Here is a 57,671-nt window from a genome sequence, read left to right on the forward strand (position 1 = left end):
CACTTTAAAGAGAGTTTTCCCAAACGATTTAAAAACTAACGGATGAACATTTTCTGAATCAACAAATTCTTTCCCATACCAATTAAATGTTTCCAAGGCACCATCCATAGTATGACCGGTATGAAAACCTGAACCATGCCAACGCCCCATCATTTCTTCTATACTAACGACTTCTAAAGCATCAAAGAGTGCGAATGAATCCTCTATAGAATTGTTCTTTTTAGCTCGCATTTCTTGGAATTTGGTTTCGAGAGATTTGTGATTCATGATTTCTTTCCTAATCCATCTTTTTCATCTGTTTCCTTTTTAGGAAATGTTTATCGAATCAAGGAAATAATTTTCGTAACTTTCCTCTGGAAGTGCATCGCCTAAAATTCAATCATTTTGATGGAATCTCTACTTTCTTCGAAAACAAGAACCAATCGGTCACACATTCAGCCAAAAATGAATCGTAATCAACACCATTCGTTGGGTTGAAAAAAATATTCCATATGTTATACTCTCTCTATGAATGTATCTGATTCTGAAATAAAATCCTTGTTACAATCTTACAAATCCATTACCGTCTATGGTTTGAGTCATGATCCAAGTAAACCGAGTCATTATGTACCAGTTTTCATTAGAGAAAAAGGATGGAATGTTTTGGGAACCTATCCTAAAGAGCATAATGTCGGATCCTTTCCCATCTTTAAAAATTTGAACGAGATTCCGAAAGAAGATCGAAAGTTCATCGATGTTTTTCGAAGTTCTGACAAAATTCCAGAAGTGGTAGACGAGATTATTGCGTTAGGTGGCACCGAGGTTTTATGGTTACAATTAGGTATTTCCCATCCTGAAGCTGAAAAAAAAGCGGAAGATGCTGGAATCAAAGTTGTTTCCAACCGTTGTCTCATCATCGAATACAATCGATTTTTTTAAGTCGCAATCAAATCGTAAATTCCCCATCCCCAGGATGGATTAAATTGTAACCTAACAAAATAAAACGAACTAAGATCGTTTCCTTTGGATGCAGAAAGTTTGATACGAAAAGGGGCATTCCCGACACGTTTCAGAACCTTCACTCAATGGAAAATCCACCTCATCTTCCAATAGAAACACTCTGGTAAGAACAGAATTCCACTCCCAGCGAGCGGACGTTCCCCTGATTTTGAGTCTTTATCTCATTTCTGATTGCCAAACCAACCCATCTACGGGAATATGGCCGTATGCATATCGATCTTGAGATTCATTCTCATATTTTTACACTGTGCAAACCTTTTTCTTGCCGAAACCGACGGAGGATCCATCCAAAGAAACGACCCTACCTTACGATCGTTTGCGTTTGTTTGGTTGTCTTTTTTCCCATTATCATCTGGGCACAAACAAATGACCCCAATCCTAAACAAAATGGAAACCCCGAATTCAAAACGGAAGCGGAGAATTTAAAAAAAGAAAATGGAATTCGTGTCACGGGAAAAAAGGACAAACGAGACCAGGAGATTTTACGAACCCCGAATAGCATCAGTCGGTTGAATGAACAAGAAATCCAAGATGCTGGTATCAATCGAACCAATGACATTGATAAACAAGTTCCTAATTTTTCCATCATTGATTCAGGCTCTCGAAACTTTACCTATTTTAATATTCGCGGAATGCGAAGCATTGCATTCAGTGAACCAGCCGTTGGTTTGATTTTAGATGGAATCCCTTTGAATGATAATGTGGCATTGAACACAGAGTTGTATGGGCTAGAAAATATTGAGGTTTATAGAGGAAGCCAAGCAACTTTATTTGGGAAAAATTTCCAAGGTGGAGTTGTAGAGATCAAAACTAAAAAACCTACAAATTTACCTGAAGGAAAGATCACATTAGATTTTGGAAATTATAAAAAGCAAGAAACTTCAGTATATTATAATGCTCCAATCATAAACGACAAATTATTTTTTGGAGTCGCCGGGAAAACAACGGAACGAGAAGGATATTTATCCAATGTAACTGGATTTTATTATCCTAACAATCGACCATACGAACTTCCTGTAGAAATTTATAAAACTCATCCCGATGGTAGAAAAGGAAGAGCTGGAAGGTTTCGATTGTATTTCACTCCAAATGAAATGTTTGAAGCTGATTTACAAGTGAGTGCGGAAAGTTTTGATGATGGATCACTCAATCTTGTCAATTATTTAGGAGCCAAATCAGAAAGAGAAAAAGCTCTTTTACAAGGCTGTGTTGCGGCCCCAACAAATTGTTCCAAACTCTATGGAACATATGTAAACCGAGTTAATGGAGATCGAAAGGTTTATTGGGACTATGAAGGAAAAAGTAATGTAACAGGGAATACTTACTCACTGGCAACAACGACTAAATTACCATTCACCAATTTAAAAACCGCTTCTGCGATTCGAAAGATGGACATTGATCCCATCACAGCCGATTCCGATTTTACGAAAATTGACCAAAATCGATCCATTTACGTTGAAAAATCGACTACATTTCTTAATGACATCTATTTTGAATCGAAGGACAAACATGATCCGCTTCAATTTAAAGTTGGTATTTATGCATCAAATAAAATCACAAACATAGACCAAGCGAGAGAACACCGTGTCCAATTATATGTCATAAACGATTTTCCTGGATTGAGTGCACCTACCCGAGAAAAAAATTTATCAAGACTACATGATCGAAATGTAAGTTTTTACACGCATAACAGCTACACATTTTTTGATAAATTTACAATTACATTAGGGGCAAGAATAGAAAGACAAGAGAGTAAGTTATCCCATACGGAACAAGCCGTTGGAGTATCACCATTCAATCCTATCGGTGAAACTCTGATTTTGTCTGATCCATATTCGATTAGCAATCGCTATAACTACAATGTATCCAGGATTATATTCGATTATAAACCAATCGAAAATTTAATGTTTTTTGTTGGTTTTAGTCGAGGTTATAAGAACGCAGGATATAGTACTGTTGTCAATCAACCTTCTAAAGCAAGTTTCAAACCTGAAATCAATGATACAATTGAAGCGGGTATAAAGTCAGAATTTTTTAAAGGTAAATTTGGTTTAAAATATACACAATTCTACACTGAAACACAAGACTTCCACGTAATCAGAGCAATCAATCTTTCACAATACGTAAACCTAAATGCTGAAATGGTTACGATACGAGGATATGAACTCGAATCTTTTGTAAAACCACAGAAAGACACAAAACTTGGGTTATCCGCCGGTTATACTGAAGGAATATTTAATAAATTTCAGGATACCGTTCTCAATCGAAATTTTAACGGCAAATGGGTTCATTTTATACCAAAATATGACATTGTCAGTTACCTTCAATATCGTAACGATTTAGGAATCTTCTTCCGAGGTGAATTCCAAGCAGTTGGGCAAATGTATTTTGCCGCTGATAACACTGTCTATAGCGACCCCTACTATGTTTTAAATGCAAGAATCGGATACGAAACTGATAAATTATCCGCATACTTATATATGAATAATATCAACGATCGATATTACTTCACTTCATATATCGATGGTACTTTTCAAGCGGTGCCCGGTGCACCAAAAACGTACGGCTTTATGTTAACTTATAAAATTTAATTTCTGGAGAACAATATGAAAACAAAAATCAAATCCCTACTTCCAATACTATTCATTGGTATGAGTGTATTCCAATGTGACCTTTTTGATCCAAAGTCAAAAATAACAAACAATGAGTTGGTCGAAATTGTAACATTGCAACAATTGAATGCAAATAGTATGAGTGAAGGTCAAAGATTAGGTCTCACAATTGCTTATAGCCATCGATTTAGTATTAAAAATGGGCCACATCTATTTTGCCGTGAATATTCAACAGCTTATCTAGAAAAACAAGCGGAATGGGAATTAAATATAGAACAAACTTATACAACGATTGGAAATGCAATTGGAATTGAAATTGTTGTGGAACGAATCAACGGACCATGTGCGATCAATAACAAAATCAGTGCATGTCATTATGACGGTGTGGATGGAATTAATGATTTAATTCCTTATGCTTATTCAACAGAAGGTGAACATGATTATTTACTCCCTGCTTATGTTTATTATGGAATTACCAATCTAAAAAATGCAAAAGAAGCATGCGAAGGATATAACGGAACATATGTATGTTATGATCCAAGCAAATGCTGGCAATAGTTAAAAAAACTCATCGCTGAACAAAAGAGCCCAATTCATTCGATTGGGTTCTTTGATTTAAATACCTTCTTTTGTTTTTCCTTTTTTGATAGAATACCATAATCCCGCTCACTGATAAAATTGCAGGTGTTAATCCAAATAATACCCATATGATTTTGCTGATATGATTTGCAAATGTACCGAAATGGAGAGGCCGGAAGGCATCCAAAATTTGATTGATCAATGCCTCTTTTGAAATATCAACAAAACGAATCATTTGATTTGAATCTGCATTAAATAATACATAAGATCCATAACGACTTTCCCATCCTTTCGAATCGTATGAATTCCCATAAAAACCAATAGGTTCCTCTTCTGAATGATGCGGAAAGGAAATATAACCTAAATGAAAATTTTCGATTTGATTTTCACAATTGATGATCAATTGATCAATGGACTTGGACTGCGACCAAAGACCATGTACAAGCTTTTCTTCTGGATATGTTCGAATGATTGTATCACGTATGCTCCACCAACCTCCGGTAATTCCTAAAATAAGGTGAAACCAAACTGCGTTAATACCAACAAACTTATGTAAATCGGAAAATAGAATTTGGGAACTCTCTTTCCATCGTAAACGAATCAAACTTTTCCAGAATCGTTTGTATAATTTGATCCCAGTGAAGACAAGCAACAAATACACAATGGCAAAACATCCTGTGATGAAATAACCAATCCCTCCCATAAATAAACTGTAATGTAACACCAACAAAAATCCGTAGAAACTATCACTTCTATCTTCTTTTAAAGAACCTATGATTTTCCCATGGTATGGATCTAATAAATAAACATTTTCCTTACTAGGAATATTTCTGTCGTGGAACCAAATTTGATCGGGTTGGTTTTTCAGATCCGAAACCAACCAACCTGCAATGCTACCCTGTGGCACCTGACGCTTAAACTCTCTGTAAAGTTCATCAAAACTAAGTCGGTGTGCGTTCGATGTTATTTCTATCGGAGATAAAATGGATTGGATTTCTTTTCCATAAACAAGCAAGGAACCTGTGATCCCGATTACCAATAAAAAACTAGATCCGAAGATTCCTAATATGAGGTGAAGCTGGTACCAACGTTTTGCTTTCAATTCGGCTTCCTAAAGATTGATTTTTCCATATTATTGAGATTAGGTCTCAATTTCAAGTATCAAATTTCGATGGAGCGGTCGCCCAAAACTTTTTTCCCTCTGGGCAAATTTACACTTCCAGCAAAGAGAAATGAAGGGCAATTTGCACTAGGCTATGTGGAAAAAATCGGAATTTGTTTTCAATCGGAACGAAATTGCAGGTGCCTTCGGTGATATCGGGACTGATTTTCCGATCCTTGTGGCGATGGTCCTCGCTTCTGGATTACACGCACCAAGTGTATTCATTGTCTTTGGTTTCATGCAAATACTAACAGGACTGATCTATCAAAGGCCAATGCCCGTGCAACCTCTGAAAGCCATGGCCACAATCGTGATCACACAAAAAATTGCCGGACCAATTGTACTAGGCGGAGGACTTGCCATTGGGGTCCTTATGTTATTCTTTTCAATGTCAGGAATTTTAGACCAGATCGCAAAATTAATACCAAAATCCGTGATCAGAGGATTACAACTTGGACTAGGGATTAGTTTGAGTTTCCTAGCCTTTAAAGAATACATCCCATCGGAACAAACCAATGGTTATGTTTTGTCCGCAATTTCATTTGTTCTCATCTTATTGTTAATTGATAATAAAAAAATTCCTGCATCTCTTGTTGTCATTATTCTTGGCTTAATTTATTCTTTTCTCTTTCATTTTGATACATTTTCATCAATTACGAAATTTGAAATTCATTATCCCAATCTGAATGTACCGAGTCTTGAATTAATCTTACAAGGATTCGTATTATTATCGCTTCCGCAAATACCATTATCAATTGGAAACTCGATTCTTGCCACAAAACAAATATCAGATGATTTATTCCCAAATAAAGAGCCAATTACAATTAAAAAAATTGGATTATCATATTCGGTTATGAATTTAATTTCACCGTTTTTTGGTGGGATTCCTTGTTGTCATGGTGCTGGTGGAATGGTAGGACATTATACATTTGGCGGGCGATCAGGTGTATCAGTATTATTATATGGAATCTTTTATCTTATCTCTGGTTTGTTTATGGGTGATGGTTTGGAATTTTTTATCAAAGCCTTTCCTTTGCCAATCCTAGGTACATTACTTATTTTTGAAGCGTTATCATTAATCCTTCTGATCAAAGATTCAATACAAAATCATATAGAGTTTATCATTGTTATTTTGACCGGACTTGTCGCATGTGGACTACCGTATGGCTATTTGATCGCCATGTTCATCGGGACAGGCATACACTATGCCTCAAAACGATTTCTTACTTTTTCAATGTTAGGTGATCGACAATTGGTCAAAAATCCAAACAAAACATCAAAATCCAAAGAAAACAAAACATAAAAAACTAGGACAAGTTCTTTAAAGTTAAAGCTTTTATGATCTGATTTACTTCTGGTCGACAACTCCCACAACCAGTACCAGCTCCTGTTTTTTCCATTACATCAGCTAAATTTTTGGCTCCACTCGCAACTATTTCTTCAATATTTCCTTTACCTACTCCATTACAAGAACAGACAAGAACACCTTTGGGAGGTTTGGCGGTAGATATACTTGATAACAGTTGGTTTCGTTTTTCACCCAACTCGATTCCAGATGCAATCAAATTTTTGTATTCGACAAATTCTGATTTATCGCCAACTAAAATAGCAGCGACAAGTTTATCACCTTTAACGATACATTTTTTATATTTTCGTCTTTTGCGATCGAGAAACACAATTTCTTCATATTCATCTGTTAAATTCTCAAATTGAATTCCCGGCAATCGTAGAGAAACAAGCTCTAATCCTGGAATTTTTAATAGATTGGAATGTAGTGATCCATTGTATGTTTGGAATCGATATCCAAAAATATGATTTGCTGCCACTTTTGCCTGTTCTTCAGCAGCAAGGACCGTTCCATAGACACCTGATGTATGTTCTGCGACTTCTCCGATCGCATACACATCAGGATCAGAAGTTTGCAAAAATTCATTTACAATGATCCCTTCCCCAATTTGAATCCCCATCCCTTTTGCTAATGATAAATTAGGACTGGTTCCCATGGCATAAACGATTCCATCTGGATAAAGTTTCCTTCCATCTTTCAATTCAACGAAACTGACACGATCATATCCATGAACCTTGCTGATTTCGGATCGGTAAATGACTTCAATCCCACGGTTATGAATCTCTTCACTTAAGATTTCACATGCGACAGCATCCAATTGTTTGGACATCAATCGATCGGTTCGTACGAGGACTGTCACATTCACACCGAGTGACTTGAGAGCCGATGCAAGCTCTAATCCGAGTAACCCACCTCCCACAATCAAAGCATGCGAATCAGGTACAAAAAAACCCTTAATTTTATCAGCATCTGTTTTGGCACGTAAACTAAATACACCTACCATCGTTTGTGAAATTGTCTTTGGGATTTGCGGGGAACTGCCGGTTGCGATGATGAGCTTATTGTATGAGAAAACATTTCCCAATGTATCTTTTACAATTTTTGCTTCCGGTAGAATTTCTGTCACTGACGTGGAAGTATGCAATTGGATTTCCCAAGAATTCACTTCTTCCACACTGGCACTTGCTAACTCTATAAATTCTTTTTCACCACTGATAAAATCAGGAAGTAAAATACGATTGTAGAGTGGATTCTCTTCCTTACATAAAACCGTAATCTCATCTTCTGGACAAAGTTCTTTGTAGTGTTTGATAAAAGCAGATGTACTATTCCCACCACCGATGATAAGGATTTTTTCTTTTTCTTTACTATATGGTCTGACTTGGACGGCAGATATTTTAAATCCAGGTTGTTTGGAGAACGGATCAAATTCTTTGTTCGTTAAATTATTGGCTCGGAACTCATCATTTTTGTTTTGTTTCCCCCAATGCATGGGTAAAAATACAGTACCTTGTTTTATTGTATCAGTGAGTTTCGCTTTGACACGAACTCTCCCTCTTTCATTCAATACTTCCACAAGACCACCATCGACGATCCCCACTTGGTCTGCATCCAGAGGATGGATTTCCAAATATGGTTCCCTTTTGTGCTCCATCAGTTTGCGAACCTTTCCCGTGCGAGTCATGGTATGCCACTGGTCACGGATTCGACCTGTAGTTAGGATAAAAGGAAAAGTTTCAGATGTTTTTTCAGAAGAGTCTTCTGGAGGGACATCAAAAACTTTCGCCTTTCCATTTGGACGATAAAACTTGTGATCTGTAAATAACCGTGGTGTTCCATTCACACTATTTTTGGGAAAAGGCCATTGAACGGATCGTTTGTTTAGTAATATTGTATAGTCTAATCCACTAATATCAATTTTTGTCCCTTCTGTTAAGGCACAATGTTCTAAAAATACATCTTCCTCTGATTGGTACGAAAAATGGGAACCATAACCCATCTTTGTTGCAAATTTTTGGATGATCCATGTATCAGCCATTGCTTCGCCTGGAGGTTCTAATATTTTTGAAAGGTATGTGACCCTGCGGTCTGAGTTGGTCATTGTACCTTGTTTTTCGGCCCAGCCGGCAGCAGGTAATACATAGTCCGCATAGGGAATGGCTGCAGAACTCATCGAGATATCTTGCACAATGACGAGCTCTGCTTCACGTAACCCTTGTTCCACCATTCGTGCATCTGGCAAACTTGTGGTTGGATTGGTACATATGATCCAAACTGCTTTCATTTTTCCAGATTTCAGATTTTCAAACATTTCTACTGCCGTATAACCAGGTTTCTCTTGGATGGTTCCTTCTTCGATTTTCCAAAAAGACTCCACTTCCTTTCTATGTGTTGGATTACTCAGATCACGATGCGCAGGGAGTAAATTACAAAGCCCTCCAACTTCCCTTCCTCCCATGGCGTTCGGTTGTCCCGTGAGAGAAAAAGGTCCAGATCCAGGTTTACCAATTTTTCCTGTGATGAGAGATAAATTGAGGAGAGCTAAATTTTTATTCACTCCGATCACACTTTGATTTAGACCCATTGCCCAAAGTGACAAAAATCCTTTTGCCTCATGAATGTACTTGGCCGCAAGCTCGATATCCTCTAAAGGAATTCCACAAGTCTTTGCTGCCTCTTCTAAATCAAATGTAGTAAGAAACGACTTTAATCCTTCAAATCCTTCCGTATGTGTTTCGATAAATTGGGAATCGATCCAATTGTTTTGGATGAGAATTTTTGCAATGGAATGAAATAGATAAATGTCAGTTCCAGGATGGATTTGTAAATGGAGATCTGCATCTTCACAAGTATCTGTTTTCCGAGGGTCCACTACGATGAGTTTCGTATTGGGAAAATTCTTTTTTTGGGCTTCTATCCGACGGAATAAAATAGGATGGCACCAGGCAGGGTTTGCACCAGCGATAAGAAAACAATCTGCAAGTTCAATGTCTTCATAAGATACAGGAACGCTATCTTCTCCTAAAGACATTTTGTATCCAACAACGGCAGAACTCATACAAAGTCTGGAGTTTGTATCAATATTGTTACTACCGATAAATCCTTTGATTAACTTATTGATAATATAATATTCTTCTGTTAAAAGCTGACCTGATACATAAAACCCAACTGAATCTGGACCATACGTTTTGATCAGTTGTTTGAATTTATCGCTGATGGAATCGAATGTTTCCTCCCATGTAACTCGTTTGAGTTCCGAATTTCTATTTGATCGTTTCATGGGATACAAAATCCGATCACTTCGATCCATCACTGTGTAATGTAAGTTTCTTCCTTTCGAACAAAGTAAACCCAGATTCGCTGGGTGGTCTTTGTCCCCTTCTACATGAATTTCATGATTTCCTAGTTTTTCGACGATGACTCCGCATCCAACGCCACAGTAGGAACAAGTAGAGGGGTATGTTTCTTTCGTTTGCACAAAGAAAATTCAGCAATAATTATGCCAAATGCTGAAATTTTCATAAAAATGCTTATCCTAAGTGAAAAATTGACAAATGCAGGGAAAAGAGCAGTTTTTGCTCATTGTGTGCCGAAAGAACGGAAGCATTATGTACGTATTGTACACATTTTGCTACTAGATTCCCGAATCTCTCCCGTACGAAATCCCAAATCACTATCCTTTGGAACCGGGAAGTTGTTTTTTTTTCTAAATTCCCAACCAAAAAAGATACCTGAATTGAAAAAACGGACATTTTGAACAAATTCCTTACGGATCATGCCTAATTTAGACCCTTTTTTAAACTAGATGCCTTTCTTAGGTACACTTCGTGCATAAATATAGAGAAAGGAACCGTTGTTGGTACCTTTAGTTTGAATTCCTGGGTTAGGTAAAGACATGATCAAGCGGAAGTTAGTTGTTATTGGGAATGGAATGGTGGGTCACAGGTTCTGCGAAAAATTAGTAGAATACGGTGGAACAGACAAATTTGAAATCACTGTCCTTGGGGAAGAACCAAGACGCGCATATGACCGCGTACATCTCTCTGAATACTTTGCCAATCGATCTGCGGAATCCTTGTATCTCTCTTCACCTGATTGGTATCGAACGAATGGAATTAAATTATTATTATCTGAGCCTGCAGTGACATTAGATACTGTTAGACGAAAATTAGTCACAAGTTTAGGAACTGAATTAGAATTTGACGAATTAATTTTTGCAACAGGATCCTCTCCCTTCATCCCACCATTAGAAGGATTAGACAAAGAAGGTGTATTTGTTTACCGTACGATAGAAGATCTTGAAGAAACTTTAGAATATAGTAAAAAAATAAAAAAGGCAGCTGTCCTCGGAGGAGGATTACTTGGTTTGGAAGCGGCAAAGGCTCTTGTGGATTTAGGAAAAGAAACCCACGTGATTGAATTTGCGCCGAGGCTTATGCCACGCCAATTGGATGATGGTGGAGCTGCGATTCTAAAATCAAAAATTGAAGAAATTGGAGTTGAGATCCATTTAAACAAACAAACTGAAAAAGTTTTAGGAGAGCAAAAAATTGAAGGATTTGCTTTCAAAGATGGCGGAACCTTAGACTTCGATTTGTTAATTGTATCTGCAGGGATTCGTCCAAGAGATGAATTGGCAAAAGAGGCTGGAATCGCTGTAGGCGATCGTGGTGGTATCATAGTTGATGATGGTATGGGTACGAATGTGTATGGAATTTATGCCATTGGGGAAGTTGCACTCCATAGAAACTTTATCTACGGTTTAGTAGCACCAGGTTACGAAATGGCTGAAACCTTAGCCTTTAATCTTTGTAGTCCAGGCAACAAACCAAAAGTATATTCAGGATCCGATTTATCAACCAAACTGAAGTTAATTGGAGTTGAGGTTGCTTCATTTGGAGATGCACTTGGACAAAACGAACATATTCCGATTGTTTTCAAAAACCCAAGAAGTGGAGTGTATAAGAAACTTGTCATTTCACCTGATGGAAAGTATTTGCTTGGTGGAATTCTTGTGGGTGATGCAAAAGCATACGGGAACTTATTATCTTTTTATCTCAATAAAATGGAATTACCGGAAGAACCAGAAACATTGATTGTTGGATCTGTTTCTTCGGAAAATCTTTTTGGAGCTGATACTTTGCCGGATGAAGCAAAAATTTGTTCCTGCAATAATGTATCAAAAGGAGACATCCTAACAGCAATCCGAGAAAAAGAATGTTACGATATCACAAGCCTCAAAAATTGTTCGAAGGCTGGAAGTGGATGCGGTGGTTGTTTGCCCCAAGTCAATTCGATTCTCAAAGCGGAATTAAAAACGCAAGGGAAAGTAGTCACCGAACACCTTTGCGAACATTTTAAATTTTCAAGAAAAGAACTTTACCAAGTCATTAAAGTAAAATCTCTCAAATCCTTTCCTGATGTATTAAAAGAAGTGGGAAAAGGAAATGGATGCGAAATTTGTAAACCAGCTGTAGCTTCCATCATTGCGAGTATTTGGAATGAACCAATTCTAAAACATAGAGAAATCCAAGATACAAACGATAAGTATTTAGCCAACATCCAAAGAGGAGGGACTTATTCTGTCGTTCCAAGGATCCCTGGTGGTGAAATCACTCCTGACAAACTTATCGTCATTGGAGATGTCGCCAAAAAATACAATTTGTATTGTAAAATCACTGGTGGCCAACGCATCGATTTGTTAGGTGCAAGAATTGACCAACTACCATCAATTTGGAAAGATTTGATAGATCATGGTTTTGAAAGTGGACATGCGTATGGAAAATCAATGCGAACTGTCAAAAGTTGTGTTGGTTCCACCTGGTGTCGATTTGGCGTTCAAGATAGTACTTCATTTGCGATTAAACTTGAAGAGCGATACAAAGGAATTCGTGCCCCTCATAAACTCAAATGTGGAGTCTCTGGCTGTATCCGTGAATGTGCAGAAGCACGCGGAAAAGATTTTGGTATCATCGCAACTGAAAGAGGTTGGAACTTATACATCGGTGGGAACGGTGGAGTCAATCCAAAACATGCTATCTTATTTGCAGAAGATTTAGATGAAGATACATGTATCAAGTATATTGATCGTTATATGATGTTTTATATTAGAACAGCTGACAAACTCATGAGAACTTCTACTTGGTTAGAACAACTGGAAGGTGGCATTGAGTATTTGAAAGATGTTGTGATCAATGATCGACTTGGAATCAACTCTCAGTTAGATGAAGAGATGAAACATTTGGTCAATACTTATCATTGTGAATGGAAAGATGTAGTAGAAGACCCTGAAAAACAAAAGAAATTCAAACACTTTGTGAATAGTAACGAAACAGATCCTAACATTCAATTTACGGAAGAACGTGGTCAAATTCGACCTGTGGATTGGGTTGAAAAAGACTTGGTGAATACTTAAAAGAGGTAAAAATCATATGCAAACAAATCAAAATACAAAAGAAAAAGTATTCATCGGTCCAGTTTCTGAATTTGAAAGAGAAGGTGGGGTGAGTGCCAAAATAGGAAACAAACAAATTGCTATTTTCTATTTTGAATCTAGAAATGAGTGGTATGCCTGTGACAATGCATGCCCTCACACGGGAGATATGGTTTTATCCAGAGGATTACTTGGTGATTCCAATGGAGAGCCAAAGGTAGTTTGTCCTCTTCACAAACGTAATTTTTCGCTGCAATCAGGTGAGTGCCTCAATGATGAAAACCTGAAAGTGAGTTTGTATCAGGTACTTGTGGAGAATGGTTCTGTTTATTTAGAAATAGAGTCATCTCTTCTGCAACAACTGGGTTACACATCGTGAACTCTACTGCATCGGGAAAAAATCGAGGGAAGGTTTATTTGGTGGGTGCCGGACCTGGAGATCCAGAATTACTCACGATGAAAGCACTGAAAATCCTGAGAAAAGCAGACATCGTATTTTATGATGACTTAGTTTCCCCCCGAATTTTAGGAGTCTGCCGTAAAAGAATTCAAATGGTGTACGTTGGAAAACGATCAGGTATCCATAGCTGCCTGCAAGATGAAATCAATCATAAACTCATACAAGCAACACACGAATTTAATACGATCGTAAGGCTTAAAGGTGGAGACCCATCCATATTTGGAAGAGTCGGTGAAGAATATGCATCCCTACTCCAAGATGGGATCCAATGTGAAATTGTAGCCGGGATCACAACGGCCTTGGGAGTTGCGTCTTCTCTTGGTTTTCCACTCACCCACAGAGACTATGCCAGAGAAATTTTATTTTTATCAGGCCATAAAAAAGACGGTCTGAATTCTGATTCCTTTCAAAACCTAAACTGCATTGGAAAAACGATTATCATCTATATGGGACTCAATTCTCTTGGAATGATTGTTTCTGAACTCTTAAATTCAGGAAATCATAAAGAAACGAGAATCGCTGTGATCCAAAATGCAACTTTAGATTCAGAACGTGTTTTTACTGGAAATCTGGAGACAATGGAATCCATCGTGGCAGAAAACAATGTTAAGTCACCTGCCATCATCGTGGTTGGGGAAATTGTGCGTTTTTATGAAGAGATGAAATTTTTGAAAAATAGCTGTGCTTCCATTCTATCTCCTATATAAGGGATAGGAATGAACGATATCACGGGAAAAAGAACCACGCTCCGTTACGCGGAAGCGGAAGGCTTTGTATACTGCCAAAAAGAAACCATTCAAAGGATCAAAACAAATACACTCCCGAAAGGGGATTTGTTTGAAGTTGCAAAAGCATCAGCGCTGTTAGGTGCAAAAAAAACGTCAGACCTAATTCCACACTGTCATCCTGTGCCTATCGATTCCTTCTCCATTCAATTTGAAATCATCGATGAAAAAAATGCCGTCCGTATACTCACTCAAGCAAAATCCATTGGGAAAACAGGCATTGAAATGGAAGCATTGACTGGCGTCACAGTTGCCGCACTTGTGATTTATGATCTTTTAAAACCGATTGATAAGTCCTTAGAAATTTCATCTATCCGCCTCTTGGAAAAAAAAGGAGGCAAAACGGACAAACACATTGCAAAATTTGCAGATGGCGCAAAAGCCAAAATTTTGGTTTGTTCCGATTCCTGTTTTGCTGGAAAAAAGCAAGACGGTTCTGGTAAAATCATCGCCGAACTTCTCTCAAACGAGGGTGTGGAAGTTTTAGAAATTAAAATTGTACCAGATGAACCAAAAGAGATAGAACAAACCATTTCCAATTGGGCAAACGAAAAAATTGATCTGATCATCACTACAGGTGGGACAGGACTTGGTCCAAGAGATAACACTACTGATACCATCAAACCCATGTTAGAGAAAGAAATTCCGGGCATTGCAGAAGTGATGAGGTCTTTTGGCCAAGATCGAACCCCATTTGCTATGTTATCTAGATCGATTGCGGGAAGCATCGGAAAGTCCATCATCATCGCAGTACCTGGAAGTAGCAATGGTTCCAAAGAAAGTATGACGGCAATACTACCTGCTGTCTTCCATGCAAAAAAAATGATGAGAGGCGAAGGGCATTGATTTCCTATACCGAAGCCTTAAACTTGGTATTGAAGGAAACAAAATCTTATGGAACTGAATTCATTCCACTCAGCCAATCCATGGGTAGAGTTTTATCAGAAAATATTTTAGCAGATCGTGACTACCCACCATTCCATAGGTCCGCGATGGACGGATTTGCCATTTCCCATAAAGATTATGTGAAAGATCTCTCGTATTTTTACCAAAGAGAACTTCATGCAGGATCAACATTCACAAAACTGCCTGGTGAAACGGTGATTCGAATCATGACAGGAGCGCCAGTCCCAGATGGCTTCGATGCAGTGATCAAAATTGAAGATGCCATCCCTTCTGAGAAAAACGGAATTAAATCTGTATCCTTTCCTATGGATGGAATCTCTCTGTGGCAAAATATCGCCAAACAAGGAGAAGATGCAAAACAAAATGATTCTCTTCTTCCTATAGGAACAAAACTTGATATCTCTGAAGTTTCGCTTCTCGCAAGTTTAGGTAAATTTTCTGTCCCGGTTTTTTCTTTGCCAAAAGTAGGAATCATTTCGACAGGAAATGAAGTGGTTCCGGTCGACTCCTCTCCTCTCCCCCACCAAATCCGTGATTCTAATTCCTATACGATTGCCTCTTCATTATTCAAATTTGGTATCATACCAAATTTTATGATCCACGTACCTGATGATGAAGTTAAAATGAAAAGTATCATAAAACAAGGATTAGATTGTGATATTTTGATTTTGTCAGGTGGTGTTTCCATGGGTGAAAAGGATTTGGTCCCTGATTTGCTAAACAAATTGGGTGTGACCAAAATCTTTCACAAAATCGCAATCAAACCTGGAAAACCAGTATGGTTTGGTAAAAATGAAACAACACTGGTCTTTGGATTGCCTGGAAATCCTTTTAGCACTCAAACATGTTTCCGAATTCTGATAGATCCATTGCTCAACTCTTCTTTTTCACAAAAAATCGAGCAACCATTGAAGTTCCCGTCACTCCATTCAAAAAAGAAAAAACATAAGCTAACAGAATTTTATCCAGTTCGATTTGTTACGAAAGAGAAAACATATTTGGAACCCATTGAATGGAATGGAAGTGGTGATGTGAAGGCAGCTAGATTTTCCAATGGGCTTGCCATCTTTCCAAGTGAAAAAAACCAACTGGAACCGGAAATGATGATCCAATTCTTAGCTTGGTAAATTATTTTTCAACAAATTGTACGATTCATACACATTTTATTCGTATTTTATGCGATTCTAATCTATTAAAAAATATCATCTGATTTTCTGCGGAAAAAATCGAAAAAACGCTGTGTTTTCGCTCTTTTTAGCAGATTCTCTTTTGGGACATTTGGTACGCTTTTTGCACTATGATTCTACATAAGGAGAATCATTCCCGTGACGATTACACCTCATGCGAAAGCAACCAAGATCGATTTATTTAATTTCAAAACTCCCCAAATGAGGACATTCCACCTCACTTGGATTGCATTTTTTTTGTGTTTTTTTGGATGGTTTGGAATCGCACCACTCATGGTTTATGTAAGAGAGGAACTCTCTCTCACAAAGGCACAAATCGGAAACATCATCATTGCATCCGTTGCCATAACAATTTTTATGCGACTACTGATTGGATGGTTGTGTGATAAAATAGGACCAAGAATTGCCTATACCTTTCTTTTAATTTTAGGTTCCATTCCTGTTATGAGTATTGGACTAGCCGATAGTTACCTTTCCTTTTTATTATTACGGCTTGCGATCGGTGCCATCGGTGCATCGTTTGTCATCACTCAATACCATACTTCTGTTATGTTTGCACCAAACATCATTGGTACAGCAAATGCAACCACAGCTGGTTGGGGAAATTTAGGTGGTGGTGTGACACAGATGGTGATGCCTCTGATCTTCGGATTCTTCGTTGCATTTGGATTTACAACAGGTGTTTCATGGAGACTTGCCATGGTAGTTCCAGGGATTGCCTTATTTTTGATGGGGATACTGTATTACTTTGGAACGCAAGATACACCTGGTGGGAATTTTAAAGATATCAAAGAAACTTATCCAACTTTCCAAGGTGGCAAAAAAAATTCACTCGCTAACTTCCTTTTGGTGATCAAAGACTCTAGAGTTTGGTTATTATTTTTAGCGTATGGTGCTTGTTTCGGTATTGAATTAACAATTAATAATATAGCTGCCTTGTATTATGTGGATCAGTTCAAATTAACACCCGCTACAGCAGGATTAATTGCAGGACTATTTGGTTTGATGAATTTGTTTGCACGGACTCTCGGTGGAGTTTTCGGTGATAAATTTGGAATCAAATGGGGATTACGAGGTCGTGTGATTTGGTTATCTGCAGCTCTTGCTGGCGAAGGGATTTGTTTGGTATTGTTTTCACAAATGACATCACTTGTTCTTGCAATCTCATCTATGATTGTATTTAGTTTGTTTGTTCAGATGTCTGAAGGTGCCACATTCTCTGTTGTTCCATTTGTGAATAAAAAAGCAATTGGTGCGGTATCAGGAATTGTTGGTGCTGGCGGAAACGTAGGAGCAGTCTCTGCTGGATTTTTATTCCGTGGCGAGATGACATATCAAAATGCCCTCCTAGTCATCGGTGTGGCCGTAACAATCTCTGCATTCTTCGCATTGTTAGTTCGTTTTACAATGGAAGAGGAAAAAGAAGTTGGGGAAGAAATGAACAAAATCATTCCACAAGGTGAGAAAAAATCGGAATTAGTTACCGCTTCCTAATCACAGAAACGAATACAATTTTCATTTGAGAGGCAATTTTACACTTGTCTCTCAAAAATTTCTTTTCTAAACTTCTTGTTTTAGGAGAGAGATATGGACCAAACACATTTTCGATCATGCAATTTATGTGAGGCCATGTGCGGATTACAAATCGAAGTCAAAAATGATACCATCGTAGGCTTCAAAGGTGATTCTCTGGATTCATTCAGCAGAGGTCATATTTGTCCAAAAGGTCCTGAATTAAAAAGTTTATATGAAGATCCAGACAGACTAAAATACCCAATCAAAAAAACAAAAAATGGATGGGAGAAAGTGACCTGGGTGAATGCCCTTTCCGATATCGCTAATCAAATTGTAACAATACAATCAAAATACGGCAACGATGCAGTCGCCATTTATAATGGGAATCCAACGGTTCACAATTACGGATCAATGTTATTTGGTCAAAGATTTGTCAGTCGCATAAAATCTAAAAACAATTTTTCAGCTACGTCGGTAGACCAACTTCCACACCAACTCCTCTCCTATTTGATGTTTGGTCATCAATTACTTGTTCCAATTCCAGACATAGATCGAACGCAATACTTTCTAATTTTGGGTGGGAACCCATTTGCTTCTAACGGAAGTCTGATGACAGTACCCGATGTCAAAAAAAGATTAAAAGCCATCCAAGATAGAGGTGGTAAATATGTAGTGATTGACCCAAGGAAAACTGAAACCGCAGAACATGCAGACGAACACCTATTCATCAAACCAGGAACCGATGTTTTTCTTTTACTTTCACTATTAAACATCATTTTTGAAAACAAACTAAACAAACCAAATTCGCTTTTAAAAGAAAATGACATCCAGTCGATTCAAATTCTTGTGAAAGAATTTTCACCAGAGGATGTATCGAAAATCACAGGTATATCTAAAGAATCAATAGAACGAATTGCATTTGAATTTGCAAACGCATCCTCTGCCGTCTGTTATGGGAGAGTTGGAGTTTCCACACAGGAATTTGGAGCTCTGTGTCAATGGCTCATCAACGTGATCAATATTGTCACAGGAAATTTGGACAAAGAAGGCGGAGCTATGTTCACATTACCAGCTGTTGATTTGGTTGGTGAAGGTTCAGTCATGAGGTCTTCATCCGGCAGTTTTAATACTTTCCAATCACGGGTAAGAAAACTACCCGAATTCAATGACGAATTGCCTGTTTCTGCCCTCGCAGAAGAGATTTTGACAGAAGGGGAAGGACAAATCCGAGTTTTGGTGACTTCAGCAGGGAATCCTGTTTTATCTACACCTAACGGATCTAAACTGGAAAAAGCATTAACTCAATTAGATCTTATGGTTAGTTTTGATTTTTATTTGAATGAAACCACAAAACATGCACATTATATTCTACCACCAACATCTACATTAGAACATGATCATTATGATTTAATATTCAATGTATTTGCTGTAAGAAATACAGCGCGCTACAACCAACCCTTGTTTCCACCTGAAGAAGGAATGTTACATGATTGGGAGATTTTTTCCGATTTAACAAAACGGATTGAACTACGACGGTCAGGAAAAGAATTACCTACCGAGTTAATCAAAACGAAACTAACGCCTGCGAGTATCATAGACCATGCATTAAAATCAGGACCATATGGTGCCAAAAATAATTCAGATATCCAAATGAGTTTGGAACTTCTTAAAAACAGCTCGCATGGAATCGATTTAGGTCCACTAAAAAAATCTTTTCCTGAAAGGCTTTATACGAATGATAAAAAAATTCATTTATATCCAGATATTTTAGAATCTGATATTCCAAGATTAAAAACAAAATTCAAAGAACAAATCAATGTTAGTCAGTCAATGTTTCCTTATTTGTTGATAGGAAGAAGGCATTTAAGAAATAATAATTCATGGATGCATAATTTACCCAAATTGATGACGGGGAAACCGAGATGTACTATGATGGTGCATCCAGATGATGCAATACAATTGGGAATCACAAATAATGAAGAAGTCATTGTAGAATCAAAAGTAGGACAGTTGAAAATACCTGTTGAAATCACGGATGAATTAATGAAAGGTGTTGTCAGCATTCCGCATGGTTTTGGACACAACCGCAGTGGTACAAGTCAAACGATAGCAACACAATTCTCAGGAGTTAGTATCAATGACCTGACTGATGATCAAATCATTGATGAATTTTCTGGAAATGCTGCGTTCAGCGGCATTCAGGTAAAAATCATAAAGATTCCTTCATAAGAATTGTTTACTCATTTTTGAATCGAGACAAAACCCTTCGACCACCAATCAATGAAAATTTGTTTTGAAAATTTGTGAGATAGGAAGTTGCCTTCAGTGAGCGCACTCCTGTCTCACAAACACAAACAATCGTTTGGTCAGAGATTCCTGGTGGAGACTTTCCCTTTTCCAATTCAGATAAAGGAAACCAAACTGCATCTGGGATGGGGGAATGGATCACCTCTTCTTCTTCCCTGACGTCTAGTAAAATGACAGATGTTTTTGACTTAAGTTCCAAGTATCCAACTTGATCGATTTCTAAACAATTCCCTTCACTTTTTTTAAGATATCTTTGTTCGCTACAAGATGGACACTGAAGATCTTGTTCTACCTTTGATTGGTAAAATGAAATGGGATTCCATTCGATAAAATAAACTGTATTCAGTTCAAATTGGTGAGGATTCAGTAAATATTGTAACACCAATGAGGCTTGGTAATTTCCTGCTAATGAAGTTTGAATTCCCAATACTCCCCCTTCATTACAACTGAACGTATCCCCTTCACTTAAATTGGGAAACAAACAACGATAACATGGTTTGCCATCGCCTGAAAAGATGGCAAACTGTGCACTGGTTCTGAATACAGAAGCAGTCACGAGCGGAATCTTTTTTTCTAAACAAAAGTCGTTTATAGCATATTTGGAGATAATTGTATCCGTACAGTCCAACACAATATCCCAGGTTTCAAATATTTGAGTATTGGAATTTGAATTTAAAAATTCAGAAAATGTTTCGATTTGAATCCATGGTATGTGTTCCTTTAGAACTTCCGATACAACTTCTGTTTTTTTTCGACCTATGTCCTTCCAAGTAAACAATGTTTGTCGATGTAAATTTGATACTTCGACCACGTCGAAATCGACGAGCCCAATTCTGGATACCCCGGCTAGTGCAAGTTGCAAAGCGGAAGGACATCCCAAGCCACCCAATCCAATGATAAGAACTGAGGCATCATTCCATTTTTTTTGCCCTTCCTGACCAATTTCAGGGACCAAACATTGTCTTTGGAAAAAAATCTCTTTTTCTGACTTCATGAATCTAATCGCACTTTGTTAGAGAAATCAACTTTGGAAATGGATATTCATTAATTTTTATTTTAGTCATAAAGAAAAAATTCAATTTTGGTTTCCAACTCATAAATCTTGTATAAAGTCGTTTTTAACGATGTCCTTGGATACTAGAAAATTTGAAGTTTTAAGAATTAGTATTCTATCCCTATGTAATTTTGCCTGTGTTTATTGCGCTCCAAAGGAAAAGGACAATCTCTCTTCATCAAATGCTTACAAACAATTTTTAAGCCCTTCCCTATTAGATCAAAATTTAAAACAACTCATTCCACATATCCAAATCAAAGAAGTTCATCTAACTGGAGGTGAGCCAACCCTCCATCAAAACTTAATCCAATTGATTGAAATAGTAAAACAACATTCCATTGATGAGATTGCGATCACTTCCAATGGAAATTTTGAATCAGGACTTGTTACAAAAATGAAAGAAGCTGGACTCACAAGAATGAATTTTTCATTGGACAGCATGTCACAATCAGGATTTCAAAAATTAAGTGATCGGAATAAACCTGTGTCACAAATTTTAGAACAAATTTCTGAAGCAAAATCGATTGGGCTTGAAGTTAAAATTAATTCTACAATTTTACGAGGATTCAACGAATCAGAAATTTTAGATTTATTGGAGTGGTCTGGTAAACGATCAATTCCCATACGTTTTTTAGAATTTATGAAAATGGGGCCACTGCATAAAGAACACCCAATGTATTTTTATTCCGCAGAGGAGATTCGAAATCAAATCAGCAAAAAATATAAATTTCTAAAACATCCAACAGCTTCTGATTCAACTGCCGAGTATTACATTACGGATGAAGGATATATCTTTGGTTTGATCGCCAATCATACAGAACCTTTTTGTGAAGGATGTAATCGCTTACGAATGGATAGTAAAGGTCGAATCTATGGATGTCTAAGCGACGAAACTTCTTTTGAAATTCCCAATTCTTACGAAGATGTCCAATCCACATTACATCAAGCAATGTTAACAAAAAAAAAGAAATTCACTGGTTCTGAATTATCAATGAAATTTATCGGAGGTTAAATGAAGGTTGAAATATTATGTTTTGCTGCTTTAAAAGATTTTTTTCCAATCAAACAAACGATTGAAATTGAATTCAACTTTAACGTTTCACAACTAAAAGAATTCTTAGGCAAACAAAATCCGAATGCAGTTAAAATTTTGAATGTAAGTCGAGTTTCTATCAATCAAAGAATTGTCAAAGAAGCAGAAATCATTCCAGAAAATGCAATCATTGCAATTTTACCTCCCTCAAGTGGAGGATAAAGAATCAAAAATGGACCACATCACAGAAAACAAAATCGAAATTACAGATATTATTCCTTCACTACCGAGTATGGGAGGATATGTGCTCTTCGCAGGTATCGTGAGGAATCTCAATGAAGGAAAGATGGTGACCCATTTGGAGTATGAAGCATATTCAGAAATGGCAAATCAAATGATACACTCTATCATTATGGATTCGAAAAACAAATGGGAACTACAATATGCAAATTGTATTCACCGCTTAGGGTCACTGGATGTCGGAGAAATCGCTGTCATCGTATCCACTGGCTCTGTCCACCGAGAGGAAGCTTATTTGGCAAATCGTTACATCATCGATAGAGTGAAACACGAAGTGCCCATTTGGAAAAAAGAATATTTTACTGATGGTAGTTCGGAATGGTCCAAGGGTTGTGTTCATGACACAAATCACGAATGATCTGATATTTCTCTTACTTGTTGGAGGGAAAAGCATTCGAATGGGGGAAGATAAAGCTTTTTTATCATTTGGAAAAAAATCAAATTTCGTAAATGTCCTCATCAAAAAAATCCATGTCTTCTCACCGGATTTTTATTTATCTCTTAGGAATGAACAACTTCATCGATATGAATCATGGCTTCCAAAACATTCGTTAATCGTCGATCAAAATGAACTTGTGAAAGGTCCTCTTTGTGGATTGATATCGGCACACCAGTTTTTCGTTGAAAATCAAATCAAATACAATGCGATCTTTACCATAGCAGTTGATACTCCTTCAATTAAACTGAAATCGATCAAAAGATTGATTGATTGTTATCAAAAAAATCCGAACATATCAGGCTTCTTCTATCGCTCTCCCAATGGAATTGAACCTTTATTGGGAATTTACAACCATTTAACGTTAGAAAAGTGGAGCCATTCCATCGAAGAAAAAATAAATCTTGAATTTTCACTGCAAAAAAAAATTAACAGCTTAGAACCAAATCCGATGTTTATTGAACTTCCTTCAAGAGAAGAAAGATTTCTAAAAAACATTAACACCAAAAAAGACTTTGAATCAATCGATGAAATGATGAAACGATGAAACTTCACAAAAGAAAAAAATATTGGATTTTTGATATGGATGGCACTTTGACAATTGCCCAACATGATTTTTTGGCGATCAAAAACGAGCTTGGGATTCCAATTGACAATGATATCCTAACTTCCCTCTCTCAATTGCCACCTAACATCAGAGAACAAAAAAAAATAGAACTCGATGATATTGAACTCAAAATAGCCAAACTGGCAAAAGCTTCTCAAGGATGTGAAATTCTCTTAAAGGAAATAAAGGTAAATCCAAACAGGTTGGGAATTCTGACAAGAAATAGTTTCAAAAATTCTTTAGAAACTTTAAAAGCTGCAGGTATATCTGATTTTTTTTCTCAGAACGATATTGTTTGCCGCGAAAGGGCAATCCCGAAACCAAATCCTGATGGAATCTTTTATTTAATGAAACAATGGAATGCTATACCGGAAGAAACAGTGATGATCGGTGACTATCTCTTTGATTTGGAAGCAGGTAAACAAGCAAATGTAGACACAATTTATATCGATCCATCCGGATCGTTTCCTTTCCGACAACAATCAAACTACCAAATTACAAAGCTCGAAGAGATTTTGTTGCTCTAAATAGAAAATTATATTTGTATCGGGTTAGCATTGATAATTGGAAATCTAATTTCAAAACTCACACCTTGATTACTTCCAATGACAAGATTTCCACGTAATTGTTTGACTAAATTTCTCACTAACATCAATCCAATCCCTTTGCCATCTGGATCAATTTCCATCCCGATTCCATTATCTCGAACGATCAATACAAATTCATCATTCAGTCGACCCATACTAACTTCGATAAACCCTTGTTTTCCATACTTAAACGCATGGCGAAAACAATTGGAAACAAGTTCGTTCAAAATCAACCCAATGGGAATGGCTCGATCCAGATCCATCTCAAGTCCTTCTTCGATCAGTTCACGAAACTCTATTTCAGCATGTTCTTTTAAGTATGTAATTTTCAAATTACTCAAAATTGAATTAAAAATTTGGTTTAAATTTACAAATAGTAAGTTAGGTGATCCATAAATCAATTTATGAACAGAAGCTATCGCTTTGATACGATTCTGAATTAAGTTAAGCGAAGTTGTCAATTTTTCATCATTTTCAGATTCGATTTGAAGGGCCATCAATCCAGAAATGATTTGTAAGTTATTGTTCACTCGGTGATGAATTTCTGTGAGTAATTTTGATTTTAACTTTAAATCAGATTTGATTTGGAACTCGTGCTCAGTTCTCGTTTTTTGTTCTTTTTTTATCGTATGAACATACAAAAAGATTAAAATGAACATTGCATACAAATCTTTAAAAAAACCTTCGTAATCATCAAAATAATCCATCATAAATCCATGTTCAAATATATTTGAAATATTCACATAACATGGAATTAACGCTAATAGGATTAAGAATGTGCCTTCTCCACGAAAATTAGGTTTTTTGAAAAGTAATACTGTAATTTGTAAAGCAGCAACTAAGTAGACCAGAAGCGACAATACATTCAAAATGACAATGACGTTCATATTACTAGTGATTACCGAGAATTTCCATCTTGATACTAAAGAGAAAACATATGGAAGATAAAAAATAAAAGCTATGTTCGAGAAGGTTAAAAATTTCTGGGAAGTAAAAGCCCTCTAAAACCGTAAACACATTACTAAACCAAATACAAAGAAATCCAGAGATTAAGAGATAATATTTAGGAATAAGACCCAACCAAAAAAGGCGTGAGACGATCAAAATACCAATGCTATCGAAAACAAGATTGAGTACTTCGCTCAGTTGGTACACGGTTTTTACCCTCTAGGAAATTTATTTTTCCAGCTGGAAAAGATTACCAGAAATTCCCAAAAGGTAAAGAGAATATTTAGAAAATTCGGAACATAATTTATTTTTCGGTTATGTCCGAAGGATCCATCTTGGCAAGCCGAATAACATCAGATAGGAATCGCCTGTGGCTGATGATAGACTTTTGTTTGGATTCACGCGCAGGATTAAAAATTCCTCTTTTACGAAATATCTTCCATGGATCCAAACTAATGTCTGACCATGTTCCAATTTCTAGCGTTAAAGGGAGGAACCGACTTGTTTTTGGAATTTGGGATGCTTTCGATATTGACTGAAATTTGTCATACAACCGATCCCAAAGATCACCATGAGTTGTATACGATTCACTTTGAGGTCCGAATCGATACAAAAAGTGATTCAAAGAATTTGTAAAATGATGACCAATTTTTTGAAACAATGACTCATCGGCACACGGATCATGCGTACTGGCATAAGGCCACCAAACGTGGTCTACAGTTCCAAACCCAGAATGGATGTCCACAACTGGTATCATCTGATTTTCAGCATTCAGGAAGTATTCGTTAAAGTAACGATCCAGGACTCGCGATTCGGTTTGTAACACCTTACCACGATAATAAGGGAAAAAATTGGAATACTTATGGCCTCCGAAAAAAAATGGAGCCTTCACTGCTTCTACTCCAGAGTTACGCATCAAATCTACACCTTTGGGATTTGAACGTCTTTTGAGTGCCACCCCACCTGGGTTCAAAATAGGTATACAAACAATACCTAACTCACCATTTTTAATTTCTTGGTACAATACAGATGTTTTGCGAGCAAACAAATCATCTAAAAAATCAAGGAGAACTCGAATTCCGATGGTTTCAAGACCATGAACACCAGCTATCAAACCAGATACATTCTTTTTGATCGCTTTCGGTTTTCCTATTTCTAAAACATAAATTGGAAATCTAAACCCTTCTTCCGTTTTAGTGGAAAATCCGTATTGTTTTAATCTGACAAGCTTGCCACCTAACTTTACAATTTTTATGATTCGGTTCTCATAACGATTTAATCTTTTTATGCCACGTAACATTACATTGTATTCCCGATCCAAATGAAAATTGTTTGGAACTTATATTGAAACTGCTGTTCTAAAGCAACATTTCAAAAAGATCCCATTTCTTAAATTCGAATATTACGACTAGTATTACAATTTAATGACAAATGATTGAAAAACGGAGAGTAATCCCAAAGGAAATAGGATTAAAACATTGAAATGAATCCAGTTTTGAATCATGTTAACTTATCTATCTAATTCAGAATTGAATTGCAGATTCAAAAATTGGTCCAATGCAAAAACGAAACAAAGTTCAATCAAAAACTTATTTTGAGGAAGATATCTCCATCAATGGTATCCAAATTCATGTTGGAATTTGGCCAGGCAAAAAAAAGCCGATTCTATGTTTGCATGGTTTGTCGGGGAATTTACATTCAATGGCAACCTTCGCAAATCAATTGCACAAAAAAGGACACAAAGTGATATCCTACGATTTGCGAGGAAGAGGGCATTCATCCAAACCGAATCATGCGTATGGATTCGAAAATCATATCAAAGACTTAAATATGATTATCAAGCACTATCAACTTAAAAATTTTATTTTATTAGCTCACTCCTTTGGTTGTATGATTGCTCTTCGTTATACACTTTTATATCCCGAACAAACGAAAGCGATGATCCTGATGGACGGTGGTGGACTTTTATCAGTTCAAAAACGGATTCAAATTTTGAAAGTTCTCAAACAATCCTTTGAACGATTGGATGTGATTTACCGTAGCAAGGAAGAATACATCAATTTGGTCAAAAACTCACCTCTCGTTCCAAAATGGACCAAAAAGATCAATGACTACTTCATAAAAGAACTACACGCTTCTCAGAATGGTTTTATTTGCCACATGCCAAAATTTGTTATGGAAGAAGAACTGAAAGAAATGGGTGGCTCTATTCAACTTTGGAAAGTCATTTTAAATCTATTATTACATCCCAAAAGAACGATCAAACGAATGTTATACAATCGAAAACCTGATTTTGAAAATATCAAAATACCAACTCTAGTTTTAAGAGCAACCCAGATGAATCTTTTTCCAAATGATGATTTGTTACCAAAGGAATCATTTACCGAGATGATCCAACGAATTCCGAATTCGAAAGGTGTTGAAATCAACACCAATCATTATGGAATCCTTTTCGATAACATAAAATCAAGAGACAAAGAAATTTTCAACTTCATTGAAAGTCAATAAAATCATAACGCGTGTTAATTTCAGAAACAATCCAATGAAGGGAAATCTATCTTTGTACTGATCAAAAAACAATTATCTCTTAATTTTTTTTTGCGGCTACCAATGCGTGGATGACTTTCCATCTCCCATCAGTCCATAAAAAAGAATACTGAGTTTGAAACTGCATCAAATTACTTTCTAAATTTGCGGTAACAATTCCAAAATTTTCAATAATATCTAACGATTTGATTTGAATGTTTCTAGGAATCCCACCAATCTTCCCTTCCCTTAAAGATTGAATGTATTTCTCTTTATTCGATACAATCATTTCAGAAATTCCGCTCACACTTACATGATCCAAAAACTGATCGTGAAACCGATTTTCCAATGATTCAACTTGTCTCGAATCAATTTCCCCTATAAAAGTTTTAAACGTTTCCTCCAAACTTTGAGTGTTATTTCCCTGTAAATTTTGATTTTGATTCATATATCCCCCTGATATTCAATAATCCGTTTCCAATCTCTACTTTATATATGTTGCTATAGCAACATATATGCAAAAAAATCAACCAATGGATTGGTCAAAAATTTCATCAATAATTCGCTTGAAGTCCTTAAAATCTTCTTTTGTCAATTTTTTGTACATTCGGGTTCTCTCTTTTTCAATTTCAGGAACCATTGTATTAAAAATCTCGATGCCCATCTTCGTAGGATATACTTTGTGTTTTCTACGATCTTCCGGGTCAGGGACAATTCGAATCCATAATTTTTGTTCCATGTTCCGAAGTGCTCGCGCCATGGATGGTCGATCATCAAAATCTCTTCCCAAATCGGACTGACTACAACCAGGTTGTTTGATGATTTTCACTAAAACAAACCATTGTTCTGGGAATAATTCGAAACCTTGTTCCATTGCCAGACGCATAAATTGTTTTCTAAGAGCTCGAACAGTACGGTAGATCAAATATGCATATGAATTTTCTAATTCAAAATTTTTTCCCATATGTTGCTATAGCAACATTTATTGGTCAACCAAATCTTGTCTACATTTAATTAGGAAAACCTTAAGCTCAAATCAGCTGGTATCTGATCCATCAATTGGGGACAGATCACGAGGAACCCATCCCAAATTGATTTCAAAGAAATCTATGGGTGTCCCTTCCCTTTACATTTTCCGCCTTTTACAGTCGAATCCCAATAACAATCTGGGTTCTTCAAACATTTGACACTATCTGGTTTTTTCGAACAAACTTTGTGAGTTTTGTCATCTACTTTATCGGGATTTAATGCAGGTTCATTTTCAGCGGATTCCACTTTCCCTTGCATTTGACAAGCCAGGTCATTTTCTTCACAAACTTCCGCCGAAAGACCAAAAACCATGGAACAACAAAACAATACAATCAACAGTTTGATTTTTGAAATCATATTCACCTCATCGTAAAAAATTCATTTTGATCTGCGAAAACTAACAGAAGCGATAAGAAACTCAATCAATAAATTTCAAAGATAATCGGCGTTCAGAAATGCAAAACAAGTGAATAGGTTCCTATTGACAGAAATACAGTCCTTTATAAAATCAAAGTTTTGTCTGAGACAAAAATGGAGAATTAGAATGAAAACAAAGAAAAAAATTTCGATCACGAATTTAGATTATATTCGATTAAAAAAAATGATTTTAGAGTATTCGAAACGAAACAAAACTGATGCGAATGTACAAGATTTACTCGGAGAAATTGAACGTGCTCAAAAAGTAGATTCCAAACAAATTCCATCCAATGTAGTGACAATGAACTCTGTCATTGAAATCAAAAACTTGGAAGGGATAGAATTTAAGGAATTCCGATTGGTATATCCTGAGGATTCAAATCTGGATCAAAATCAAATCTCTATCTTGGCTCCAATTGCAACTGCAAGTATTGGATACAAAACGGGTGATGTCATTTTTTGGAATGTTCCAGATGGTGTTTATCGATTTCAAATTACTGAGATTAAATACCAACCAGAAGCCAATGGCGATTTCCATTTATAATTTAAAAAACGGACAGTAATGTCCGTCTTTTTCAACTCATCAACGTTTACAATTGGTATAAATAAAATAAAAAGGAAGACGGTAACTTAAAAAAATAGCCAATTTTTAAGAGAAGATTCAGTAGAATTTGTTTAAAGATTCCATTTTTTAAATATCGATGGGCTGAAGTAATGGATGGATAAGGAAGTAAAATTGGTTGTTTTACTCTTCGAAATTGGTAACTCAACTCTGTATCCTCAAATAAATATTGAATCGGTAAATCGCGTTCCCAAATTTGGCGCGAAAAAAAAATACAATGGTCTAAGTAAACAATCCCCTTTAATTTGAAGCGAATGAAATTGGAATACCAGGAAACCAAATGTAAACAGAAATGATGAACATCAAACTGATGGAAAAATCCTCCCCAAACAATACTACTTTCTCTCTTTTTACTTTCTAAAATTAAAAACTCAATCGCTTCATTCGCTAATTTACTTCTCGGATGGTGTAATAAAATCATTTCACCATGGGAACGGTGGAAGCCTAAATTCAATCGTTCCGCTCTGGTGAATGCTTCTTCCTTATTCACGATGATAATCTCCACATCGTTTCGATTTTGAAAGTTTCGAAGGGATTCCTGATAGTATGTATTCGTATCTATATCAACTGGTATAATAATACTCAACATAAGACAGAATTGGTTCGGATCTTAAATACGTTTTGGAAACTTTGTATTCAAAATCACTCTTTGACCAAATAAACGGAAATTGCCGATTGTGAATCATCAAGTTTTTCCGAGTTAACACTTTTTTGATCTCTTTCTGCCATTAAAGATAAGATACGATTTTCATCGATTGACTCTTGCGTTAATATCTGACGTATTTCATCAAACCTTCGTTTTACGAGTCGGGTTTGATAGGCGATATCTCCAGTTGTATGTGATTTCCCAACTAAAATGATTCTAAAACTTATCTCAGACTTTAGAATTTCTCGAGTCAGTAGAATTAATTTTTCTTTCGAGTCTTCCGTCAGCTGATGGTCATCAGGTGGGAAACTGATCGAATGGATTGGTAATGAATTTCCATTTGCATACCAATAAGATAATTTTGAGGGAGGTAACTGAGAAATCCCCTCCATTTGTACCGCACCTATTACAAGTTTTTTAGGACAAATGACAAGTGACTCTGTAGATGAATTGAAGGAGACAAGAAATCCCAAAGTTGTGAAAATGATATCCCAAGGTTTTGCATAAGAGTTGGATTCCACAACCAAACTATCTGTAGGGATCACTTCGTTTTCATTGCTTAGATTGTGTTGGAAAATTGGTAATAAAAATAACGCACGATAGGTTCTAATTTCAGAATTGTGCTCACAACCATCGGGTTTAAAATTCGGGATGTTTTTTCTTTTTTCAAGGGGAATGCCTTTCCAAGCACATGCCAGTGAAAATATGGATAAGAAAAAAAAGATAAAAATCGTTCTGAAATTCGCTTTTTGAAAATAGTTCTGCATAGAGGAAACTTTCCTTTTCGCTAATCAATTGAAAACCTTTTTAACACTGGCGTAGCGAGTATTTTTATTTTTTGAAGAAGATTAGAAGATTCCCTTAAGGCTCTATTCCCCCAGAACCTGAGGAGTCCTGAAATTGAACTAGAAAGAAATTGACGAGATTCTAAAATTGTTACATGCGCATTCTATCCTTTAGTTTGATTTTGCCCTTACTTTTTTTCTGCAAACCTCCAGACCTATCCAATGGGTGTGATCCAAATTCAAAATCCTATTTACTCGGTACCATCTTACGATATGTCACTTCTGATAATTCCCCTTCCTGTTTACCTTCGTTTTCGCCTTTCGATATTGATTATTGGGGAGTTTTCGGTGGAAGTGCCACAGTCAATTCTATGGAAATTTACGGCAATGAACTGATCCTAGGTGGCTCTTTTAATGCCCTTGGACCTAACGTTGGTTCAACCTATTATCTTGATACGAATACAGGAAAAATTGTTTCTAATTTTGAATGTCCATTTTTGAAATTGAATGATTTGGCTAAGGTTGTTGTTTCCGATGGGAATGGTGGATTTTATATAGCAGGAAATTTCACTTATGTAAGAGGAACTCCTATACAAAATGTGGTTCACATGTTACCAGACTGTAAAATAGATCCGAACTTTACACCAAATCCTGGATCTCCTCCCAACATCTATTCCATGGTTATGTTTGGCGACAAACTCTACATAGGTGGGGTCTTCAACTCTTGGGAAGGGAATGCTCGTAACAACTTAGTATCGATCAATCGTTTTTCTGGTGCTTTAGAATCTTTGGCAATGGATGTAAATTCCGCTGTTGAAAAACTTTTAATATATGATCAAAAACTATACATAGCAGGTCAGTTTAGTACTGTCAATGGATTTGCTCGGGATCGAATTGCAAGGATTGATTTATCAAACTCTACTTTAGATAGTTTTGTACCTTCTTCAGCTCTAAACAGTACGGTTCGAGCGTTAGCTTTTGGAACCATTTCTGGAACTCCTGCGATCATCGTTGGCGGAGCATTTACAACTCCAAGAAATAATGTATTTGCTCTAGATCTTAACGGTACTGTGCTCGCTTGGGATCCAAATTTTAACGGTATTGTTGATGCTATCGCAGTCTCTGGACAAAAAGTATATGTCGGTGGCTCTTTTACCGCTGTGAATGGTGGAACTGCTAGGCCCAATTTTGCTGTTGTAGATTCTAATACCGGAACAGACATAGGCATTAATTACGCTTTGAACGGGAATGTCCACCAAGTGATTGAATCCAATGGCCAAATCTATTTGTTTGGATCGTTTACATCTGTGTTAGGTGAAAATAGAAATTATGGCGCAAGTATTGATTCCAATACCAATTCGATAAGAGAATGGAACCCTAGATTTTTGAATCCATTCTCTTATCCCTCTGCTTCCGCTGGATTTTCGTTAGATGGAAGTCGTATTATGATTCCAGGAGGAAATGGTACTGTCAATTATGTGGATCGTTCAAACATTGCTTCAGTTTATTTAGATTCAGGTTTACCAACGAATTGGGCTCCATCCATTGACAATGAAGTAGCTGTTCTCCATATTAAAAATGATCATTTATTCATAGGTGGATATTTTGCAACAATCAGTGGCCTGTCACGAACAAGATTAGCTGCATTTCGTTTGCCATCCTATGAACTCTCCTCTTTCAATCCCACCATAACAACTGGAAATGTAACTCAATTGATATCCGATGAGACTAATTTTTATTTTGCTGGGACTTTTACGACCGTCAGTGGTTCAGCTAGAAGTAATGCGGCAGCATATTCTCTGGACAATTTTTCTCTAACTAATTGGGCTCCTGATCCAAACAACCAAGTGAGTTCCATCTTAGATTTAGGTGATTCAATATTGTTAGGTGGCCTTTTCAATACAGCCGGTGGAAGCGCATCAAGTTTTATACGAGCGGTGAATAAATCAGATGGATTGGCGATTAGTATTCCAACCTCTTTTCCAGATTCAGATGTCTCTGGCTTCGCATCATACAACGGAATCATTTATGTAGGTGGAAACTTCTCTACCATTGGAGGTTCCAACAATCAATATTTGGCAAGTTTCACAAAAGGGACAGGTGTATTTGAATCCAACAAATTCCAGTTAAATGGAGGAGTATTTTATCAAATGATTATCAGTAACGATGGTTTGATGGTCTTACATGGTGGATTCACGTCAGTCAATACGACAAACGCATCTGGTACTGCTTTTATCAATTTAAATACAAATCAAATAAAGGCATGGGAGGTGACACAAACTGGAGTGACATTTAACCAAAAACTATTTGGCAAATATTTGTTCATTGGTGGGAATATCACGGAACGAGGTAACCAACCATTTGGCGGTTACCACCGCATTGAACTTCCGAAACTAGAATCATTCTAGTCAAAGAAGAAAATTTAAAAAAATCCTACTCCAAAATAAGTTTCCCAATTTAGATTTTTTTGGGAATATTCGTCATATAGGATACCCTGTATACTATATGACGAGGAAAAAAGATGAAACGTATTTTAGTCCTAGGAAGTAATTTTGCCGGCGTCACAGCAGCTATTTCCGTAAAAAGAAAACTTGGGAACGAAGTGGAAGTTTTGGTAATTTCACCTTCTCGTAATTTTTTATACGTACCTTCTCTGATATGGGTACCTTTTGGAATCCGCAAAGTCAAAGATATCACCTTTGCCGTAGAACCAATGTTAAACAAAAAAGGTGTAAAATTCATTCATGACAGAGGTGTAAAAGTAATACCAAATCGCAATGTAGTGATCACGGAAAAAAATGGAGAAATCAGTTACGATTACTTAGTCGTTGCAACAGGTGCTTCACTTAACTTTGATATTTTGCCAAACCTAAATCCAAAAGATAAAATGATCCAATGTATTGTCACACCTGAACTTGCAGAAAAATCTGCGATCGCATTTGAAGATTTAGTCAAAAACCCAGGTCCAGTGGTCGTTGCGGCAACACAAGGAGCAAGTTGTATGGGTGCCGCTTATGAATATCTCTTCAATTTAGATAAATATCTTCGGGTAAGAGGAGTTCGCGATCAAGTGGATATTACTTGGATCACTCCGGAACCATTTTTAGGTCATTTTGGGATCGGTGGTATTGTCGGAGGCCAAACAATGTTAGAAATCTTTATGAAAATGTATGGTATCAAGTGGCATACGAACGCTACGATCAAAAAAATCGAAAAACACAATATTACATTAGGTGATGATACAAACATACCGTACAAAATGTCCATGATGATTCCTCCTTTCTTAGGAGCAGATGTCATGAAAAACTCGCCAGAACTAGTCGATGAAAAGGGTTTTGTTATCACTAATGAAGGTTATCAACATATAAATTTTAAGAATGTATATGCGGCAGGTCTTGCTGTAGAAGTCATTGCTCCTTTCAAAAAATCTGCTGCACCTTTTGGTGTACCTAAAACTGGATTCCCTTCGGATGTTATGGGTAAAATTGTCGCAGAGAACATTAAGAATGATATCAAAGGTAATGGAAAATTCAAAACAATGCCTTTCGGAAAAATTCCAGGGATTTGTATTATGGATGCTGGTAAAAAAGAAGTTTGGATCTTAACCAATCACCTATTCAAACCAAGACAATTTGAATTAATGATCCCAAATATTTTTTATAATTTTGGTAAACTCATTTTAGAAAAATATATGTTGTGGAAAAATAAAAAGGGACTTGTACAACTTCCGTAAGGATCGATCAAATATTCCTTTGAATCTAAGAGAGGAAATCTAAAGTTGGTTCAGGATATTTGTCTTCTGGACCAAAATGGATTTGAAACGTTGGGTTTTTATCTTTTCTCTTCTCAGTTTTTACACTAGTGGAAGCCTTCATGCGGAAAATTTACCGATTTCAAAACAAGGAGTCATCGATCTATCTCAAGTCAATTTTATAGAACAAACGTCAATTCCTTTGGCGGGAGATTGGGAATTTCAATGGAACGAGTTCACCTCTCCCCTATCAAACGATACAGACGCGTTCACCTTTAACCAAATTCAAAAAGCAAAACAAAATCATTCTACGAACTACCTAGCGACTGGGAAACGATGGAAAGAAATACACTCTGGCGTTGGATTTGCTACTTACCAATTAAGAATTATTTTCCCAGAAGGATCGAACCAGCAAATTTTTAGTATACGTTTTTTCCAAACAGGCGGTGCCGCTATGCGCGTGTTTGTCGACGGGAAGGAATCTCTTTCACTAGGTAAAGTTGGTACAGACAAACTAACCATGGAACCAACCAGGCGTTCTGGAATTTTAATCCTTCCTCATCCAAAAAAAGTTACAAACATACTAGTACATATTTCAAATTTTCATCATGATGATGGCTCATTTTGGTATGCACCAAAGATTGGACTTTACCAAGATATACAAAACAATCTTATCAAAGAAATCGCATTAGATTCGCTGTTATCTGGCGCTTTATTCTTTATGGCATTTTATCACTTTGTTTTATTCTTTTTCAGGAGAACTAGAAAATTAATTTTATATTTTGGATTATTTTGCCTCACAACTGCTTTTCATTCACTTTCTTTGAATGGCGATGTCCTATATTATATTTATCACGCGATTCCTTATCATTTTGCTTTTGCTCTATCGCTCATTTTTTATTTAGCAATGCCATTTTATCTTTATTTTTTATTCCAATTTTTTCCAAATCAGTTTTCAAAAAGAGTTATTAATATTTATTCTACAATCTCTTTTGTTTTGTTTTCTTTTGTTCTTTTGACTCCTACAGAGATAGGATCGAAAACAACTTTCATCGGGCTTGTTTTCACAAATTCGGGTTTACTCTATTCGACAATTTGTCTAACAAGAAGTGCGATCAAAAAGCAACAACTTGCTGTAAGTTTATTATTAATCCAATTGTTTTTACTATTAAGTGCGATTAACGATACCTTATATTTATATGGAATCTTTCATCAAACTCTTATTTTAAAATATTCATATTTAACTACTGTATTGTTCCAATCACTACTTCTTGCCTCATACTTTACTAAAATGTTCATTAAAAATGAAACTTTGAAAAATGAACTCGCAACATTAAACGAATCATTAGAAAAAACCATTATAGTGAGAACAAAAGAATACAAAGAAGCCAAACAAATTGCGGAGGATGCGAATCAATGGAAAGATAAGTTTATATCACTTGTAGCACATGACTTACGATCTCCACTTAGCACTGTGTATTCGGCACTCACTCTAACCACCGACAAAGAAACAACTGAAGACGACAAAACACATATTCTAAATCAAGTATTTGCGATTTTAGAAAATGCAATGTCAACGATTGAACATTTATTAAATTTAAATCGGTTCCAAATAGACAAAGGACAAATACACTTACAGATCACACAAATCACTGTGAACGACCACTTAAAACAAGTTGTTGATACTTTCACTTTTGAAATTCAAAAAAAATCTTTGTCCATCGTGAATTTGATAGCTGATTCGGCCAAAGTGTTTGCAGATTCTTCGATTTTTCTTGAGATACTTCGAAATTTAATAGCAAATGCGATCAAATTTAGCCACCCAAAAGGTAAAATCCAAATGGACTTTTTAGAAACTAACGACAGTTTTATAATTTCAATTAAGGACGAAGGTACTGGAATTCCGATCGAACGCCAAAAGGATTTATTCATTGAGCCAATGTCTTCACCTGGAACTTTAGGTGAAAAAGGTTTTGGGATAGGACTGAAACTTTGTTTTGAATTAATGAGATTACATCATGGAAATATCCAAGTGGAATCGGAATCCAATTCAGGAAGTCGATTCCTTTTGATATTTCCGAAGAAATGAACTACTAATCAATCTAGAGACACTTAATTTTCGTTAGCTTTTATTTTCAGCAATATGAATGATTCATATTCATTAAATACCAAAAGTAACAAATCTCAGAATCGATACTATATTAGTCGTACTCGGTTTATTTGCATTGTTTTGTGTTCCTGCCATTCTCATCGCAAATACTACCAAAATTTTTTCAAGGATTGCAACATACATTTATCTAATCTCTATTCCACTGATACTTGGAACTGCATTCCGAAATTTTTTAAAAGGGGAAAGACAATTTCTTTTTTTTCTAATTAGCTGGGGTTCTTACTTTATTATAAGTTACAACACTATGTTTTATCTTTTAGGAATGTTTCCTTATTCAACCTCTTACAAAAATATGAAAGACTTGAGAATGAACGAAATGACATCCTACACCGAATTCTCTCTTTGAAAACTGATAAGGATAGTCATTTACGATATACGAAATCAAATCTCAATGCCATCAATACAGAAGAATCACTCACTCAATTAGATTCATGGATGAAATATTCAAAACCATAACTTGATGATAAACTGGATTTAGAAATTTCCTCACGAGCCATTGGACTGACTGTCCAACAAACTTCAGAGTTGCTCAATTCTAAATTAGGTGTGAGCTTATGAGACTGGGTTTGGATCCAAAACTGCCTTCAACGTCGAATTTAAAAAAACGACAGGCATGAGTCCAGTACAATATAAACATTCTCTTAAAACTTTGAACTAACAGGTGCAAGTATCCAAATTACTTTACTATATCGATCTAATAAAAATTGCCTTTAATCCCAATGATTTTATAACGATTCGATTCACTCAAGGTAAGCCGTACCCAAGTGATAAATCTCGGTAATTTGTGTACCGCTCAATGCAATATCATACACTCGTAGATCATCCGAATCACCCCACCAATAGTATGGTAATCCTCCACTCCCAGTCCAAGTTCCAATGACAAAGGAACCAGAAATTGTATTAAGAGGTCCTGTACCGGTAAAAGACGGACTTCCGACAAAATTTCCATTCACATAGAAATTTGCAGTATTACCGCCGTTATACGTTGTGCAAAGATGTGACCAAGTATTCAATGGAACTGTATAATCTGTGAGGGCATCATACCCATTCCCCAAAAGAGAAACCTTATTTGTAGTTGCCGTTGACAGTGCCAAAACCGAAGCATTGGCACTGTTGGTCGTTCCATATCGAAAGACCAATTGATGCTACCCGTCTGTTGGAAGTTGAGAAGGTTTGATCCAAGCACATAGTGTTCTAGGATTTGCTCCCAATGGTAAGCTTGCATCTTCACCTAATAATGAAGAGTAATATCTATTATTAGTATTAAAATTGATCCCTCCATTGACATCTCCATCTTTACCTGTTGTCCAATTAGGTGACCATTCTTGTGATGAAAAATTTAAAGTCACAGGTCCAGAATTGGCCAATGATGCATTGTTAAACTCTAAATGAACCAATGGCCGAATGGCGATTCGATTTTGTTGGAGAGAACATATTGGACCTTTCAATAAACAGAGCAAAATTTGTGTTTCACCAAATTCTTGACTGTAGAGATCGTTTGCATTTTCCAAATCGCTTGGTTTACAGAACAGTGTAAAAAAAAGAACGATGATGAAAATCATTCGCCAATGATTGACTTGTGACTCGTCCCAAAATATGCCGTGGGTTTTAATTTTCATCATGACTCATAAAGTATAGTAGGATCTTTACTTTCAGTCGTTCCGATATATACTTCTGAACATTTTTATTTCCAATTTTGCCAGTATTCTTGAATTTCTATGACTGAGAAATTTTCCCTACATTTCCTTTCGAACCTTTGCATCATGAATCTATATTTTTTTGGAGAAAACAGAGCCTTCTCTCCGACGAAATATCTTGAATAAAATGAACAGGAACCAATTCTTGATCAATAAAGGGGCGACTAAATGAAGAATTTGATGGTCTTATTCGTTCCCTTTTTGTTTTACACCTGTTCGATCCCTACTTTATCCAGAAGTCCATTAGACTACTTTGCTTTTTTGCGCATCGTTTCAGGACCTCAATTTACAGGGCATAATATTGGAGGAGCTGTTTCAGGATTATTACCTGGGACTTCCGTGACCCTTACCAATGTGAATGATTCCATTACGGTCTCCTCCGATGGAAATTTTTCATTCCCTACCAAATTAAGTACAGGACAAAGTTATAATGTAAGTTTAACAACGAATGGAGTTGGGCTTACCTGCTCAATTGCAAATGCACAAGGTGTTGTTCAAAATTCACACATAACAAACGTTAGCGTTACATGCGGAATTGGCCCTGGCTTTTATGAAGTGGGAGTGAATGTCAGTGGACTATCTGGCGCAATTTCTGTTCAAAACAATGCGACAGAAACATTAAACTTCTCTGCCAACGGTCTTCAAAAATTCACAACAATTCAACCGTCAGGTACTAATTATGCGATCACCATTTCCTCTCAACCAGTGGGAACAGTTTGTTCATTTGACAACCCTTCTCTTTCATTTGGTACCGTAACCACAGCAAATGTAACTATATTCATCACTTGCGTAACAGGATACATTGTTTCTGGAAATTTATATTCAACTACAGGTGCAAACTTAGGACCAAATTTAATCAACCGAAGAACAGCAGTGAAAACTCTTGCAGGATCCTTTCCTACCAATACTCCCAGTGGGGCAGGAGCGGTTTTTGGTGGTGCGGTTCCAAGTGCCACTGCCTCAGCCGCTCGATTTAACAGTCCTGCTATGCTAGCAACGGATTCAAATTTCATTTATGTAGTCGACTCTACAAATTCCGTGATTCGGAAAATTGACAAACTAACAGGGACAACAACCATCCTTGCCGGTGGCAATACAGGAGGAGGCACAACTTGCCCTGGAGCTGTGACTACCAATTGTTTGGATGGTGTGGGAACAGCTGCACAGTTTAACGGGATTGTCGGGATTACAACAAACGGGAACAACCTATTTGTATTAGAACTGACTGGAAACAGAATCCGAATTGTCAACCTAGCGACGGCCGCCGTATCCACGTTTGTTGGTTCGGGTGGTGGTGGTGCATCAAATAATACTTCTGGGATCTTAGCTACCTTTACAAACCCTTCATGGATCACAATCCACAATGGGATGATTTACGTTGTGGATCGTGGAAACTGTCTCATCCGTTCGGTGAATCCCGTGACAACGGCAGTATCAACATTGGCAGGTGGACCTGGGTTCTGTAGTTTTGCCAATCATCCCATTGGTACGAACGCTCGATTTGTATCACCCATCGGTATCGTAGGACTTGGAAGTTACCTTTATGTAACAGATGTTGGCTTAGGTGGTGGTTATAAAATTCGTAGGATTGACCTTACAGGAACCAATGCTGTTGATACAATTGCAGGGGATGGAGTCCAGGCTTCAACAGACGGATTTGGAACTTCAGCGCAGTTCAATGATCCGCATGGCATCACAACCGATGGGACAAATTTATTCATCTCGGAATGGTTAGGCCACCGCATCCGTCATTTAGATATATCAACTAACAAAGTCACTACGTTAGTGGGAAGTTCACCAGGATATGCGGACAATGCCACTGGGAATGGTCTCTTTCAATTTCCAGGATTCATCACTAGTGATGGACAAAAAGTTTACATTTCAGACCAAGCAAACCATTCAATTCGTTTTTTAGAGCCAGCAGAAATCTTACACTATTCTTTTGATGGTAGTGCAAATGATTCCATTGGAACCAATCATGGAACCATCATCGGTTCGCCGATTTTAAAATCGGATGAGAATGGAGTGATCAATGGTGCCTATGAGTTCAATGGCTTGTCTGATTCCATCAACTCTTCTGGACTTCTCTCTCAAAAAACAGACGACATCACGTTTTCTGCTTGGGTTCTTTCCTACGCAAATAACTCAAATCAGTTTATTCTTTACAATGGTTTAGGTGGAGTTGATGGATATGGATTGAAGATAGATTCAACAGGCAGTTTACAAATTGGTTTAGGTGCTGTGGACGGTCCATCAACTACGATGAAGATGCCCCTGAACCGATGGACTCATGTTGCCGTACGTCGCTTATCAAGTAACTGGCAGATTTTCATCAATGGAGTACCTGACGCTGCCGTATTTGCCACAAACCCAACTCAACCTCCATTGAGTGCTACCTTTAAAATAGGAGATGCTGGTAACGCACTCTTCTTCCGAGGAAAAATCTCTCGCGTTCAATTCTTTGATGGTGCACTCGATAATGATGCCATCCAAAAACTAGCCATCCAAGTTCCATCAGGTCTCATTTCATATTATCCATTCAATGGAAGTGGAAAAGACTATGGAAATTTTTTGAATGACCTCACCAATAATTTTGCCGTTGGTGCCGCCGATAGAAATGGATTTCCGAACACAGCGTATTCGTTTAATGGCACAAATTCTTATTTCCAAAAACTAAACCCCAATGGACTTCCGATTGGAGTAAGTAGTCGTACTTTATGTGCTTGGTTCAAAACGCCTACCAACATTGGACAATACATTCTTAGCTTTGGAACAGCAATCAATTCCACAGGGAATGGACTTGTCGTCAATTCCCCCATTTTAGGAATGTTCGGATGGAACGATGATGCAAATGTGATTCCTCCTCATGAAGAATTTACAAACCAATGGATTCATTTATGTGGTGTTTACGATGGAATGTCTCAAATTGCAGATGTTTATGAAAATGGGACGTTGCGGATTTCTCTTTCCAAAAGCTCATGGTTAACGGGTGTCAGTGGTAGTTTAGACATTGGAAGGCTGATTACTGCAACTGGATATTTTTCGGGGCTGATCGATGATGTTAGGATTTACGATCGGCCTTTATCTGTATCGGAAATACGCGCCATATCAGGTCCATATCCAACACAAGTGAGTTCCTGGAGCCAAACACTTGCCAGTAGCAGTTTAAAGTTTTTTTTAATGCCTGAAAGTGCCATACAGGGACCAGGTGGCTGTATCGGAGGTACCAATTGTGTCACATATTGGCTTGATCGGAGTGGAAATAATTTTCACGTAAGCCAAGCTGGTGCTTCCGCGCAACCTGTTTACAATCCAACTGGAATTGGTGGATTCCCAGGTGTACGTTTTTATGAAACGAATGCTACTTATCTTTCGGCTTCTTGTGTGCCTGAATTAATATCTACTTCGAACACCATCTTTGCGATGTTTAACGACGTTGGAATGGTTGGAAATGATGGGATTTTTCACAATGGGAAAAAACTCCTCTATTTAACTGACAATGGTCCAAACAATACCTTAAGTCTTTTTGACATTCAAATCAATAATGTTAAATTGGCCACGACTACGGACTATGGAGGTGTAGGTGAAAACATTCTCATGTCACTTGATTTCAATGGAACCACTGGTAATATTTTCAAAAATGGATCTGTTGTATCTAGTTCATCCATACCAGGAACGGCATACGATTGTATGACATATGATATGAGTATTGGTAGGTATGTTTGGTCATCAGGGACTTATCCAAATAATGGAGATTATCTAGATGGTCACATTGGAGACCTAATCTATTATGACCAAGTTCTCTCCGCAAGCGATCGAGAATTGGTACAATGTTACTTATCAAGTAAGTATAAAAAAATTGTAGGACATCCTTGCCCTTAACCCACCAATCCAATCTATGATCGGATCGGTCAGTCGAGTTCAATCAATTAGTTTGGAATTTGATCAACATTTTTTTTGATCATCTGGATTCCCATCATGACCATCCAAAATAACCAAGACAAACTTCCAATGAGTCCAGCAAATGGGATCTCACCTACTTCTGGCACCACGAGGGAAAACAATTCCCATTGGGCAAGAGTGTAGATAAAAGAAGAAACAATTCCAAAAACGGATATCCATTTCGGAAAAATTTGATGTTTCCAACTCATAAGGGACACCAAAAACATCCATAGGATTGTAAAAAGTTGACCTAAATGTTCTCCGATCAAAACTCCAAACAAATGATGGATCGTTTGAAAATTGAGTAATGCCGCCTGTTTGATCATCTCTGAAGAATTTGGATCCATCCATACATTGGAAAGAATAGGTACAACAAATACCCATCGCAATAAACCAATGAGCTGAAAAAACAAAGAAACAATCCCAAAAATGACAGCTGACAGAGATAACAAGGGACTGAATTGTTTCGTGTTCAAATACAAATGAAGATATCCAAATATAAGTGGAAGTCCCGATATTCCAAAAAACCACCATGTCCAAATGAAGGAGGAACCACCATGATGAAATTCCCTTAGAATCACTTCTGTTGGCTTTCTCAATATCTCTGGATACTGAAATTGAATGATCAAAATCGTATAGGGAATTTGAATCAGAATTGGTATCAAAATCAATACCATGCCAATCGTTCGATTCCATTTGATTGTTTCTTTTATCATATTTAACCTCTTAAAAAAAATGTGAATAACTAATACCAGGTGTTGGATTCAGCTCTGTCGAAGAACCCTCTGCAGAAAGTACGATCAATCCAATTCGAAAACTAAATCCTTTCCATAACATAAAGCGATACCCAAGTTCATACATAAGTGTATCTTTGATATAGAGGGCGCTCGAAATAAATTTACGGAAAACTCTTCCTTAGAAAACGTTGGAGTACCATGTACAGATTGTCCCATAAGACAGCACGTAAGAAAAATAATAGATAGAAAAACTCTTATTCGCATCGAATGTATCTCTATTATCATCCAAGATTCAAAAATTGTCGTCCCACCCCATCGGATGGGACCTTTCTTTTTTAAAAATTCTTTCTATTCAAAGAATTAAAGAAAAGAGAAGATGAAAGAAGATAGGGATTTTGAATGTTAGGTTCGATTTTAATCAGCGCAGGATTGATCCAGTCAATTTTTCTCGGCTTCTATTTTGGACTTCAAGAGAAAAGTAAAAATATATCTAGTCGATACCTTGGGTTCTTCTTTCTTTTCCTAGCAATGTTCATGGCTTGCAACCTAGTCTATTTCACAGGAAACATAATCGAATACCCTCACCTCATGAAAGTAGGCTATTTATTTGGATTCTGTATTGCTCCTAGCTTTTCGGTCTCTGTCGTTCGTTATTTTGGTATTCCCAAAGAAAAAGCCATCTGGAATCCAATTTATTTAATCGTTCCGATCCTATTTCTATTGTATGAAACACCATTTTATCTTTCAAACGCGGAAGATAAAATTAAGATATTATCCGATATCGCAACAAACGATTTTTTTAGCGAATTGAACATCATCCAAATGATGATTCTCGGTTATTCCTTCTTTATTTTTTTAAGATTGTATTTCCGATTTCAAATCGAAATGAAACATTTCGCTAAAGACATTCACTGGGAAGGAAAAATATTTTATCAATACCTCCTCTACCTTATCATTTGGCTCTTGTTTTGTATTTTGGTATGTGTTATTCTACCGGGGAAAATATCTGAAACGATTTCCAATCTAGGAATTTCCATTTGGATTCTTGGGTTTGCTTGGCATCGAATATATTTAGATAAAAATATAATGAACCATCTTCAGATTCAAAAACAGGATCCATCAAAATATCAAAAATCATACATCCCAGAAAAACAAATGTTGGAACTAGGTAAACATTTGGAAACAATAGTCAACAACAAAGATTACTTATTCAATGGGGACTTAAATCTTGCAAACATTGCAAATACACTTGGTCTATCCAATCATTCAACTTCTCAAGTATGCAATCGATTTTTTGGCAAAAGTTTGATTGATGTCATCCAAGAGAAAAGAATTGAACATGCTAAAATCGCATTACTCGATACAAAAAAAACAGTTTTGAGAATTGGATTTGATGTTGGATTTAATTCAAAAAATTCATTTATCAGAGCTTTTAAGGAAGTTACAAAATTAACTCCGACTGAGTACAGAAATCAAAACAAATCTTAGCCAAAAGAATTCTCTATCGATGGGAATCTGGGCCAATGAAGGAATTAGTTTTAGCATTAGAAAAGTTTGCCATATTTAGTTCGGCATTGGATGACCAATCGAACTCCAAACTAAAATACAAAAACTCAAATATCCAACTCGATGAATTGCAGAAGAAAATGAAAAAAGGGGGAATCCTGCTAATAGATGTCAGATCCAAAGAAGAGTACAAAAAAGGTCATATTCCAGAAGCTGTGAACATTCCTTATAACGAAATTGAATCATTTAAATTTCCGAAAAACAAGGAACTCATCGTGTATTGTCGAGGACCTATGTGCCTGTTGTCTGTGAATGCACTCAATTTTTTACAATCAAGAGAAATGAATGTTACCAGATTTGGTGGAGGGTATAGTCAGTGGGAAATGAGAGAGGTATAAAAAAAGAACAAGCTAATGAATCCCTTCAATATAGAAGAAGTTTCATTAGCCTATTCCATTCAAAACAAAATTGAAATGATTAGTTCCAGTTGTTTGTTTTTGGTTTTGCAATATTCACTTTCATTTCACGGTTTAAAATGTTTTTTCCGTTTAGATCGCTAATTGCTTTATCAGCTTCATTTCGGTCTTTCATTTCGATAAAACCAAAACCTTTTGAACCGCCAGTATACTGGTCAGTAATGATTTTTGCTGATGAAACTGCGCCATGAACTGAAAAAAGTTCGTTTAATTTAGTTTCCGTCATTTCGTACGATAGGTTTCCTACATAGATGTTTGTTGACATGTGATGTCCTTATTAGTTTAATTTGACTCTGAAAATTTAATGGATTAGAAACGACTTTCCGGTAAGGAATTTAGGTAAAAACAACAACGAAAATGCAGGGGAAAACTAATGAAAGAGATCAGAATGCAAGAAAGTGAGGACTACTAGTGGTTAAAAAAACGATAATATTTTGAATCTGTTACCACTATCTTTTGATTCAGAATAAATAGCAAATCATTTTATATTATTTTTCAATTAACAAATGTTTTTTGCGTCTCAAAGAATGAGGGTCGTTGTCAATTTCTTTCTAGATTCAGCAAAACAAATGATCTCAGGTCGATCCATCGGATCAATAGGGAGGATTGACCCCATATAACGCATAACTAAAATCAAAAAGAAACCCAATACTATCAAATACCAAAGGAAACAAACGATATATCATGGGAAAAGTAGCTCATGTCTTCGAATTCCAAATGGATGTTTCTGACCATCCTGATTCGGAACTAGTTCTTATGCCCCAGGTCAACGGACCAAGTGGCAATTCTCTTGGTCATTGGGATTCTGGAAATCCATTTGAGTTCCCCCTCATGCGACCAGTACCCGAACCAATTTCCCACCTGCCAATTCTAAGCAAAAAAACAGAATTTTTCTGTTTGACTTAAGTTCGCATTACTTTATTTATAACAATCGTTCGATAAAAAGCCCCAATTGGGTTGAATGATGCTTTCTTGGATTCGGGCCAATTGCGTGAAAAGGAATGGAGTTGGATATGTTCTCAACAGATCAAATCAGCACAAAAAAGACAATGCAACCAATTGCTAGTAAAACCGCAATCCAAGCGAAAATCAACGGAGCCACGATTCAGCTTCTTTCCAATGAAAACATCTTGAGTGCGGCATTACGTCAGGGAATTGATTTCCCCCATAGTTGTCGTGTCGGTGGCTGTGCTACCTGCAAATGCCAGTTAATCCATGGGAAGGTCAAAGAATTAACGGAAACAGGTTATTTATTATCAGATGAAGAGTTGAACAATGGTTATATCCTAGCTTGCCAATCCATACCCCAAACAGATGTAGAGATTCGGGTTCCAAACAAGGAATTCATTTTAGGGCAAGTCATCAGACAAAAATTTTTAACAAAAGAAATTTGTGAAATCACGATCCAACTAAAAATACCCATCAACTTCAAGGCTGGCCAATATGTATCTCTTTCCATCGAAGGAATGGATGCAGAACGAAATTATTCCATCGCAAATGCACCCAATGAGAAAGGGATTGTGTCTTTCATCATACGAAACGTTCCCGGTGGAAAATTATCAAATTATATATTCAATGAAAATTTAGTTGGGAAAAAAACAAAAGTCAAAGGTGCTTTTGGGAATTTTTATCTAAGAGATAGTAAAAACCCAATTCTTATGATTGCTGGTGGAAGTGGACTATCACCAATCCTTGCAATCTTAGAACAAGGGATATTGAATGGCACCAAACGGCCGCTCACCTTACTTTTTGGTGCTCGAAAAAAAGAAGACCTATACAAACTGAATGAACTTCAAAAAATAAAAAAATTATGGAAAGGGAAATTCAATTTTATTCCAGTTCTCTCTGAAGAACCAAAAGAAAGTTCTTGGAAAGGAGAACGAGGTCTCGTCACATCAAAAATTAAGGAATACATCACTAATAAAACAGAAGCGTATCTATGTGGACCACCTCCGATGGTAGATTCTGCCACCAAAGAATTAACCTTAATGGGAATTCCAAAACATTCCATTTATGCCGATCGATTTACAACAATCGATCACAGTTTGAGTTTAAACATAGATGACATACAGAATAGAAGCAAAGCAGGATTTTTTGATTATCTAAAATTTTTTTTATTCCATGCTGTGGCGATCATGTCTGTAGTGAGTTTACTTATGGGAGGGTTCTATACTACGATTGGATTTTTTTCCCTCTTATTCTTTTATATTATTGGAGATGCGATTTCTGGTGATGACAAAAGTACTCCTAATTTTTCAAGACCAGATGTATTGACCTTACAACTTTGGATGGCATTACCTATTTTATGTGTCATTTTTTTTAGCTCCGTATGGACAGTTAGTCCGACCGATACCCTCGGATTTGGATCCTGGCTTTCTCAAATATTCGATTATGATTTTAATTTTGCGAAAACAAATACGACAATCATAGAGCATGTCTATGCAATCATCTTATCCGGTTTAATGATTGGCCTTGTTGGAACCATTACAGCTCATGAATTGACTCATCGAACTTGGGATCCGATTTCCATGTTCATTGGAAGATGGTTACTTGCATTCAGTTTTGATACCATTTTTTCGATTGAACATGTGTATGGACACCATCGGTATGTCTCCACAACGGAAGATCCTGCAACAGCACCCCGCGGCAGAAATGTGTATTACCATATCCTTGCTTCTACCATCAAAGGAAATATTAGCGCTTGGGACATTGAAGTGAAACGATTAAAAAGAATGAACTACTCCATCCTTTCCTATCACAATGCATATCTCCGAGGCCATTTAATGAGTGTCAGTTTGGTGACTTTGGCCTATCTAATTAGTGGTATCACGGGAATGTTCTTTTTTATTGCATCTGGTTTATTTGGGAAAGCACTGCTTGAGATCGTAAACTATATGGAACATTATGGAATGGTTCGTTTACCAGAAGAGCCTGTGCAACCGAGGCATTCCTGGAATACCAATAAAAGGATTAGTTCATGGACTATGTTCAATTTGACACGCCACTCCCACCATCATGCACAAGGAGAAGTTGCTTACCAAGATCTTAGACCCTTTCCGAATGCGCCTATGATGATAAGTGGGTATCTGACAACCATCGTAATTGCACTCATCCCGCCACTATGGCACCGATTGATGGTTCCCAAGGTGCTTGAATGGGATCAAAAATTTGCGAGTCCAGAAGAACTCGAACTTGCCAAAATCGCAAACCAAAGAAGTGGTATTCCGAAATTCATTTCATCTAACAAGGGCTAGATTTCATTAATGTCGCCTGAGAATAAATCTCCTAAGTATTTTAATCCTTCCAATAGATGGATCCATGATGTTTCAGGTTCTCCTTTTAATTTCAAAAACAATACACCCACAAAAAAAGCTAAAAATGCTTTCCCACCTTTCCCTTCGGTTTCCTTAGGGAAAAATCGATTCAATGCATTTTCATAAGAAGTGAATGATTCTTCCACCAATTGGGCGAGTTCCTCTGAGTCGGAGAGCTGTCGTTTGACATCAACCGCAAGTAACATCAAATTCAGAAAATGTCCTTCTTTTCCGGAGACAAAATTGATGATATCGTTTACATTTGCGTTTTCTTCCGAAAGTTTATGAATTGCCTCGGCATCAGATGATACGAGATGTTTTACCATAGAAGAAAACAAAGCTTCCTTTGTAGGAAAGTAATGGTATAAGGTGCCAGTGGATACTCCTAATTCTTTGGAAAGTTCCCTCATCGAAACGGAAGCAACACCTTTCGAAACAAAAATTGGAAGGGATTTAGAAAGTAACTCGATTCGATAAAGATTATGATCCACAATCTTTGGCATAAATACCACCTACTGAAAAAAAGCATTATTGATTCGATTGTTCTATTTTCTTTTTTTCACATATCGAAAACAAAACTGATGACAGGGTTATTTTCAGCTTTGTCCAAAGAACATCAAGTAAGAATCTTTAGGTTTTTGATTTGATTTTGATCGCTGCTTGGTTGTATAATTCCATCTGGAGTAATTCTTGTGATCGGTGATCTTCAAATCCCCTTATTATTATCATTGGCAGCGCTTGTTTCTAATTTCTCAGTTTTACTTTTGACTTTGGGAAAAAACTTTCCAATCCTAATCACAATCCGATTTGTTTCCATTGTGTTAATTTTAGGAAATTCTTTTTTGATCGGTACATTTTTATCTGGATCAGAGGGAGAGGCTTATGTATACTTTCACTTGTTCCGTTCAGTCATCTTTTTTATACCTTATCTTTTTTTAAAGGTAACATATAACTTAACAGCTAGAAAACAAAACTCTCGTTTGCTTCAAATTGCGCTCCTTTTGACTATATTCTATGTCCTCTTCATAAACATCGATTACCTTCGAAGCGAATCACTTCTAATCGCTGGATGGAATCGAAATCCTTGGGGCTTTTGGCCCATTTTACATCTAAGAGCCAAAATCTTCATTGGAATTGGTTTTTTTATACCTTTTCTGATTTCATTGTATTTACTATTAAATCCCAAAGAAACCTTAGAGAAAGAAAATTTGAATTTCTCATTTTTATTGGTTGTTTGGTGGATCGGATTTTCTTGTAACTTTTTAGCATTGTTTGGAGTAAATGTTTTTCCTTTTGGAATGGCAATAGACACGATCATTAGCGTTTTGTTTTCCTTGCTATTGACAAGGTATTGGAGAAGCCACTTTTTTGTTCTAGCGATTGAATTCTTTTCTGTACTGAGTTGTACGATCCTTTGTTTTATTCTCATCCATTGGGCTATGGATTTTAATTTCTCTATCCGATACTTTGGTTCGTTTATAATAGGTATGGTATTTGTATTTTTTTTATTCCATTTCTTTCAGTTTATGAAATCAAAAAATTCAAATCCTTTTCTTTGGAATAGGGATATTGATTTAAAAAATGGAACTTTTCAATTTGAATTCGATACAACAAAATTAAAACAGAAACTCAACTACTATGATGTAACAAAAAAAGAAATTCAAATCGCAGAAATGATCACAAGAGGATTTTCTAAGAAACAAATTCGGTTTTATTTAGATATCACAGATGGCACTTTTCGGAATCATTTGAGCAACTTGTATGCAAAAACCATTGATTTGGAATCCCCACAAACGACAGGAGATAAATTCCAAAGATTGATTTATTTTTTAACCAAGTGATAGCAAACTCAAATTTTCATGACATTTGTCATGGGTTTTCGTTTGGTTCATGACAAAACGAGGATTCCCAATCGCTCTTTCAACGCGTATTATAAAGGGTATGAAAGAACATACTCTAACAATCCCTTGGCTAAACCAAATCATAGTGATTGGCTTGGCAATCTTCCTCTTGATTCTAATGAGTTTCTATCTATTTAGAAAAGCATTTCAAGTTTTCCCGAATCAAATAAATGCGATCATCCTCACTTGGTCAAAAGTTTCCCTGCTCTTAGGAATCAATATAGTTATTTCTTACTTTGGTTTCTTAGAAACGTTTTCCTTTCCGCCGAGAATGCCACTCCTTGCCATTTCGTTCACGATCATCGCGGGTCTTTTGATAATCAAATCACCACTATTTAGTGTAATTAGGAGCTTCGGATCTGAAAAAATCTTATTATTCCAAGTCTGGAGATTGATTCCAGAAATGGTTATTTTCGTGAATGTACAATCCGGAATTCAAGCAGAGATCATGACATTTACTGGGAATAATTATGATATTCTAACAGCACTTACAGCACCAATTCTTTATTTCGTTACCAAAAAGTATACACTGAGATTTAAATGGATCTTAATTTGGAATGTACTTTCGCTCATCAATTTAATCCATACATTGATGATGGGTGTACTCTCGGCGCCTTATCCGATCCAAGTTTATATGACGGAACCTTCAAACCAAATCATCGGATTCTTTCCGATGACAATCATTCCTTTATACTTTGTTCCTGTGGCAATTCTCTCACATCTGTTCGGAATATTCATTGGATATAATCAAATCAATGAAAAAAATAGGTTATAACATTCTAAAAATTGGAATAGGTAAACCTACACCTAACTGAAATTGGAAGGGAAAAACGAATAGATAGGCAAATGAATTCTTTCTGAAAGGATTCGTACAAAAACACAATCAGTCGAAAGTATGCTTCCGACTGATTATCAAATCGAAGCGAACATTATTTTTGTAAAAATAAGTTTTCTAAAGGAAAAAAGACATCTCGACTCACACCAATCGGCATATAAAATTCTATTTTTTCCACAAAGTTGGCAGATCCTCCATACACTTCTATCGCTACAGAAGTTTCTTTTGGTTCCAATAAGAGTGTTTCTTGGAATTTTGGATACACTTTCATAGGAGCAAAAAAGTATGAAATCACATTCTTGAATGGAAATGTTGCGGTTAAACAATTCATTTTGGGAATTGAAAATGTTACAAATTTGTTTTGAATGGATTTGATTTGAGATTCCGACAATCCATCCATACGACATCCTAAAACAGATCTCAATTTTTCAGGTGGTGTGTCTGGACTGTCCAAGTACAAAGCCAAACTATTACATTCAGTGATTCCAATTGATTCCCAATCGTTTTGGAATTTTTCCCAACTCTCTTTTAGATTTTCATATGGACCCGTATGCGTATGAACAAAGATTGTTTGAGGTCCAAATGTTCCACGCTCTACTTCCACTTGTTTGAATCCGCCCATATATGCATAAAAGGAAATTCCGATCACTAGGATGATTCCAAAAGTGAACCCAATTTTCTTTAAAATTTTCATATGTTTTTCTCTCCAAATCAATTTTGATCAATCCATTTCACTTGGTAGTGACTTACTTGCACTTTTTTCAAATTGTAACATCCTTTCATGACTGATACCAATGAGATTGTGAGTTAAGACAAGAGAGTCCCCCAAATAATCAGGAGCCAATCGAATTTCCACAACACGATACCATGTTTCCTTTGGTGGCACACTAAACGCATGATTCACACACAAACATTTGAACTTAAATCCAAAACTATGTTCAACAGGCATTGCCGAGTGAGGTGCAGCAAAAAAATAAACAGGTTTTTCCGTTGTATTTTTCATCACGAGCAAAAACTGTTTTTTAGAACCAGGTTTCAACACAATTTGTCCATTGGGAATCGGATCACCAAAGGGAGCCCTTTTTCCTTCAGGGACTGAGCCAGTTGTCCATAGAGCAAGAACTTGTGCTCCACTCGGTTCCCGAATTTCCATTTCCAATGGCAACGAGGTGTATTCCCATTTCACATCGAGTTTCACATGACTTGATGGCTTTGGATTTGTCACCATTACTTCGTTATGTTGGTGAGTTACCGCTTTTTCTTTTTCATCACAAGAAAAGATAAAAAAACAGAACGCCAATACTACGAAACGAACAACCGAATTTCGAATCCAAAAACTGATCATTTCGTTTTACTCTAAATTCAGTTCTAACGTTGAAAAATCTAAGTTATTTGTTTTTTTAGAATTGATGAGATAAAACTGTTTTCCTTTGATTTGTAAGGTAACAAATTCTTGGAATATTTTCTCAGTATTGTTTGGGTCAGGATTTTTTACCATATTACAATCCCTACCACATCCATTACAATCGCCACCACCGTAATCTAAAAAGTTTGTGAATGTTTGTTTCCTTAAAAATCCAAAGATGCGAAGTTGAATTTTGCCAGGAGTCATTTCTTTTACTTCATAATTACCAAGTCCATAAAAACGATTCGAACTTTCTTCACCCGCATCATAATTGGTTCTTGCGGTTGAACCTTCTAAAAAGAAGGTTCCGTCCGACCTGAATCGAATGGTCCAATCAGAAGATGTAGGTGGATCCATATTCTCTTCAATAGGGACTTGGTTCTCAGCTCCCGCAGGTTGGTCTGTGACAACTTCGTCACCTGACACTGCATACACTTCCCTTCCTGTCAATCCACGATTCAATACCATCCGGAGAGATGCTTTTGTAAAAGATTCAAAATTTTTAGAAGCTGTGTCTTTTGATTTAGGGAGAGTGTCCAAAACAAACCAATCCCCATCATGCCCAAATCGAAGCTCTGATAGTACAATTCCTTTTTCCGAATATCCTGGATAAATCTCTTCCACTTTCATGGTTAGATTTTTGCCTTGGAATGTCGTTGGAAGTTGGATCTCTTGGCTTCCCATTGTATCCTCCACATTGATTTTTGCGGAATAACCATCATCGCCAGTGATTAAAAAAGATTTTACCCTACCATTTTTGATGCAGTGAACATCTGATCTTTGATAACCGTTCCAAATTTTGATTACTGATATCTTTTTAGATTTCGCAAAATTAAAGTTAAACGAAACTCCAACTCCACCTTTCACGGAAGCATATCCGTTTTCATACTTGGAATCAAAGAGATTCATAACAGAATAAGTTGGTTCCGGAGATGCGGTCTCAGAAGCAGTGACAGAACCCGAAATGACTTCAGGAGTGAAGGTTCGATATGCTTTTTTGCTTTCATCGTAAAACTTTACAGATTTTAGACAAATATTCTGATTCCTTTGAAAATTCAATGTCACCGAACGCGCTTGCACAACTGGATCAAATAAAACTTCTGAATTCGATTTTTCAATGTCCGTACTCGCATACACTTCATCAAAGTTAACATACGCTGCGATCCGATCTTTGAACTGGCCACCACATGATTCAATCGAAACCTTGGTCAAAGGAAAAGCATTGTCTGCATAAAAATGTACTTTGACAAATTCAGCACCCGGTTCCGCTTTCCATTCACTTCCATCTAACAGGAGAAAGGGAAGTCCATTCTCCATGGAAGTAGAAGTCACCATTGAAAAATGAAGTTTTTTCCCACAATTGACAACAAATGCTGTCAATAGGATCAAAACTAAAAGTAGGTTGGATTTGATTTTCATTGTTGGTCCTTTAAAATGTGCATTTAATGAACCGAATGTACGGAAAAACGCAAGGAATTTTTTTAAGGTTTTGTGTCTTCCAAGACTCTTTCCCAAGTTTCTGCATCTAGGGCTCCTAAAATCCATCTTCCATTCACCCAAAATGTGGGGACGGAACTGACACCTAATTTTTTAGCCTCCTCCCAATCCGCTTCCACTAAGTTTCGATAGCGAGCGTTAGATGTTTGGGAGATACATTCAGTAAAATAATTCCAATTGTTTGAAGAAATAGCTTCGCCTTTGGCTAAATGATTGGCATGTGCATATAATAATTGCATATGAAGAGAAAACTGTGTTGGATCCTTTTCCCATAAGCACCGCGATACAACTAATGGAATCAAACTTTGATCCGATTCTCCATCCAAAGGGAAGTCTTTATGGATGTAATGAATTTGTGTTTTGTATTTTAATAAGAGATTCTTTGTGTGCGGAAAGGTTTTTTTACAAAACCCACAAAGATAATCACTCCATTCCACAATTACCCATTTTGCTTTTTTGTTTCCGAATTGAGGTGAATATTGTACATCCAATTGAGTCAACAAATTTGATTTTGATTGGTATATTGGTTTTTGTTTGATATTAATATTTGTTTTGTGAAAGATTCGACTCCAAACAATTCTCATGCGAATGGATTCTCGCAAACGATCGATTGCATCTGTATCTGGGATGGAATTTCGCAATCGAACTTTTTCCCGCTGCCAGTATGTATTAATTTCCTGATCGGAAACTAAAGATTTTTCAGATTCTTTCCACTCTTGTAAATTTTTTCCAAGGGAATGGGCCTTCTCGTTTAATTGAGAGAGGTGCACATCCGAAGAAAGTGTTTCTTTGATCGAATCTTCAGAAGGTAAAGATTCTGGAAGGTAATTAGATTCAAATGAAGAACCTCCGCAAGATAAATACAAAAAGATCATGATGATGAGTTGCACAATCTGAATCATATCGGACTCACTCGATTGTCTCAAGTATTTTTGAGATGAAAGGATTTATTTTTTGATTGAATATAAGTTCAAAAAAAGTTTAGATTTTCTATTTATATGAAAACGAAAATAGTTTCTCGATTCTTACAAATCCTTGCTCTGTACATTTTTTTATCTTCGTCTTATTACGTTTTAGGAAGGATTTTCACCATTCGCGATGGAGAGAAAATTAACGGTAAGGTGGTAACTTCTTATAAAGAATTAGACTACAGCACTCAAACCAGCGGCAAACGTTATGGTACAAGTCACTACATTCTAAGACCAATCATCCAATACCAAATCAATGGAGAGACCAATGAAATTCATGGCGAAATTTTAGGTGAAGTAGGTAAGGAATACCAAATTGGCCAATCAGTCCCTTTATACTATCTTCCCAACCAACCTAGTTATGCGATCATCAATACTTTTTCTGAACTTTGGGCCAAACCGATTCAATCATTCATTTGGAGTATTATGATCTTTTTGATTGGGACTTTCTTAGATAAAATCATCAAAAACATCAAAGAAAAGGTTTCTGCTTTTTTCAATTCATTCTTGTTATAAGAGTATACTCGATATGAAAGTTCCAACGATGAAACCATTCCTAATATTTAAAAAAATCCAGTTGCCTGTATTTTTGATTCTCCTCTGCATTCACCCAAAGCTACTCTTTAGCCAAAGCAAAGACATGGTCAAACTAGAATGGTATCATTATATCTTACTTTCACCTGTTCTCATCATCGATGGCATAAAAAGAGGTTATGCCGAAACAAAAAAAAACATCCAAGAATACCAAACCCACCAGTCCTTACCTGAATTACACAAAGCAGTCATCCAGTCCGATTACGAAAAAACCAAATCCCTCGTGGAAAGTGGAGTTCATTTGGAAACGATAGACACCAAAGGAGCAACAGCATTATTTTATGCGATCGAATTGAATCGAATCAACATAGCTCGTTTCCTGATCACAAAGAATGCCAATGTGAATGTTTCGAATTTTCAAGGAAGGCCCGCGGCGCTTTCCGCAATCAAAAACAATCAATTTGATCTCATCAAAATGATGTTAGACCATGGATTGAACCTACAGAATCCAAAAACAGGTGATACCTTACTAACCATCGCTTGTGCTTTTAAACCAACTAATTTTAAACTCGTCCAACTTTTGATTGAGCGTGGTGTTGCTATCAATGCAAAAGACAAAAACCATTATTCTGCTTTGATGCATTTGACCACAAGAGAAGAACCGAATTTAGACATCATTCGATACACAATCAAAAAAGGTGCGGATGTAAATGCAAAAGATCAATTGGGAAGATCCATCCTTCGTTTACTTGTGGAAGCGAGAACTCAGAACTTAATATTAGTTCAAATTCTATTGGAAAATGGTGCTGATCTTTATGTTAAAGATAATGAAGGAAAAACTATTTTTGATTTTATCAATGCCTATTATGATTCCCCTGAAACAGATGATCTTGTTCTCCTTCTCAAACGATACAAAAAGAAACGGTAGAGATTAAAGGAGAACGCCTCATACCTCAGTTCACCCAATCGGTAATAAATCTTCACGATTTTTAAAAATAATTCTCGCTTAATTGAGTTCTTCTGCTCTCTTTAGCAACGAGGTAATTGAAATGAATCTTATTTTTTCAAATATAAAATGGATTATGTTGGGATCGGGTATCATTACTTGCTCTATGATTTTATCCGCATTACATCCGTCTTTAGGACTCAGTTTAACATTCGGCGAATCATTGGATGGGAATTTAGCAAATATCATTGTACGAAATTGGGGAGCTCTCATCGCATTAATCGGTGGAATGTTAGTTTACGGTGCTTATAATGAACCAAATCGCAATTTAGTGTTAGTTGCAGCATCCATCAGTAAAAGTACGTTTGTGTTCTTAAATTTAGTGTATGGACAAGCTTATTTTGCAAAATCTGGATTGGCTTTGGTTTTTGATTCCGTACTGGTCATCATTTTTGTCGCATATCTCTTGTTTCAGCCATCAAAAAAATAATTTGATTCGGTTGCGATAAATCCATTTGGCGCGCCGATTCAATCTTGACATTTTTTTGACTGGAATCAAAACTTTGAAGCTCATATGAAAACCAAAATGGACGTAAGACGATCACTTGGATTCCTAATTTTCTTTCTTTTTTCCACATTACTACTCCATTGTAGTTCTTTGGGTTTAAAAAAATCGGAACCGAATGACAGTATTGCGTATGTCACGGCA

Annotated in this window: 52 protein-coding genes and 1 pseudogene (2 of these 53 cut by a window edge); 33 read left to right on the forward strand and 20 right to left on the reverse strand. The window is 36.6% G+C overall.

Going from position 1 to position 57,671, the window contains the following annotated elements:
* A protein-coding gene (locus LEPBI_RS13560; RefSeq protein WP_012389696.1) for a DUF4334 domain-containing protein crosses the window boundary here: on the reverse strand, positions 1-267 show its beginning. 288 nt of this gene lie to the left of the window's left edge; only the first 267 of its 555 coding nucleotides appear in the window; its start codon is at positions 265-267; the stop codon falls past the left edge of the window.
* Positions 268-507: 240 nt separating this feature from the next.
* Between LEPBI_RS13560 and LEPBI_RS13565 the strand changes: the two genes are divergently transcribed.
* The 3 genes from LEPBI_RS13565 to LEPBI_RS13575 all read left to right on the forward strand — a co-directional run bounded on the left by LEPBI_RS13565 (position 508) and on the right by LEPBI_RS13575 (position 4,169).
* Positions 508-918 carry a CoA-binding protein gene (locus LEPBI_RS13565; RefSeq protein WP_012389697.1) on the forward strand — a complete coding sequence of 137 codons (411 nt, stop codon included), beginning with the start codon at positions 508-510 and terminating at the stop codon, positions 916-918.
* Positions 919-1,205: 287 nt separating this feature from the next.
* Entirely contained in the window at positions 1,206-3,590 is a 2,385-nt protein-coding gene (locus LEPBI_RS13570; RefSeq protein ID WP_012389698.1) for a TonB-dependent receptor, read from the forward strand.
* A 15-nt stretch (positions 3,591-3,605) separates the two neighbouring features.
* Positions 3,606-4,169, forward strand: coding sequence for an LIC_11695 family lipoprotein (locus LEPBI_RS13575; protein WP_012389699.1), 564 nt, complete (start codon positions 3,606-3,608; stop codon positions 4,167-4,169).
* Between the two features lie 10 nt (positions 4,170-4,179).
* Here the strand turns inward: LEPBI_RS13575 and LEPBI_RS13580 are convergent, their stop codons facing one another.
* Positions 4,180-5,292: a PepSY-associated TM helix domain-containing protein gene (locus LEPBI_RS13580; protein WP_012389700.1), complete on the reverse strand. Its 1,113-nt coding sequence runs from the start codon at positions 5,290-5,292 to the stop codon at positions 4,180-4,182.
* 154 nt (positions 5,293-5,446) lie between these two features.
* Here LEPBI_RS13580 and LEPBI_RS13585 point away from each other — a divergent pair, with 154 nt between their 5' ends.
* The gene (locus tag LEPBI_RS13585; protein WP_012389701.1) at positions 5,447-6,655 is read left to right on the forward strand and encodes a putative sulfate/molybdate transporter; all 1,209 of its coding nucleotides are present in this window, start codon (positions 5,447-5,449) and stop codon (positions 6,653-6,655) included.
* Positions 6,656-6,659: 4 nt separating this feature from the next.
* Here LEPBI_RS13585 and LEPBI_RS13590 read toward each other — a convergent pair whose 3' ends face one another.
* Positions 6,660-10,178 (reverse strand): nitrate reductase, encoded by a 3,519-nt coding sequence (locus LEPBI_RS13590; protein ID WP_012389702.1) that lies wholly within the window; start codon positions 10,176-10,178, stop codon positions 6,660-6,662.
* A 417-nt stretch (positions 10,179-10,595) separates the two neighbouring features.
* Here LEPBI_RS13590 and nirB point away from each other — a divergent pair, with 417 nt between their 5' ends.
* The 7 genes from nirB (at position 10,596) to LEPBI_RS13630 (ending at position 20,215) form a co-directional block, all read left to right on the forward strand.
* Entirely contained in the window at positions 10,596-13,115 is a 2,520-nt protein-coding gene (nirB, locus tag LEPBI_RS13600; protein WP_012389703.1) for a nitrite reductase large subunit NirB, read from the forward strand.
* Positions 13,116-13,131: 16 nt separating this feature from the next.
* On the forward strand, positions 13,132-13,512 hold the full coding sequence (nirD, locus tag LEPBI_RS13605) for a nitrite reductase small subunit NirD (protein ID WP_012389704.1): 381 nt from the start codon (positions 13,132-13,134) through the stop codon (positions 13,510-13,512).
* Positions 13,509-14,300 (forward strand): uroporphyrinogen-III C-methyltransferase, encoded by a 792-nt coding sequence (gene cobA / locus LEPBI_RS13610; protein WP_012389705.1) that lies wholly within the window; start codon positions 13,509-13,511, stop codon positions 14,298-14,300. Before nirD ends, cobA begins: the two co-directional genes overlap by 4 nt.
* 9 nt (positions 14,301-14,309) lie before the next feature.
* A complete protein-coding gene (gene moaCB / locus LEPBI_RS13615) occupies positions 14,310-15,224 on the forward strand; it encodes a bifunctional molybdenum cofactor biosynthesis protein MoaC/MoaB (protein WP_012389706.1) in 915 nt (304 codons plus the stop codon).
* Positions 15,221-16,411: a molybdopterin molybdotransferase MoeA gene (locus LEPBI_RS13620; RefSeq protein ID WP_012389707.1), complete on the forward strand. Its 1,191-nt coding sequence runs from the start codon at positions 15,221-15,223 to the stop codon at positions 16,409-16,411. Before moaCB ends, LEPBI_RS13620 begins: the two co-directional genes overlap by 4 nt.
* Before the next feature lie 198 nt (positions 16,412-16,609).
* Positions 16,610-17,965 (forward strand): NarK family nitrate/nitrite MFS transporter, encoded by a 1,356-nt coding sequence (locus LEPBI_RS13625; protein ID WP_012389708.1) that lies wholly within the window; start codon positions 16,610-16,612, stop codon positions 17,963-17,965.
* A 93-nt stretch (positions 17,966-18,058) separates the two neighbouring features.
* Complete coding sequence (locus LEPBI_RS13630) at positions 18,059-20,215, forward strand: molybdopterin-dependent oxidoreductase (protein WP_012389709.1); 2,157 nt, start codon at positions 18,059-18,061, stop codon at positions 20,213-20,215.
* A gap of 7 nt (positions 20,216-20,222) precedes the next feature.
* Here LEPBI_RS13630 and LEPBI_RS13635 read toward each other — a convergent pair whose 3' ends face one another.
* Complete coding sequence (locus LEPBI_RS13635; RefSeq protein ID WP_012389710.1) at positions 20,223-21,287, reverse strand: HesA/MoeB/ThiF family protein; 1,065 nt, start codon at positions 21,285-21,287, stop codon at positions 20,223-20,225.
* Between the two features lie 130 nt (positions 21,288-21,417).
* On the opposite strand from LEPBI_RS13635, the gene LEPBI_RS13640 reads away from it, so the two are divergent.
* Genes LEPBI_RS13640 through LEPBI_RS13660 form a run of 5 tightly spaced genes read left to right on the forward strand, consistent with a single transcriptional unit; the run spans position 21,418 to position 24,250 of the window.
* Complete coding sequence (locus LEPBI_RS13640; RefSeq protein ID WP_012389711.1) at positions 21,418-22,359, forward strand: GTP 3',8-cyclase MoaA; 942 nt, start codon at positions 21,418-21,420, stop codon at positions 22,357-22,359.
* Positions 22,360-22,602: a MoaD/ThiS family protein gene (locus LEPBI_RS13645; protein WP_012389712.1), complete on the forward strand. Its 243-nt coding sequence runs from the start codon at positions 22,360-22,362 to the stop codon at positions 22,600-22,602.
* Between the two features lie 10 nt (positions 22,603-22,612).
* Positions 22,613-23,038 (forward strand): molybdenum cofactor biosynthesis protein MoaE, encoded by a 426-nt coding sequence (locus LEPBI_RS13650; protein WP_012389713.1) that lies wholly within the window; start codon positions 22,613-22,615, stop codon positions 23,036-23,038.
* The gene (gene mobA, locus LEPBI_RS13655) at positions 23,019-23,663 is read left to right on the forward strand and encodes a molybdenum cofactor guanylyltransferase (RefSeq protein ID WP_012476393.1); all 645 of its coding nucleotides are present in this window, start codon (positions 23,019-23,021) and stop codon (positions 23,661-23,663) included. Before LEPBI_RS13650 ends, mobA begins: the two co-directional genes overlap by 20 nt.
* Complete coding sequence (locus LEPBI_RS13660) at positions 23,660-24,250, forward strand: HAD family hydrolase (protein WP_012389715.1); 591 nt, start codon at positions 23,660-23,662, stop codon at positions 24,248-24,250. The genes mobA and LEPBI_RS13660 overlap by 4 nt, the downstream gene beginning before the upstream one ends.
* Positions 24,251-24,258: 8 nt before the next feature.
* On the opposite strand, the gene LEPBI_RS13665 is transcribed toward LEPBI_RS13660, so the two are convergent.
* The gene (locus LEPBI_RS13665; protein WP_012389716.1) at positions 24,259-25,197 is read right to left on the reverse strand and encodes a sensor histidine kinase; all 939 of its coding nucleotides are present in this window, start codon (positions 25,195-25,197) and stop codon (positions 24,259-24,261) included.
* A gap of 365 nt (positions 25,198-25,562) precedes the next feature.
* Positions 25,563-26,558: a M14 family metallopeptidase gene (locus LEPBI_RS13675; protein WP_012389718.1), complete on the reverse strand. Its 996-nt coding sequence runs from the start codon at positions 26,556-26,558 to the stop codon at positions 25,563-25,565.
* Positions 26,559-26,815: 257 nt separating this feature from the next.
* On the opposite strand from LEPBI_RS13675, the gene LEPBI_RS13680 reads away from it, so the two are divergent.
* Complete coding sequence (locus LEPBI_RS13680; RefSeq protein WP_012389719.1) at positions 26,816-27,766, forward strand: alpha/beta hydrolase; 951 nt, start codon at positions 26,816-26,818, stop codon at positions 27,764-27,766.
* Positions 27,767-27,845: 79 nt separating this feature from the next.
* On the opposite strand, the gene LEPBI_RS13685 is transcribed toward LEPBI_RS13680, so the two are convergent.
* The 3 genes from LEPBI_RS13685 to LEPBI_RS13695 form a co-directional block, all read right to left on the reverse strand.
* Complete coding sequence (locus LEPBI_RS13685) at positions 27,846-28,232, reverse strand: nuclear transport factor 2 family protein (protein ID WP_012389720.1); 387 nt, start codon at positions 28,230-28,232, stop codon at positions 27,846-27,848.
* Between the two features lie 78 nt (positions 28,233-28,310).
* Complete coding sequence (locus tag LEPBI_RS13690; protein WP_012389721.1) at positions 28,311-28,748, reverse strand: MarR family winged helix-turn-helix transcriptional regulator; 438 nt, start codon at positions 28,746-28,748, stop codon at positions 28,311-28,313.
* A 143-nt stretch (positions 28,749-28,891) separates the two neighbouring features.
* Positions 28,892-29,170 (reverse strand): hypothetical protein, encoded by a 279-nt coding sequence (locus tag LEPBI_RS13695; RefSeq protein WP_012389722.1) that lies wholly within the window; start codon positions 29,168-29,170, stop codon positions 28,892-28,894.
* 187 nt (positions 29,171-29,357) lie between these two features.
* Between LEPBI_RS13695 and rnk the strand changes: the two genes are divergently transcribed.
* Positions 29,358-29,774, forward strand: coding sequence for a nucleoside diphosphate kinase regulator (gene rnk, locus LEPBI_RS13700; RefSeq protein WP_012389723.1), 417 nt, complete (start codon positions 29,358-29,360; stop codon positions 29,772-29,774).
* Positions 29,775-29,820: 46 nt separating this feature from the next.
* Here the strand turns inward: rnk and LEPBI_RS13705 are convergent, their stop codons facing one another.
* Entirely contained in the window at positions 29,821-30,357 is a 537-nt protein-coding gene (locus LEPBI_RS13705) for a glycosyltransferase family protein (protein WP_226992792.1), read from the reverse strand.
* Between the two features lie 137 nt (positions 30,358-30,494).
* Entirely contained in the window at positions 30,495-31,265 is a 771-nt protein-coding gene (locus LEPBI_RS13710; protein WP_012389725.1) for an OmpA family protein, read from the reverse strand.
* A 173-nt stretch (positions 31,266-31,438) separates the two neighbouring features.
* Between LEPBI_RS13710 and LEPBI_RS13715 the strand changes: the two genes are divergently transcribed.
* The 4 genes and pseudogenes from LEPBI_RS13715 to LEPBI_RS19480 form a co-directional block, all read left to right on the forward strand.
* Complete coding sequence (locus LEPBI_RS13715) at positions 31,439-33,691, forward strand: autotransporter outer membrane beta-barrel domain-containing protein (protein ID WP_012389726.1); 2,253 nt, start codon at positions 31,439-31,441, stop codon at positions 33,689-33,691.
* 113 nt (positions 33,692-33,804) lie between these two features.
* Positions 33,805-35,016 carry an NAD(P)/FAD-dependent oxidoreductase gene (locus LEPBI_RS13720; protein ID WP_012389727.1) on the forward strand — a complete coding sequence of 404 codons (1,212 nt, stop codon included), beginning with the start codon at positions 33,805-33,807 and terminating at the stop codon, positions 35,014-35,016.
* Between the two features lie 76 nt (positions 35,017-35,092).
* On the forward strand, positions 35,093-37,123 hold the full coding sequence (locus LEPBI_RS13725) for a sensor histidine kinase (RefSeq protein ID WP_012389728.1): 2,031 nt from the start codon (positions 35,093-35,095) through the stop codon (positions 37,121-37,123).
* Between the two features lie 82 nt (positions 37,124-37,205).
* Positions 37,206-37,862 (forward strand): annotated as a pseudogene (locus LEPBI_RS19480) (AraC family transcriptional regulator); the annotation flags it as partial.
* Between the two features lie 82 nt (positions 37,863-37,944).
* On the opposite strand, the gene LEPBI_RS13735 reads toward LEPBI_RS19480, so the two are convergent.
* Complete coding sequence (locus LEPBI_RS13735) at positions 37,945-38,343, reverse strand: LamG domain-containing protein (protein ID WP_012389731.1); 399 nt, start codon at positions 38,341-38,343, stop codon at positions 37,945-37,947.
* 6 nt (positions 38,344-38,349) lie between these two features.
* Entirely contained in the window at positions 38,350-38,826 is a 477-nt protein-coding gene (locus tag LEPBI_RS13740; RefSeq protein WP_012389732.1) for a hypothetical protein, read from the reverse strand.
* 243 nt (positions 38,827-39,069) lie between these two features.
* Between LEPBI_RS13740 and LEPBI_RS13745 the strand changes: the two genes are divergently transcribed.
* The gene (locus LEPBI_RS13745) at positions 39,070-42,783 is read left to right on the forward strand and encodes a LamG-like jellyroll fold domain-containing protein (RefSeq protein WP_012389733.1); all 3,714 of its coding nucleotides are present in this window, start codon (positions 39,070-39,072) and stop codon (positions 42,781-42,783) included.
* 47 nt (positions 42,784-42,830) lie between these two features.
* Here LEPBI_RS13745 and LEPBI_RS13750 read toward each other — a convergent pair whose 3' ends face one another.
* Complete coding sequence (locus LEPBI_RS13750; protein ID WP_012389734.1) at positions 42,831-43,559, reverse strand: DUF4386 domain-containing protein; 729 nt, start codon at positions 43,557-43,559, stop codon at positions 42,831-42,833.
* Between the two features lie 555 nt (positions 43,560-44,114).
* On the opposite strand from LEPBI_RS13750, the gene LEPBI_RS13755 reads away from it, so the two are divergent.
* A complete protein-coding gene (locus LEPBI_RS13755) occupies positions 44,115-45,068 on the forward strand; it encodes a helix-turn-helix domain-containing protein (protein WP_226992793.1) in 954 nt (317 codons plus the stop codon).
* A 35-nt stretch (positions 45,069-45,103) separates the two neighbouring features.
* The gene (locus LEPBI_RS13760; protein WP_012389737.1) at positions 45,104-45,484 is read left to right on the forward strand and encodes a rhodanese-like domain-containing protein; all 381 of its coding nucleotides are present in this window, start codon (positions 45,104-45,106) and stop codon (positions 45,482-45,484) included.
* Between the two features lie 79 nt (positions 45,485-45,563).
* Here the strand turns inward: LEPBI_RS13760 and LEPBI_RS13765 are convergent, their stop codons facing one another.
* Entirely contained in the window at positions 45,564-45,827 is a 264-nt protein-coding gene (locus LEPBI_RS13765; RefSeq protein ID WP_012389738.1) for an RNA recognition motif domain-containing protein, read from the reverse strand.
* Between the two features lie 419 nt (positions 45,828-46,246).
* Between LEPBI_RS13765 and LEPBI_RS13770 the strand changes: the two genes are divergently transcribed.
* Positions 46,247-46,468 (forward strand): hypothetical protein, encoded by a 222-nt coding sequence (locus LEPBI_RS13770; protein ID WP_012389740.1) that lies wholly within the window; start codon positions 46,247-46,249, stop codon positions 46,466-46,468.
* A gap of 107 nt (positions 46,469-46,575) precedes the next feature.
* Complete coding sequence (locus LEPBI_RS13775) at positions 46,576-48,816, forward strand: fatty acid desaturase (protein ID WP_226992794.1); 2,241 nt, start codon at positions 46,576-46,578, stop codon at positions 48,814-48,816.
* Here LEPBI_RS13775 and LEPBI_RS13780 read toward each other — a convergent pair.
* Positions 48,813-49,379 carry a TetR/AcrR family transcriptional regulator gene (locus tag LEPBI_RS13780; RefSeq protein ID WP_012389742.1) on the reverse strand — a complete coding sequence of 189 codons (567 nt, stop codon included), beginning with the start codon at positions 49,377-49,379 and terminating at the stop codon, positions 48,813-48,815. The genes LEPBI_RS13775 and LEPBI_RS13780 overlap by 4 nt on opposite strands.
* Before the next feature lie 189 nt (positions 49,380-49,568).
* Between LEPBI_RS13780 and LEPBI_RS13785 the strand changes: the two genes are divergently transcribed.
* On the forward strand, positions 49,569-50,717 hold the full coding sequence (locus LEPBI_RS13785) for a helix-turn-helix transcriptional regulator (RefSeq protein ID WP_012389743.1): 1,149 nt from the start codon (positions 49,569-49,571) through the stop codon (positions 50,715-50,717).
* 100 nt (positions 50,718-50,817) lie between these two features.
* Positions 50,818-51,552 (forward strand): hypothetical protein, encoded by a 735-nt coding sequence (locus tag LEPBI_RS13790; protein WP_226992795.1) that lies wholly within the window; start codon positions 50,818-50,820, stop codon positions 51,550-51,552.
* 154 nt (positions 51,553-51,706) lie between these two features.
* Here the strand turns inward: LEPBI_RS13790 and LEPBI_RS13795 are convergent, their stop codons facing one another.
* The 4 genes from LEPBI_RS13795 to LEPBI_RS13810 all read right to left on the reverse strand — a co-directional run bounded on the left by LEPBI_RS13795 (position 51,707) and on the right by LEPBI_RS13810 (position 55,416).
* Entirely contained in the window at positions 51,707-52,306 is a 600-nt protein-coding gene (locus LEPBI_RS13795; protein WP_012389745.1) for a GyrI-like domain-containing protein, read from the reverse strand.
* 27 nt (positions 52,307-52,333) lie between these two features.
* Complete coding sequence (gene lsa20, locus LEPBI_RS13800) at positions 52,334-52,957, reverse strand: LIC11469 family lipoprotein adhesin Lsa20 (protein ID WP_012389746.1); 624 nt, start codon at positions 52,955-52,957, stop codon at positions 52,334-52,336.
* A 6-nt stretch (positions 52,958-52,963) separates the two neighbouring features.
* Positions 52,964-54,436, reverse strand: a complete 1,473-nt coding sequence (locus LEPBI_RS13805; protein ID WP_012389747.1) for an NADase-type glycan-binding domain-containing protein — start codon at positions 54,434-54,436, stop codon at positions 52,964-52,966.
* 62 nt (positions 54,437-54,498) lie between these two features.
* Complete coding sequence (locus tag LEPBI_RS13810; protein WP_012476394.1) at positions 54,499-55,416, reverse strand: thioredoxin domain-containing protein; 918 nt, start codon at positions 55,414-55,416, stop codon at positions 54,499-54,501.
* A gap of 96 nt (positions 55,417-55,512) precedes the next feature.
* On the opposite strand from LEPBI_RS13810, the gene LEPBI_RS13815 reads away from it, so the two are divergent.
* The 4 genes from LEPBI_RS13815 to LEPBI_RS13830 all read left to right on the forward strand — a co-directional run.
* The gene (locus LEPBI_RS13815; protein WP_012389749.1) at positions 55,513-55,998 is read left to right on the forward strand and encodes a DUF3592 domain-containing protein; all 486 of its coding nucleotides are present in this window, start codon (positions 55,513-55,515) and stop codon (positions 55,996-55,998) included.
* A 13-nt stretch (positions 55,999-56,011) separates the two neighbouring features.
* A complete protein-coding gene (locus LEPBI_RS13820) occupies positions 56,012-56,944 on the forward strand; it encodes an ankyrin repeat domain-containing protein (protein WP_012389750.1) in 933 nt (310 codons plus the stop codon).
* A gap of 121 nt (positions 56,945-57,065) precedes the next feature.
* Entirely contained in the window at positions 57,066-57,452 is a 387-nt protein-coding gene (locus LEPBI_RS13825; protein ID WP_012389751.1) for a hypothetical protein, read from the forward strand.
* An 84-nt stretch (positions 57,453-57,536) separates the two neighbouring features.
* Positions 57,537-57,671 carry the 5' portion of an SH3 domain-containing protein gene (locus LEPBI_RS13830; protein ID WP_012389752.1) on the forward strand. Its footprint extends 912 nt past the window's final position, so the window shows 135 of its 1,047 coding nt (coding positions 1-135); the start codon lies at positions 57,537-57,539; the stop codon falls past the right edge of the window.

The sequence above is a fragment of the Leptospira biflexa serovar Patoc strain 'Patoc 1 (Paris)' genome (assembly GCF_000017685.1).
Lineage (GTDB): Bacteria > Spirochaetota > Leptospiria > Leptospirales > Leptospiraceae > Leptospira_A > Leptospira_A biflexa.

Coding starts and splice junctions, on each gene's coding strand:
- LEPBI_RS13565 (WP_012389697.1), top strand. CDS start 508: ATGAATGTATCTGATTCTGAAATAAAATCCTTGTTACAATCTTACAAA.
- LEPBI_RS13570 (WP_012389698.1), top strand. CDS start 1,206: ATGCATATCGATCTTGAGATTCATTCTCATATTTTTACACTGTGCAAA.
- LEPBI_RS13575 (WP_012389699.1), top strand. CDS start 3,606: ATGAAAACAAAAATCAAATCCCTACTTCCAATACTATTCATTGGTATG.
- LEPBI_RS13585 (WP_012389701.1), top strand. CDS start 5,447: ATGTGGAAAAAATCGGAATTTGTTTTCAATCGGAACGAAATTGCAGGT.
- nirB (WP_012389703.1), top strand. CDS start 10,596: ATGATCAAGCGGAAGTTAGTTGTTATTGGGAATGGAATGGTGGGTCAC.
- nirD (WP_012389704.1), top strand. CDS start 13,132: ATGCAAACAAATCAAAATACAAAAGAAAAAGTATTCATCGGTCCAGTT.
- moaCB (WP_012389706.1), top strand. CDS start 14,310: ATGAACGATATCACGGGAAAAAGAACCACGCTCCGTTACGCGGAAGCG.
- LEPBI_RS13630 (WP_012389709.1), top strand. CDS start 18,059: ATGGACCAAACACATTTTCGATCATGCAATTTATGTGAGGCCATGTGC.
- LEPBI_RS13635 (WP_012389710.1), bottom strand. CDS start 21,287: ATGAAGTCAGAAAAAGAGATTTTTTTCCAAAGACAATGTTTGGTCCCT.
- LEPBI_RS13640 (WP_012389711.1), top strand. CDS start 21,418: ATGTCCTTGGATACTAGAAAATTTGAAGTTTTAAGAATTAGTATTCTA.
- LEPBI_RS13645 (WP_012389712.1), top strand. CDS start 22,360: ATGAAGGTTGAAATATTATGTTTTGCTGCTTTAAAAGATTTTTTTCCA.
- LEPBI_RS13650 (WP_012389713.1), top strand. CDS start 22,613: ATGGACCACATCACAGAAAACAAAATCGAAATTACAGATATTATTCCT.
- mobA (WP_012476393.1), top strand. CDS start 23,019: ATGACACAAATCACGAATGATCTGATATTTCTCTTACTTGTTGGAGGG.
- LEPBI_RS13660 (WP_012389715.1), top strand. CDS start 23,660: ATGAAACTTCACAAAAGAAAAAAATATTGGATTTTTGATATGGATGGC.
- LEPBI_RS13665 (WP_012389716.1), bottom strand. CDS start 25,197: ATGAACGTCATTGTCATTTTGAATGTATTGTCGCTTCTGGTCTACTTA.
- LEPBI_RS13675 (WP_012389718.1), bottom strand. CDS start 26,558: ATGTTACGTGGCATAAAAAGATTAAATCGTTATGAGAACCGAATCATA.
- LEPBI_RS13680 (WP_012389719.1), top strand. CDS start 26,816: ATGCAAAAACGAAACAAAGTTCAATCAAAAACTTATTTTGAGGAAGAT.
- LEPBI_RS13685 (WP_012389720.1), bottom strand. CDS start 28,232: ATGAATCAAAATCAAAATTTACAGGGAAATAACACTCAAAGTTTGGAG.
- LEPBI_RS13690 (WP_012389721.1), bottom strand. CDS start 28,748: ATGGGAAAAAATTTTGAATTAGAAAATTCATATGCATATTTGATCTAC.
- LEPBI_RS13695 (WP_012389722.1), bottom strand. CDS start 29,170: ATGATTTCAAAAATCAAACTGTTGATTGTATTGTTTTGTTGTTCCATG.
- rnk (WP_012389723.1), top strand. CDS start 29,358: ATGAAAACAAAGAAAAAAATTTCGATCACGAATTTAGATTATATTCGA.
- LEPBI_RS13710 (WP_012389725.1), bottom strand. CDS start 31,265: ATGCAGAACTATTTTCAAAAAGCGAATTTCAGAACGATTTTTATCTTT.
- LEPBI_RS13715 (WP_012389726.1), top strand. CDS start 31,439: ATGCGCATTCTATCCTTTAGTTTGATTTTGCCCTTACTTTTTTTCTGC.
- LEPBI_RS13720 (WP_012389727.1), top strand. CDS start 33,805: ATGAAACGTATTTTAGTCCTAGGAAGTAATTTTGCCGGCGTCACAGCA.
- LEPBI_RS13725 (WP_012389728.1), top strand. CDS start 35,093: ATGGATTTGAAACGTTGGGTTTTTATCTTTTCTCTTCTCAGTTTTTAC.
- LEPBI_RS13740 (WP_012389732.1), bottom strand. CDS start 38,826: ATGATGAAAATTAAAACCCACGGCATATTTTGGGACGAGTCACAAGTC.
- LEPBI_RS13745 (WP_012389733.1), top strand. CDS start 39,070: ATGAAGAATTTGATGGTCTTATTCGTTCCCTTTTTGTTTTACACCTGT.
- LEPBI_RS13750 (WP_012389734.1), bottom strand. CDS start 43,559: ATGATAAAAGAAACAATCAAATGGAATCGAACGATTGGCATGGTATTG.
- LEPBI_RS13755 (WP_226992793.1), top strand. CDS start 44,115: ATGGCTTGCAACCTAGTCTATTTCACAGGAAACATAATCGAATACCCT.
- LEPBI_RS13760 (WP_012389737.1), top strand. CDS start 45,104: ATGAAGGAATTAGTTTTAGCATTAGAAAAGTTTGCCATATTTAGTTCG.
- LEPBI_RS13765 (WP_012389738.1), bottom strand. CDS start 45,827: ATGTCAACAAACATCTATGTAGGAAACCTATCGTACGAAATGACGGAA.
- LEPBI_RS13770 (WP_012389740.1), top strand. CDS start 46,247: ATGGGAAAAGTAGCTCATGTCTTCGAATTCCAAATGGATGTTTCTGAC.
- LEPBI_RS13775 (WP_226992794.1), top strand. CDS start 46,576: ATGTTCTCAACAGATCAAATCAGCACAAAAAAGACAATGCAACCAATT.
- LEPBI_RS13780 (WP_012389742.1), bottom strand. CDS start 49,379: ATGCCAAAGATTGTGGATCATAATCTTTATCGAATCGAGTTACTTTCT.
- LEPBI_RS13790 (WP_226992795.1), top strand. CDS start 50,818: ATGAAAGAACATACTCTAACAATCCCTTGGCTAAACCAAATCATAGTG.
- LEPBI_RS13795 (WP_012389745.1), bottom strand. CDS start 52,306: ATGAAAATTTTAAAGAAAATTGGGTTCACTTTTGGAATCATCCTAGTG.
- lsa20 (WP_012389746.1), bottom strand. CDS start 52,957: ATGATCAGTTTTTGGATTCGAAATTCGGTTGTTCGTTTCGTAGTATTG.
- LEPBI_RS13805 (WP_012389747.1), bottom strand. CDS start 54,436: ATGAAAATCAAATCCAACCTACTTTTAGTTTTGATCCTATTGACAGCA.
- LEPBI_RS13810 (WP_012476394.1), bottom strand. CDS start 55,416: ATGATTCAGATTGTGCAACTCATCATCATGATCTTTTTGTATTTATCT.
- LEPBI_RS13815 (WP_012389749.1), top strand. CDS start 55,513: ATGAAAACGAAAATAGTTTCTCGATTCTTACAAATCCTTGCTCTGTAC.
- LEPBI_RS13820 (WP_012389750.1), top strand. CDS start 56,012: ATGAAAGTTCCAACGATGAAACCATTCCTAATATTTAAAAAAATCCAG.
- LEPBI_RS13825 (WP_012389751.1), top strand. CDS start 57,066: ATGAATCTTATTTTTTCAAATATAAAATGGATTATGTTGGGATCGGGT.